Here is a 57,369-nt window from a genome sequence, read left to right on the forward strand (position 1 = left end):
GCACCTGCGCCGCCAGGCCCCTACCCCACTGCAAACCAACACTCTGGCCTACGACCTGCGCGAAACCGCCGCCGGCGTAGAGGTCCTCACCTACGACACCGCCGCCCGCCAGAGCACCCGCGTGCGGGCCCGGCGCGTGCTGCTGGCCACCCCGGCGCACGTGGCGCGCCGGCTGCTGGCGGCCGTGCCGGGCCACGCGCTGCCGCCGGCCGCCGCGTTTCACCACGCGCCCTGGCTCGTGGCCAACCTCACCGTGAGCGGCCTGCCCCAGGGCCCCGGCCGTCCCCTGAGCTGGGACAACGTGCGCTACGGCAGCGCCTCGCTGGGCTACATCAACGCCAACCAGCAGGACATCAGCCAAGACACCGGGGGCCCCAGAGTCGTCACCCTCTACTGGCCCCTTACCGATGAGGCCCCCGACCTGGCCCGCCGCCACGCCTACCAAACCTCTTACGCCCAGTGGCTGCCGCGCGTGGTGGCCGAGCTTGAAACCTACCACCCCGGCGTGACGCCCTACCTCCAGCGGGCTGACCTTTGGGTGTGGGGCCACGGCATGGTGGCCCCCACGCCCGGCCTACTCTGGGGCCCCGGGCGAGCCGCCGCCCAGCAGCCGGTGCGCGGCCGCATCTTCTTCGCCCACACCGATTTCAGCGGCATCTCCATTTTTGAAGAAGCCTTTTACCAGGGCATTCGGGCCGCGCGGGAGATGCTTGGGGCCGCTTAACTTTTATTATTCGGCGGATAATTGCTCATACTCAGCTGACAGCCTAACCCAATCATTCCTTCGCCCGTGTCTGCTCCCAACTCCCAGCCCTGGATTCGCTCGGCCCGCTACGACGGGTGGCTGATTCTTGGGCCCCCGTTTGGGGCGCTGCTGGTGGTGCTGGCGCTGCCCGCCCGCTACCGCGCCACCGCCGAGCTGCCGCTGCTGGCCTGGGTGGGCCTGGTGCTGCTCATCGACGTGGCGCACGTCTACGGCACGCTCTTCCAAACCTACTTCGACCCCGTGCGGCGGCGGGCGCGGCGCACGTTGCTGTGGGCGGCCCCGGTGGCCTGCTACGCGGCGGGCGTGGCGCTGCACAGCGCGGGCGGGCTGTGGTTTTGGCGGGCGCTGGCCTACCTGGCGGTGTTCCACTTCATGCGGCAGCAGTACGGGTTTTTGCGGCTGTACGCCCGGCGCGAGGGCCCCGCGCCGGGCGCGTGGCTGGCCACGGCTGCCATCTACGCGGCTACGCTCTACCCGCTGCTGTACTGGCACTTATCGCCGCCGCGCAACTTCAATTGGTTTGTCGATGGCGACTTTGTGCAGCGCGACTGGCCCTTGGGGCGGCACCTGGCCACGGCCCTGTACGGGGCCCTATTGGTGGCTTACGCGGGGCGCGAGGCGTGGCTTTGGCACCGCACCCGCGCCTTCAACGTGCCGCGCAACCTGCTGCTGGCGGGCACTGCTGCGTCGTGGTACGCCGGCATCGTGTGGTGCAACGGCGACCTGGCCTTCACGCTCCTCAACGTGGTGTCGCACGGGGTACCCTACCTGGCGCTGGTGTGGCAGGGGCGGCCGGCATCGGCCACGGGGGCCCCAGTGCCGCGCCGGGGCCCCTGGGCGGGTAAGTACGGCTGGCTGGCGTTCCTGGGGCTGATTGCGGCCTTTGCCTACCTCGAAGAAGGGCTGTGGGACGGGCTGGTGTGGCGCGAGCACAGCGCGGTATTTGGCTGGTTTCAGGCGTTGCCCGACGTATCGCGCGCCGCGTGGCTGGCTTGGCTGGTGCCGCTGCTGGCCCTGCCCCAAAGCACCCACTATGTGCTCGACGGCTTCATCTGGCGGCGCGGGGCCGGCGGCGGCGCAGGGGCCCAGCCAAGCCAGGCGCAAGTTGAAATCAGTTAAATGCCAATAAAAATCTTGTAAAAAGTCAATTAATATTTAAAATGTACAATTAATAAAACGTCCTTACCTTCGCAGCACCAGCCCGGGATTATCCTACGCCTTATCCTCTCTACTGCTATGCCGCGAAACTCTCTTCTCCTCACCTGGGGCCTTTGCGCGGGCGCGCTGCTGTGCGCCGCCCCGGCCCGGGCTCAAGTCGACAGCGTGCGGGCCAGCACGCTGCCCGGCCGGCAGCTGGCCGAAAAAGCCTACAACGCTGGCTTGGCTAACTACTCGGCCCAGAACTATTCGGCCGCGCTGGCCAGCTTCAACCAGGCCCTGGCGGCCAAGCCCGACTTCGCGCCCGCCTACGCCAACCGCGCCGCTACCCGCCTGGCTCTCAAAGACTACCCGGCCGCCGTGGCCGACTACGACCAGGCCTTGAAGCTGGAGCCGGGGGCCTATGCCCACTACTTCGGCCGGGCCCAGGCCCACGAGGCGGCCGGCGAGGGACCCGCAGCCGCGGCCGACTATGGCGCCGCGCTGCAAGCCAACACCGCCTACGCCCCGGCCTGGTACAACCGCGGCGTGCTGCGCTTCGAGCAGGGCGAGTACCAAGCCGCCCGCGACGATTTCGACGGGGCCGTGAAGGCCGACCCGAACTACGCCTACGCCTACCACGACCGCGCCAGCGCCAACTTGGAACTGGCCAACTGGCCCGCCGCCGTGCAGGACTACACCAAGGCCTTGGCCCTGCAACCCACCCTGCTGCCGGCGCTGCTGAACCGCGCCGCCGCCGAGCGCCGCACCGGCCAGCTGCCCGCGGCCCTGCGCGACTACGATACCTACCTCACTCAAAAAACTGATAACGCGCTGGCCTTCACCAACCGCGGCAACGCCCGGTTCGAGAACAAGGACTACGCCGGGGCCCTGGCCGACTTTGACCGCGCCATCGCCCTCGACGCCAAGTACGCCTACGCCTGGAACAACCGCGCCGCCGTCGAGCTAAAGCTGGAGCACTACGCCAAAGCAGCTGCCGACGCCACCGAGGCCCTGCGCCTCAACCCCAAGTACGCCGAGGCCTACCTCAACCGCGGCCACGCCCGCGAAATGCTGCGCCAGGCCGACGAGGCCTGCCAAGACTGGCACCAAGCCGCCGCCCTGGGCCTGGCTGTGGGCAACGACTACGCTGCGGCCGCTGGCTGCTCCGGCGACGCCGCCGAAGTACCGGCCGGCAAGTAGTCTTTGGTTTCAGCAATTCTATTTCTATTTATATGATACGTGCTTTTACCCGGGCGGCGCTGCTGCTGAGCGGCTTAGCCACTGCCGCGCATGCCCAAAGCGTGGAGTTTTCAAAGGAGAGATTTGGCGGCGACAAGGATGCGCTGAAGAACGCGCAACGCGAACTGAAGGCTGGCGAAGACGCCTACGCCGCCGACCCGGCCAACTACGGCGCGGCCCTGCCCCACTTCCTGCAAGCCCAGCAGCTCAACCCCGACAACGCGGCCCTCAATGCGCGCATCGGCGACTGCTACCTGCACTCGGGCACTAAGGCCCTGGCCCTGCCCTACTTGCAGCGCGCCCAGGCCCTGGCCCCCGCCGACGATTCGCGCACGCACTACCTGCTGGCCCGCGCCCTGCACCTGAACGCCAAGTGGGCCGAAGCCATCAAGGAATACCAGCGCGCCACCCCGATGGGCGGCGGCAAGCGCGCCGCCGACGGGGCCCTCACCGTGACGGCCGACGACTTGGCCCGCCGCCTGCGCGAGTGCCGCAACGGCCAGGAGTTGCAACAGCACCCCGTGCGCGTGTTCGTCGACAACGCTGGGCCCGAGGTGAACTCCACCTTCTCGGACTACGGCCCCGTGGTGTCGGCCGACGAGGCCACGCTGCTCTTCACCTCGCGCCGCCCCGGGGGCCCCAACGCCAAGAAAGACCCCGACGGTGACAGCTACTACGAGGACATTTACCAGACCGCCTGGCAGGGCAAGCGCTGGCGCCCGGCCGCCAGCCTAGGGGCCCCAGTGGATACCGAGGGCCACGACGCCACCGTGGCGCTGGCCCCCGACGGCCAGCGCCTGCTGGTGTACGACGACGAAAACGGCGGCGACCTCAACGAATCCAACCTCAAGGGCGCGGCCTGGGGCAAGCCCCAGCACCTGGGCAACCGCGTGAACACGCGCTACCACGAGTCGTCGGCCTCGTACTCGCCCGACGGGCGGTATTTGTACTTCGTGAGCGACAAACCCGAGGGCGGACGCGGCGGACGCGACATCTACAAGATTGAGCTGGAGGGCAAAGGGCCGGCCGAAAACCTGGGCGCGGCCATCAACACGCCCTACGGCGAGGAAGGCGTGTTTATGATGCCCGACGGCCGGACGATGTACTTCTCGTCGGAAGGCCACAACTCGATGGGCGGTTACGACATCTTCAAATCGACGCTGACCAACGGCCAGTGGAGCGCCCCCGAAAACCTGGGCTGGCCCATCAACACCCCCGACGACGACGTGTTTTTCGTGACCTCGGCTTCGGGCCGGCACGGCTACTATTCGTCGGACCGGCCGGGCGGGCAGGGCGGCAAGGACATTTACCGCGTCACGTTTTTGGGCCCCGAGAAGGCCCCCGTGCTCAGCGAGGAAAGCCAGCTGCTGGCCTCGCGCCTGGCGCCGGTGGCCCAAACCCTGCTCTCGCCGCCGGTGGCCGTGGCCACGGCCCGCGTTACCATCCTCAAGGGCACCGTAACGGACGACGCCACCCACCAGCCGCTGGAAGCCACCATTGATTTGGTGGACAACAAGTTGAACCAGGTGATTGCCACGTTCCACAGCAACGCCACCTCGGGCAAGTACCTCGTGAGCTTGCCCTCGGGCACCAACTATGGCATCGTGGTGCGGCAGGACGGCTACCTGTTCCACTCCGAAAACTTCGACCTGCCCGCCGAGGCCGCCTACGCCGAAGTCATCAAGGACGTGCCGCTGAAGAAGCTGGAAGTGGGCGTGGTTATCGTACTGAACAACATCTTCTTCGACACCGGCAAGGCCATCCTCCGCCCCGAGAGCACCGCCGAGCTGGAGCGCCTCCAAAAGCTACTCACCGAGCAGCCCACCCTGCGCCTCGAAATGGCCGGCCACACCGACAACGTGGGCAAGCCCGCCGCCAACCAAGACCTTAGCCAGCGCCGCGCCCAGGCCGTGGTGGCCTACCTCACCCAGCACGGCGTGGCCGCCGCCCGCCTGGCCGCCGCCGGCTACGGCGACACCAAACCGGTAGCCCCCAATACCACCAAGGCCGGCCGCCAGCTCAACCGCCGCACCGAGTTCAAGGTGACGGGCAAGTAGATTTTGTTGGCGGTGATACAGAACGGGGTGGCCCGGCGAAGCCCTTCAGGCAATTCGCCGGGCCACTCCTGCTACGGCCCGGGGCCCCTGTTTAATAGCCAAAGTGGCCCGACAACTAAAAAAGCCGCCGGACCACCCTGCTTTATGTTACCGCATTTGGTTTTAGCTGTTAGCCAACAGCCAGAAAGCAACTACTTTACAATCACCAATTCCACGCGGCGGTTGAGGCGGCGTGTTTCCTCGCGGTCGTTGCCGAAGCGGGGGCGCGTGCCGCCGAAGCCAACAGTGGTGATGCGGTTTTCGTCGACGCCGCGCTTCACCAGGTAGCGCTTCACTTCGGTGACCCGGTCTTCGGAGAGCTGCTGGTTTTTGTCGGCGGGGCCCACGTTGTCGGTGTGGCCTTCGAGGCGGACCTGAATGCCGGACTCGGCTTGCAGGGCAATGGCCAAGCGGTTAAGCTCGGTGTAAGACGTGCCCAGCAGTACCGCCTTGCCCTGGGCAAAGATGATGGTGGGCAGGTCGACGGTGGTGCCGGCAGCGGCGGGGCGCAGCAGCAGGTCGCGGCCCGAATTACCGGTAAAGGCCAGGGTATCAACGCTGGAGAGTAGGCCACTGGCGCCCGCCACCCGGTAGCGGCCGGCCAGCAGCGAGAGCACGTAGCTGCCCGCGGCGTCGGTGCGGGCGGTGGCCTCAAACTGCACGCCTTGGGCATTGGGCAGCAGCACGGCCCGCACGGTGGCCCCGGGCACGGGCTGGCGGCTGCGGGCATCGAGCACCCGCCCGCTCACAAAGGCGCGGTTGGCCTCCGACACCGGGGCCGGGCCGGCGGCCACGGCGGTGGTATCGGGCGCGGCGCGGCCGGCGCGGAACAAGTCGGCCGAGGCGTTGGCCGTGGCCGACGAGGCGAAGTAGGCCGTTTCGCCGTCGGCGGCCAGGCTAAAGTAGGCGTCGAAGCCGGGGCCGTTCAGGGCGGGGCCCAGGTTCTGGGGCTCGCTCCAACGCGTCCACGAATCGTCGAGGCGCTGGCTCACGAACACGTCGGCGCCGCCGTAGCCCATGTGGCCGTACGAGCTGAAGTACAGCGTTTTGCCATCGGGCGTGAGCCACGGGGCGAAGTCAAAGCCCGGCGAGTTCAGCACGGGGCCCAGGCTCTGGGGAGCGCTGAAGCCCCCGCCCGCCACGGGCCGGCTGAGGTAGAGGTCGTTGCCGCCTTCCGAGTCGCCGCGCTCGAGCGAGAGCAGCAGGATTTTCTCGTCGGCCGTCATGAAAAAGCCCGTGGCGGGCACGGCCGTGTAATAGTTGGCCACGTCCACGTCTTCGGTGCGCAGGCCCTTGGCGGAGCCCCCGGGGGGGCCGGCGGCCACGCGGCTCACCCGGCTCACGCCCTCGTCGCGGAAGCCCTCGCGGTTGTAGGTGCCGCGCACGAGCAGCGTCTGGCCCTGGGGCCCCACCACGGCCAGCACGCCGTTGTTCTGGGGCGTGTTCAGGGCGTCGAGGCGCTGCGGGGGGCCCCAGGTTTTGCCCTTATTGGGGCTCTGGGAGGCCCAGGCGTCGCCAGTGTCGGTGTTGCCCTCGGTGTTGCCGGCAAACTTGGTGCGGCCGAAGTACAGCGTCTGCCCATCTGGGGCCAGCACCGGCCCGATTTCGTTGCCCGACGAGTTCAGCGCTGCCAGCGGCTCGCGGGGTCCGAAGCCAGGGCCCGGGGCTACGTTCAGGCGCAGCTTAAATAAGTGCCACTGCTGGCTGGCGCGGCCGTTGGCCTTCTGGGCTTGCAGGGGCGTGCCGTTGAACTTGTCGGCGGCGGCCAGGCCGGCCACGCGGCCCTCCAGCCGGTTCTCAAACGTGAAGCTGCCCAGGGGCCCCGCCGGTACCAGCCGCCACTGCTGGCCCAGCCCGCCCTGAAACGGCTGCTGCACCAGCGGCACGGCCTCGCCGGGGCGGGGCACGGTCAGGCACAAATTGCTGTGCTTGGCCTCGATGCGGAAGTATTCGCTGCCCGCACTCACCGGCACGAAGCGCCACTGCTGGCTGTTGGAGTGGGTAAATTCCCACTGCACGGCCGCGTCGCCGGCGTTGGTGCCGGCGCTCACCACGTCGAGGCAGCGCCCGCTGCCGCGGTCAATCAAGCCGTAGTAGGCCCGCTCATCAGGTTGGAAGGGGCCCTGGGCCAGGGCCCCCAGCGAGCAAAAAAACAGCAGCAGCGGCAGCAAACGAAGCATGGCAGGAGCGCACGGCTTGGCCGCACGCATTGGTTAAAGTGAGCGCAAAAGACGCTATGAACGACTGAAACGCCCGCCGGGCTGCATTTCGCTTGGACGGGGCTGTTTTATTTGGAGAAAAGCCGCAGCGTGGGCGCTCAGCCCCGCCCTATAAAACCCAAAAGGACGGACATGCTTTGCTGCGTGCTGCATGACCGTCCTTTTGGGTTCTCGAAATGCTCGAGATGCCCCGCCCTACTCCAATCCGTACTTGCCCAAAAACTTGCGATTGAGGGCCGTTTGCTTGGTTTCGAGGGTGATGCGGCGGCCGTCGATGAAGGCGGAGGTGACGTTGTTGGTGCGCATGTCGAGCAAATCGCCCTTGCTGATCACGAGCGTGGCGCTCTTGCCGGTTTCGAGCGAGCCGTAGGCCTTGTCGATGCCCATGAGCTGGGCCGGGGCCAGGGTAATGGCCGTGAGGGCCTGCTCTTTGGTGAGGCCGTAGGCGGCGGCGGTGCCCGCAATAAAGGCCAGGTTGCGGCCGCCGGGGGCCTCCTGGCTGCCCTCGTAATCTAGGCAGTAGCGGATGCCGGCGGCTTGCAGCTGGGCGGGCAGCTTGTAGGGCTGGTCGTAGTCGTCGGCGTCGCGGCGGGGCAGCGCGTGCAAGCGGCTCACTACCACGGCCACGTCGTTTTGCTTGAGGAAATCGAGCACCATCCAGGCGTCGCGCCCGCCCACTACGGCCACCTTTTGCACGCCCAGGCGCTTAGCGAAGCGCACCGATTCGATGATTTCTTTGCCGTAATCGGCGTGCAGGTACAGCGTTTTACTGCCATCGAACAGGCCGGCCAGGGCCGTCAGGCGCAGGTTTTCGCGGCGGCCGGTGGGCAGCTGGCGGTAGGCGGCGGCCTCGCCGAAGAGCTGCTCCAGGTCGCGTAGGTTCGTTTCGCGGGCCTTCTGGCGGCGCTCCAGGGCGGCGGCGTCCTCGGCGGGGTTGGTGCGCACAATGAGCTGGGGCCAGCTCAGGTGCTGGCCTTCGTCGGCGCGCACCACGGCGTCCTGCCAGTTCCAGGCGTCGAGCTGCACCACGCTGCTCTGGCCCGTTAGCAGGCCGCCGCGGGGCGTTGGCTGGGCCAGCAGCACGCCGTTCATGCGCAGCGTGGGCAGTACGTCCGAGTCGGTGTTGTAGGCAATGAGGCTGCGCACGTTGGGGTTGAGGATGCCCACTTCGGCCTCGTCCACGGTGGCCCGGATGGACTCCACATCGGTGAGGCCCAGCGTGGTGTTTGGCAAAATCAGGCCCGGGTACAGGTCCTGGCCGGTGCCGTCCACGGTTTCGTAGCCCGCCTTGTCGGCGGTGAAGCCACTGGCCGGGCCGGCGTAGGTCAGCTTGCCCTGGGCAAAGGCCACGGCGGCGTTGGGCACCACCGTGCCGTTGCCCACGTGCAGCGTGGCCCCGGTGATGAGCACCGGCTTGGCCTGGGGCCCCGCCGGGGTGGGCACCTGGGCCAGGGCCGGGGCCCCCAGCAAAGCCAGTAGGAAGGTAAATTGGAAACGCATGGCGTTGATTTTTATAAAGTTGATTATTCCGCCAGGTCCTTTTCTTCGCCCAGCGTGTCGCAGTGCCAGGCGCCGTTGGCGCGGGCCACGGGCGGGCGCGTGGGGGCCCCGGCCTTCTTCTCCGTCAACATGCGCTGCACGAGGCGCTCCCGCTCGCGGGCCAGGTCGGCGCGCAGGGCCAGGTCGCTTTCGAGGCTGAACAGCTCGCGGCCGTCCACGAAGGTGTAGGCGGCTTTGGCGTAGATGCTCAGCGGGTTATCAGTCCAGAGCACCACGTCGGCGTCCTTGCCTTCCTTGATGGAGCCCATGTGCTGGTCGAGGTGCAGCATCTTGGCGGGGTTGATGGTGACCAGGCGCAGGGCCTGCTCCTCGCTCAGGCCGCCGTACTTCACCGTTTTGGCGGCTTCCTGGTTGAGGCGGCGGCTCATTTCGGCGTCGTCCGAGTTGATGGCCACGTTCAGGCCCTCCTTCGTCATGATGGCCGCGTTGAAGGGAATGGCGTCCTTCACCTCGTTTTTGTAGGCCCACCAGTCCGAAAACGTGCTGGCGTTGATGCCGCGCGCCTTCATCTTGTCGGCCACCTTGTAGCCTTCCAGAATGTGGGTGAACGTGTTGACCTTGAAGTTCATGCGGTCGGCCACGTTCATCAGCATGTTGATTTCCGACTGCACGTAGCTGTGGCAGGTGATGTGGCGCGTGTCGTGCAGGATTTCCACCAGCGCCTCCAGCTCCAGGTCGCGGCGCGGGGCCTCGGCTTTGGCCTGCGCTTTCTTCGACAACTTACTGTAAGCCAGCATTTCCTGCTCGTATTCCTTGGCGCGGGTGAAGGCGTCCACGAACACCTGCTCGGTGCCCATGCGCGTTTGGGGGAAGCGCAGCACGTTTTGTTCGCCCCAGTTGCTTTGCTTCACGTTTTCGCCCAGCGCAAACTTGATGAAGCCCGGGGCCCCCGCAATTTTCATGGCGTCGGCCGGGGCCCCCCAACGCATTTTGATGAGCGCCGACTGGCCGCCGATGGGGTTGGCCGAGCCGTGCAGCAGCTGGGCCGCCACCACGCCGCCCGCCAGGTCGCGGTAGATGCCAACGTCCTCGGGGTCAATCACGTCGCCAATGCGCACCTCGCTCGTCACCGACTGCGTGCCCTCGTTCACGCCCTCCGAAATGGCCAGGTGCGAGTGCTCGTCGATGATACCCGGCGCCAGGTGCTTACCCGTGCCGTCGATGGTGCGCCCGCCCTTGGGCAAGGCCAGGTTCTTGCCCACGCGGCTGATTTTGCCGTTTTCGAGCAGCACGTCGGTGTTTTCGAGCTTGCCGGCAGCGTCGCTGGTCCACACCGTGGCGTTTTTGATGAGCGTGGTGGTTTGGGCCGGCATCGCGGCGCGGCCGTAGGCGGCAAACGGGTACATGAGGGCCCCCAGCGCGGGCGCCGGCTTGGCCTTAGCCGTGTCGAGGCGGGCGGCGCGGGTGGCCTCCTCCTGGCGGCGCGCAAGCCACTTCACCGGCGTGCCGTCGGCCAGCAGCCCCTCGCCCTGAAAGGTGCGGCCCTCCTGCGCGTAGTAGCCGCTCAGGCGCGTGGCACCCTCGCCGGGTGCAGGGGCCCCGGGCGCGGTGCTGGGCCGCTTGCCCTTGCCGATTTTATCCTTCGGGTTGAAGACGATGGTGGTCAGGTCGCTGGTCACGGCCAGCGTGGCGCGGATGGTGTCGCCGGCGGTGGGCACAATCTTCAACTCGGGCGCCTCGGGCTTGCCCTGGATGAGGAAACTGCCCGCGGGCTGCTGGCCGATTTGCAGCGTGTACACGCCGCGGTAGTCGGCCGGCACGGTGCTGAGCTGGTACCGCTCGCCCTGCACCCAGTTGTCGAGCAGCACGTTGTCGTCGGCCAGCAGGTGGGCCGAGCACACCACGAAGTTGGCCACCAGGCCCGGGCGCAGGGCCCCCACTTGGTCCTGGGCGCGCAGCAGGCGGGCCGGTGTGTCGGTGAGGGCGCGCAGGGCGGCGGTTTCGCTCAGGCCGTACTGGCCGGCTTTGCGCAGGTTGGGCAGGAACTTCTTCTTGTCCTTGAGGTCAGCCGCGGTGAGGGCGAAGGGCACGCCGGCCTGGGCCAGGCGGGCGGCGTTGGCGGGGGCCAACTCCCAGTGCTTCAGGTCTTCGAGTGGAATGCGGCGCGCGTCGTACACGTCCTCCACGTTGTAGGCCTCGGGGAAATCGAGCGGTACCACGAAGGTGGCCCCGGTGGCCTTTATTTCGTCGAGGCGCTGGTACTCGTCGCCGCGCCCCTTGATGATGTACTGCACGCCGGCCTCGTCGCCCACGCGGTCGGCCCGGATGGCCGAGAGCTTGTCGCGCACCTGGAAAAAGGCGGGCAGGCTTTTTTGCTGCGTGAGTGCCTGCAGCGACAGGTTTTGCTCGCGGCGCGGGTTGCGCTGGTTCCAGGCGGCGTCGAGGTAGGTTTGGCGCAGCAGCGCGATGCTGCCCATCAGCGAGCCGGGGTAGTCCTGCGTCGAGGTGCCCTTGTCGAATGACAGCGCCGCGGCGGCCTTGTCGAGCAAAATCACCTCGTTCTCTTTGCGCTCGGTGTTGAGGCTCACCAGGGCCCCGGTGCCGCGCATGATGCCGTCGGCCTGCTGCGTGAGCACCGCCCCGAAGCCTAAGGCCCGGTATATGGCGGCCGCGTCGGCGTTCACCTTGAACAGGTCGGCGGCGTTCACCTCGGGGTGCACGGCCTGGTTCCAGTCGTAGGCGCCGGCCTTTTGCGAGTCGAACTGGGGCCCCGCGTCGCGGCGGCCGCGGCGCTCGGGGGCCTTGGTTTCGGGCACGCCGTAGGCCGTGTACACGTCCACGAAGCCCGGGTACACGAACTTGCCCTTGAGGTCTTGCACCACGGCGCCGGCCGGAATTTTCACCTTCGCGCCGGGCCCCACGGCCTCAATCTTGCCGTCGCGGATGACGAGCGTGGCATCTTCCAGGCGGGTTTGGTAGTCGGCGTAGAGCGTGGCGTGGGTGAAGGCGTACAGGCCGGGGCGCTGGTCGTACACGCCGTTGCGGGGGTAGGTGCTGGGCTGGGCCACGGCGGTGCCGCCGGCCAGCAGCAACCCGGCCAGCGCGGGCCAATGGGTAGCGTTTTTTTTCATCCAGAAGGGTAAAAAGGGAAAGCATCCGGCACCGAAACGCCGCGGCCGCGGGGGTGGGCCGCCCAAATGTAACCGCGCCCCCGCCGGGGTTGCAACAGTAAGGCCGGGTTCGCAGTAAGTAATTGTTCTATCAACTCTTCCTTACTTCCTACCCACCATGCGCAAAGGCACCCAAGTATCCTGGAAATACGGCACCGGCACGGCCACTGGCAAAATTGAATCGGTGCACAAAGAGCCCATCAAGCGCACCATTAAGGGCGCCGAAATTCACCGCAATGGCTCGGCCGACGACCCGGCCCTGGTCATCGTGCAAGACAACGGCGACAAGGTGCTCAAGCTCCAAAGCGAAGTGAAGGCCGCGGCCGACGCCAAGAAATAACTAGGGCCCCGGGGCCCTAACGCGCCAAAAGGCCCCGCCAGCAGCTGCTGGCGGGGCCTTTTGGCATTACCGGCAACGGCCGGAACGTTAGCGGTTGTTGGGGTCGGGCTTGATGAAGGCTTCCTTCTCCATCTCCTCGGGCACCACCACGATGCCCTGCTGGAGCTTGGAGTTGCGCTTGCCGTAGAGGAAGTACACCACGAAACCCACCAGCATCCAGCCCACGGCCACTTCCAGCGTGAAGGCGTCGAGGCCCACAATGAGCAGCGTGCACACCAAGGCGCCCATGATGGGCACCAGCGGGAAGCTGGGCGTGGAGAGCGGCGAGCGGAAAGGCCGGGGCTGCTCGGGGTTCGACTTGCGCATGATCCACACGCCCAGGCTTACGAGCACGAAGGCCAGCAGCGTGCCGAACGAGGTGAGGTCGCCGGCGAGCGAGCCGGGCACGAAGGCCGCGAACAGGCCCACGAACACCATCAGCATCAGGTTGGACTTGTAGGGCGTGTTGAACTTGGGGTGCAGCTGCGAGAAGGCGTTGGGCATCAGCCCGTCCTTGGCCATGGAGAAGAACACGCGGCTCTGGCCCATGAGCATCACGAGGATAACCGATGTGAAGCCGAGCAGAATGCCCACCGTAACGGCCGTAGCCAACCACTCGAAGCCGGGCATGTGGGCCCGGATGGCGTAGGCCACCGAGGCTTCGCCGCCCAGGGCCGGGTCGGCAAATTCGCGCCAGTTGGCCACGCCCGTCAGCACGTGGCCGAACAGGATGTAGAGCACCGTGCAGATGGCCAGCGAGCCGAGGATGCCGATGGGCATGTCGCGCTTGGGGTTTTTGGCTTCCTGGGCGGCCGTGCTCACGGCGTCGAAACCGATGAAGGCGAAGAACACGATGCCCGCACCACCGATGATGCCGCCGATGCCGTGTTTAAAGAACCCTTCGTAGGTGCGCACCACTTCGCCGGCGCCGTTTTTCACCACGGCGTCGGCCGGAATGAGGTAGGGCGAGTGGTTGGCGGGGTTGACGAACTGCCAGCCGATGATGATGAACACAATGACGATCAGCACCTTCAGCACCACCACCACGGCGTTGAACAGCGCCGACTCCTGGGTGCCTTTCACCAGCAGCAGGCTCAGGGCCACGATGATGAGCAGCGCGGGCAGGTTGATGAGGCCGGTTTGCGTCACGCCGTTCACCACGGCGTGTTCGAAGGGCGAGTGGCTTAAATTGTACGGTATACTGGTGCCGAAGACCTCCAAGAGCTTGTTCAGGTACTCGCTCCAGGCAATGCTAACGGTGGCCGCGCCCAGGGCGTACTCCATGATGAGGGCCCAGCCGATGACCCAGGCCACGAACTCGCCCATCGTGGTGTAGGCGTAGGTGTAGGCCGAGCCGGCAATCGGAATCATGGCCGCAAATTCGGCGTAGCACAAGCCAGCAAACACGCAGCCAAACGCCGCCAGGATGAACGCCAGCGTGACGCCCGGGCCCGAAGCCTGCGCGGCGGCGGCCGCGGTGCGCACAAACAGGCCGGCCCCAATGATGGCGCCCACGCCCAGGGCCACCAGGTTGCCGGCGCCCAGCGTGCGCTTTAGGGCCCCGTGGCCGGTGGAGTTGGCCTCGCCCAGCAGCACCGCCAGGGGTTTTTTGGCGAAAATATTGGCCATATCTTAGAAAAAGGGAATGTTTAAGAAGGGAAGGGAACCGAAAATACCCGCGCCGCACCACGGCCCAGGGCCCGAAATATAGGCAGCATTTTCGGGCCCTGGCCCAATTTCTGGCACCCTGCTTGCAAAGCGTTGGACGCGGCCGCTTAAACCAAGCAGGCCGCTTGCCCTCCAACCCGCTCACATTCATTTTATTTCTTCGCTATGAACAAGTCCCTCGCCCTGCTGGCCGCTCTGGCCCTGGCCACCACCACTGCCTTCGCCCAAACCGCCCCGCCCGCCGCCCCCACGGCCCCGCCCATGGCCCGCCGGGGCCCCCACAAAATGAAGTCGCCGGAGCAGATGGCCGCCCGCCGCTCCCAGAAAATGGCCCAGCAGCTCGGCCTCAGCCCTGACCAGCAAAGCCGCCTCCAGGCCGCCCTGCTGGCCGAGCGCCAGGGCATGACGGCCGCCACCGGCCCGGCTCCCGCCGACCGCAAGGCCCTGCACCAGGCCATGCAGGCCAACCACGCCCAGTACGAGGCCCAGGTGCAGGCCATCCTCACCCCCGCCCAGCGCACCCAGTACACGGCCCTGCAAGAGCAAAAGCGCGCCGAGCACAAAGCCAAGCGTCAGCAGCGCACCGGCCTGGCCCCCAACAACTAACGCCGACGTTATTCCACCGCGCATTAGGTAAAAGCTCCGGCCGTCTGGCCGGAGCTTTTTTGCGTTTGGGGCGGGGCCGGGGCCCCGGCGGCGGGGCGGCGTTGGTCCGGGCCGTTTATATTTGGCTAAACCGATGGGGCCCCGGCGGGGTTGCTTCGGCTTGGCCGGGGCCCCGCCGCGGCGCTTCCACGCAAAACCTTTCCCATGCCCCCCCTCCCCAGTAGCGCGGCCCCGGCCGTGCAAATTCAGCAGTTTTACGACAAGGGCCTGGCCCACGCCAGCTACGCCGTGCGCAGCGGCCGCCAGGTGGCCCTCATCGACCCGGGCCGCGACCCGCAGCTCTACTACGATTTTGCCGATGAGCACGAGGCCAAAATCGTGGCCGTTATCGAGACGCACTCGCACGCCGATTTTGTGTCGTCGCACCTGGAAATTGCCGAAGAAACCGGGGCCCGCATCTATTGCAGCAAGCTACTGGGGGCCCAGTACCCGCACCAAAACTTCGACGACGGCGACCGCCTCCCCCTCGGCACCGTGGAACTGCACGCCGTGAACACGCCCGGCCACTCGCCCGACAGCATCAGCGTGGTGCTGATGGACGACCTGGCCCAGACCCGCGCCGTGTTCACCGGCGACACCCTGTTTGTGGGCGACGTGGGCCGGCCCGACCTGCGCGAGGACGCCGCTGTGGGCGGCCACACCCGCGAGGCCCTCGCCGCCCAGCTCTACCAGAGCACCCGCCGCAAGCTGATGACGCTGCCCGGCACCACCCGCGTGTACCCCGCACACGGCCCGGGCAGCCTCTGCGGCAAAACCACCAGCCCCGACCTCGACAGCACCATCGCCAAGGAGCTGGCCACCAACTATGCCCTCCAGCCCATGTCGGAGCCCGAGTTTGTGGAGGTGCTGCTCGAAGACCAGCCATTTGTGCCCAAGTATTTCGGCCATGGCGTGCGCCTCAACAAGCTGGGGGCCAAGCCCTACGAGGCCAGCGTGCGCGCCGTGCCCCACCTGCCGCCTGGTACAGCCCCCGCCCCCGGCGTGCTGCTCATCGACACGCGACCCGCCGCCAAGTTCCGCGCCGGCCACCTGCCGGGCTCCCTCAATTTGATGGACGGCGGCAAGTTTGAAACCTGGCTGGGTTCCGTGGTGGGGCCCCAGGAGCCGTTCTACCTAATGGCCGATTCCAACATCGCGCTGGATACGGTGATTCGCAAAGCCGCCAAAATCGGCTACGAAACCAACATCAAAGGGGCCCTGCTGGCCCCCGCCACCCTGCCCGCCACCGCCCCCGAGGTAGACGTAGCAGCAGTGCGCGCGCACCCCGAGCGCTTCACCATCGTCGACATCCGCAACTCCGCCGAGGCCCAGCCGCCCCTCTTCCCCGGGGCCCTCAACATCCCGCTGCCCGAGCTGCGCGAGCGCGCTCACGAAGTGCCCACCGATAAGCCCATCCTGGTGCACTGCGCTGGCGGCTACCGCTCGGCCGCCGGCACCAGCATCCTAGCCGCCGCATTGCCCGGCGCGGAGGTGCTGGATTTAGGGGAGGCCGTGGCGGAGTTTTAAAGGATGCGTTTTACCCAAACACGAACCTAACCAGTAGATAGATTAATTAAATGCGCGTACTGCACACCGCCGACTGGCACCTGGGCCAGCATTTCCTCACCGGGCAGGAGCGCCTGACTGAGCAGCGGGCGTTTCTGACGTGGCTGCTGGGGGCCGTACAAGTGCACGGCGTGGACGCGCTGGTGGTGGCCGGCGACGTGTTCGACACCACTACGCCTTCGCACGCGTCCCAGGAACTGTACTACAACTTCCTGGTGCAGATGCAGGGCACCGCCTGCCGCGATATTGTGGTGGTGGGCGGCAACCACGACTCCCCCACCCTGCTTAACGCCTCGCGGCAGCTGCTGCGGCGGCTGCGCATCCACGTGGTGGGCGGCGTGCCCGCCGACCCCGCCGAGCAGGTGGTGGCCCTGGCCGAAACCAGCGGCCGCCCCGCGCTGGTGGTGTGCGCCGTGCCGTTTCTGCGCGACCGCGACATTCGCCTGGCCATTGCCGGCGAAACGCCCGACGAGCGCCAGGCCCGCGTGCGCCAGAGCATTGCCGCCCACTACGGGGCCCTGGCCGACGGCGACGCCGTGCGGCGCCTGCGCGAGCAGGACGTGCCCGTGCTGGCCACCGGCCACCTCTACGCCGCCGGCGGCGAGCCCAGCGAGGGCGCCGAGCGCGACGTGCACATCGGCGGGCTGGGCTCGGTGGGGGCCCCCGATTTCCCGGCGGCGTTCGACTACGTGGCCCTGGGGCACCTACACCGGCCGCAGGTGGTGGGCGGGCAGGCGCACATCCGCTACTCGGGCTCGCCGGTGCCGCTCTCCTTCACCGAGGCCGACGACCACCAGCAGGTGCTGCTGCTCGATTTTAAGGGCGCCGGGGCCCCGGAAATTACCGCCCTGCCGGTGCCGGTGCTGCGCCGCTTGCAGCGCTTCCACGGCACCCTCGACGCGGTGGAAGCCAGCATTTTGGCCTACGATAACGCTGCCTTCGAGTTGGTGGCCTGGGCCGACGTGCAAGTACGCTCCGACGAAGCCCCCGCCGAGGTGCAGCGCCGCGTGCAGGCCGTGCTAAAGGAGCGCGCTGCCCACGTGCAAGCCCCCCGCGGCGCCCGCCACCAGCGCGCCACCGATGCGCCCGACGTGACGGCCGCCGCCGCGGGGCCCCTGGCCTTCCTGCACGATTTGACGGTGAGCGAGGTATTCGGCCGCCGCGTGGCAGGCCTGCCGCCCGAGCGCGCCGCCGCCCTCACCGCCACCTTTGGCGAGCTGCGCCAGCTGCTGGCCGAGGCCGACCCGCAAGCCTGGGGCAGCGACGAACGCTAAGCCGGAGCCCTGCGTTCGGCTTTTTCCACCACCTGGGGGCCCGGCGCCGGCCGTACCTTCGGGGTGTTTTGTGGGAAATTTGTTAGCATGAAAATCATCAGCGTCCGCTTCGCCAACCTTAACTCGCTGCCGGGCCCCTACCTCATCCGTTTCGACGCCGCGCCGCTGGCCGACACGGGCTTGTTTGCCATCACGGGACCCACCGGGGCAGGCAAAAGCACCCTGCTCGACGCCATTGCCGTGGGCCTCTACGGCCGCGTGCCGCGCCACGACCGCCAGGTGGGCGAGATGGTGAGCCGCCACGCGCCGTTCGCGTTTTCGGAGGTCGAGTTTGAGGTGCACGAAACCGACGCCGACACCGGGGTCGTGGCCCGCGTGCGCTACCGCTCGCGCTGGGAGGTGAAGCGCAAGGTGCGCGGCGACGACAAGGGCGGCCTCGGCCAGGACGCCATGTCGCTGGTGCTGAGCACATCCAACGCAGCCGTTGTCAGCGGTAAGGAGGCCGTACCGGCGAAGGTGGGCGAGCTGTCGGGACTCGATTTCGGGCAGTTCGAGCAGTCGGTGCTGCTGAGCCAGGGCAAGTTTGCGCGTTTCCTACACGCGCCCGAAAAAGAACGCAGCGCCCTGCTCGAAAAGATGACCAACGTGGGCATTTACTCGCGGCTGTCGGTGGCGGCGTTTGAGAAGGCCAAGGAGGAAGAGCTGAAAACCAAGCTGCTGCGCGCCCAGCTCGACGCCACCCGCCTGCTGCCCGACGACGAGCGCGGGGCCCTGGAAGCCCGCCTCGACCGCCTGCACGAAGAAGCCGAGGGCCACTACGAAGAGCAGCAGGAACTGCGCGTGTTTCAAACCTGGCGCACGATTCTTGACCAGCTCGGCCGCCAAGCCGCCGACGCCGACCGCCAAGCCGGGGCCCTGCACCAAGCCGACGAAGCCCTGCAACCCGAGTTCACCCGCCTCGCCGGCCACCTGCGCGCCAAGGACGTGGCCACCCCGCTGGCCCTGGCCGCCGAGGCAGAAAAGACCCTGCGCGGCGACGCTGCGCAGCACCAGAAGCTGGAGGAAGCGCTGCCGCGTCTCACCCAAAATGCCGCCGCCGCCGCCGAGCGCCTGGCCACCGCCACCAGCGCCCACGCCGCCGCCCTGGCCGAAGAAAACCGCCAGCGCCCCCTGCTCGAAGCCGCCGGCCAGCAGGACGCCGCCATTGCCGTGGCGCAGCAGGAGCTGGCCAAAAAAACCGCCGCCCACAAATTAGCGCAGGCCGCCCACGAGCAGGCCCGCACCGCCCTGGCCCGGCAGGCGCAGGAAATGGAGGACCTGGCCGCCAAAGCCGCCACCCTCGACCACTGGCTCATCGACCACAGCCCCGAGGCCGATTTGAAGAACCAGCTCATCGCCCTCGACCGCGAAATCATCGACTTGCAGGGCGCACAAAAAGAGACGGCCGTGCGCGAGGCCCGGCGCACTGAGCTGCGCCTTGCCCAGCGCACCACCAGCACCGACCTATTTCGCCAGCGGGGCCTCGAAAAAGAGGCCCTTGACCGCCAGCAAGCCATCAAAGAGGAAGGCCAGCCGTGCCGCACCGAGCGCGACGCGCTGCTGGCGGGCACCACCGCCCCCGCCCTGGCCCAGCGCGCCGACGACCTCACCGCGCACTGGCAGGGCTTGCAGCGGCTGCTGCCCAAGGCCGAGGCCGCCCACGAGCAGCAGGCCCGCGCCGGGGCCCTGGCCGCCCAGGCCGCCGCCGAAGCTCCGCTGCTGGCCGCGGCCGAAACGGCACTCGGCCACCTCGAAACCCGCCGCGCCGACGCCCTGCTGCTGCTTGAAAGCTACCGGCGCGAGCTGCGCGCCCAGCAGGCCCTGGCCGACCTCAACGCCCACCGGCGGCACTTGCAGCCCGGCCAGCCCTGCGCGTTGTGCGGGGCCCTGGAACACGTTTTTGCGCCCAGTTTTGCGGCCGAAGCCGATGCGCAGGAGCTGCGCGTGGCCCAACAGCAGCTGGCCCTGGCCGCGCTGGACGACGAAGTGCGCCGCGCCGCCCACGACCAAGCCCGCCGCCAGGCTGCCCAGCAGCAGCTCCAGCAGCTGCACGACGAGGCCGCCGCCGCCGCCGATGTGGCCCGCCAGCAAGCCGCTGCCTTGGCCGGGGCCCTCACCCCCGCCCCTGCCCAGCCCGCCGACCCCACTGCCGTGCGCACCCTATTGGAGGCCGCCGCCGCCGCGCACGCCGCCGCCGCCGCCGACCGCCGCCACCTGGCCGTGCTCGACGATAAGCTGGGCGCACTGCGCGAGAAATACTTAAAAGCCGGCGAAGCTGCCACCGCCGCCCAACGCGAGATTCCGCGGCTGACGGAGCGGCAGGAAGCCGCCGAGCTTGAGCTACTGAAGCTTGAAGATGAGCTAGTTGAGTGGCAGGAACAGGCCGGGGTTTTCCAGAACGCCATCCGCGACCTGCTGCGGCCGCACCAACTGCCCCTGCCCGCTCGCCCGCCCTACGACGGCCTACTGGCCACGCTGGCCGAGCGGGCGGGCTTCTATGAAATGCAGGCGAGCAGCCTGAGAGACGTGAGCGAGGGCCTAAAGGAGCGCCGCATCCAGTACCAGGTTTACGCCGAAAAGCTGGGCAGCCGGGCCGGCGAGCTGGCCGCGGAGGCTGCGGCGCTGGCCGAAGAACAGCTACTCCTTAGCCAGCAGCAGGACGCCCGCCGGACCCTGTACCCGGGCCCCGACCCCACGGCCGCCGCTGGGCAACTGCGCCGCGCCACCCAGCAACTGGCCGATGCACTGCAACTTGCGCACCACCAGCTATCTGGCCAGCAACAGGCCCTGGCCATCGAGCAGAGTGCGCACGCCGCGCTGCAAGTCCGGCTGGCCGAGCACCGCACGGCCCTGGCCGCCCGGCAGGCCGAGCTAGCCGCCGCCTTGGCCGCCGCTGGCCTGGCCGATGCGGCCGAAGCCCGGGCCCTGCTGCTGCCCACCGCCGAGGCCGACCGCCTGACCCAGCGCCGGCAAGACCACCTCACGGCCCGCGCCGCCGCCCATGCCCTCCAGGCCCGGCTCGGGCAGGAGCTGGCCCTGCACCAGGCCGATGCACTGACCGCGCTTTCAGCCGGGGCCCTGGCGGCCCAGCTGGCCGAGCTGGACAAGGCCGACGATATTTTGCAGCAGCAGCTGGGGGCCGTGAGCAACCAGCTGGCCCAGGACGACGCGGCACGCCGGCTGCTGGCCGATGGCCTGCGCGCCTTGCAGCAGCGCCAGCTGGAGGAGCAGCGCTGGCAGGATTTGAGCGAGCAGATTGGCTCGGCCAAGGGCGACAAGTTCAGCCAGTTTGCCCAGGGCCTCACGCTGAGCCACTTGGCCCGGCTGGCCAACCTGCGCCTGCGCCAGCTCACGGGCCGCTACACCATCCTCAAAACGCCGAACCGCAACCTGGAGCTGCAAATCATCGACCACGACCAGGCCGATACGGTGCGACCGATGGCCTCGCTCTCGGGCGGCGAAAGCTTCCTGGTGAGCCTGGCCCTGGCCCTGGGCCTGAGCGAGTTGGCCGGCCACAAGGCCCGCATCGAGTCGCTGTTCATCGACGAGGGCTTCGGTACCCTCGACCCCGACGCGCTGACCACGGCCCTCGACGCGCTGGAGCGCCTCCAGCATTCGGGCAAAATGATCGGCATCATCTCGCACGTGGCCGACCTCAAGGACCGCATCGGCACCCAAATCCGCGTCCAGCCCGGAGCCGGCGGCACCAGCACCGTGCGCGTGGTGGACGTGATGGGCGCCGAAACCTCGTGCGACGTGTGAGGCCGTGCTCGGGGCCCTAATCTGCTAACCAATAATACTAAAACGGAGTAATCCGGCGACTGAAAAAGTCGCCGCCCCCCCCTTTGGACCGTCGGCTTTCACTCAACAGCGCGGCCCCGTAGCGCCTACGCCCCGGTGGCCTTCACCTCGGCCCAGGTCCAGTATTTTTTGGGCTGGATGTTGGCGTAGCCGGCGCGCAGAAACGCTAATACTTCCTGCTCCATTGCGGCCGGGGCGATGGAGGAGGCGTAGATGGGGCGGCCGTCGGGGTCGGCGTAGCGCTGGGCTTTGCTGAGCTTGCGGGGGCCGGCCAGGCGCAGCAGCGGGCCGGTGTCGGTGGGGCCGTCGGCCACCCAGATTTGGCCGCTGGTTTCCAAGGCGTTGAGGCGGGCAGCCAGGGGCCCCAGGGCCAGGCGCGGCAGCGTGGAGCGGCTTTCGAGGTCAATCCAGGTGGTGTACTTGCACTCCAGCTCGTAGCGCTGGCCGTCGTAGAGGCTCAGCACCCAATCGAGCCCCGCCGTGGGCCCAAACAGCGCGTAGTACGGCAGCGGCCCGGGCGTACGAACGACCACCAAGCCTACGTCGGCGTAGCCAGTGCGCTGCGTACCAGGGCCCTGGGCCACGGCCACGGCTGCTTTCACGCGCGCATACTCGGGGCCCCAGGCGGCGCGGCCGGCGGCGGGGTTTTCCAGAACTTCGGCGAAACGGGGGAGAAACCAGGCGAACTTTTCGGCCGAAGCTTCGTCTTCGCGCCGCCGCCGGGCGGGGGCCCCAAAGGGCTCGTAGAAACGCGCTTTTTCCTCCGCGTTCAGCCAGCACACCAGCTGCAAGGCCGTATCGGCCAGCGGGTCGGCCCAGTCCAGCTCCCGGAAATCGCCCAGTGTGGCCACCCGGCGCAGGAGCATTTCGTGGCGCAGGGCCAGCGCGGGATTTAGCAAAGCCCACACGCCCACGAAGCCATCGACGTCGAAGTGGTTGGCCGTCACGGCCTGGGCTTCGAGGCCGGACGTGGCGGGGTGGTGCAGGGCGCGCAGGCACGAGCCGGCGCTTGTGTCGTCGCGCAGGGGCCCCGGGGTGGCCGCGCCGCGCCAGTGCGCCAGGGTGAGGGCGGCCCCCAGGCCCACGCTATCCACCACGATGGTGGGCTGCTGGCGCACGGCGGCAAAGGGTACGAAGTAGCGGACTGGGTTCATAAGGGGCGTAAAGGTGGGGCCCTACGCCCGCCCGCGGCGGTTGGTGATGCGCTCGACGCGCTGCTTCTTGATCCAGCGCAGGTAGGTTTGGAGCTCTTCGGCGGCGCGCAGGGCCTCCACCGTGGCGTAGGTGCGGGCCAAGGCCCGGTTGCTGAGGAAGCGGTGCACGCTGCTGTGGCAGGGCTGGCACAAGTCGACGGTGGGGCCGTAGCGGCCGCCCTCCTCGCGGGGCACCAGGTGGTGGCGCGAGGTGGCCTGCACCTCCCGCTCGCACAAGCCGCAGTGCGGGGCGGCGGGGCCCGGGGGCCAGTAAGCAGGCAACGAAGCGCGGCGGCGAGGCATGGGCATGGGCCGGCGCAAGGGCCGCCGGCGAAAAACAAACCCCGCCAGCCGCCGCCGAGTTGCTCCACTTTTAAGAATTTTCGGTAAAATTCTTACCTTGGGTCACAACTGCCAAAGTCCAATTTTTAGCGAAATATGCATTCATCCCTTCTTACAATTTTTTCTTATTTAACCTCTATGAAATATATACAATACTCGCAGTCAAGCTCTTCTACCGCGCATTGGGGCCGGGCATTGGGGGCCCTGGCGCTGCTGTGGCTGATGGCCCCGGCACCGGCCCGCGCCCAAACCTGGATGGTGAGCACCACGGCCCACGTCACGCTCGGCGTGCTCGACAAGTACGGCCAACTGGGGCCCTACACGGCCACGTTTGTGGTGCACAGCGAGCGCACCGGCAAAGACTACCAGCTGGTGCGGACCATTGAGAAAGGCCAAAACGGCGTGGATGTGCTGTTCCCGAGCGATGCCTCGTCGTCCGATTATTTCAAGGCCAGTACCGGCGAGGCGGCCCCCGCCACCCCCGGCCGCTACACCTGGGAGTGCCTGGTGAACGGCAAAAAAGCTGTGGGCGGCCGCTTTGCCTTGCCCGAGGTGGGCAACGACGTGACCGTGGTGCAGAAGTAGCAGCCAGCGGCTACAAGCGCAGGGTCCCCGGCTATTTTGTTGCGAATCCCGAAAGCCCGGCCGCCTGCCGGGCTTTTTTCGTTGAAGGCGCGGGGCCCCGCCGGGGCCCTATTCACCGCTAATTTCTCCGCTCCCATGCCCCGCAAGTCCTTCGCCGAACTCATTGACAGCCCCGGGATGCCCGTGTTGGTCGACTTTTTTGCCGATTGGTGCGGCCCGTGCAAAACGATGGCCCCCATCCTCCAGCAGTTTGCCGCCCAGCACCAGGGCAAGCTGCGCATCATCAAAATCGACGTGGACAAGAACCCCGCCGTGGCCCAGCAATACCGCGTGCAGAGCATCCCAACGCTGATTTTGTTTCGCCAGGGCCAGCCAGTGTGGCGCCAGGCCGGGGCCGTGCCCGCCGCCGAGCTGGCCCGCGCCGTGGGGCCTTTTGTGAACAGTTAGCAATTAGTAGGGAGCGGTTAGCAGTTCGATGTTCTGATCTCCCGCGATTTTCAGCTTGCGTGCTACCTGCTCACCGATAAATACTAAATGTTCGCTGATAACTGCTGCTAGCTGCGCACTACTTTGGGGGTGGCCGGCGTTGGGGAGGCGTACCTTTGGTGCGCTTTATCTGCCGCCTATGCAATTGATTACCCTAGATGTGCGCCGCTGGCCGGCATTGGTTTTATTTATTGGTTTATTGCTATTTAGCACGATTCCAGGGGCCCTGGCGCAGGCCAGCTTCACGCTAAGCGGCACAGTGCGGGCCGCTGGCGGCGAGGCCCTGCCCGGGGCCAGCGTGGCCGTGCCCGCCCTGAACACGGGCACGGCGGCCGACTCAGTGGGCCACTTCCGGCTGACGCTGCCGGCCGGGCGCTACCAGGTGGTGGTGGCGTTTGTGGGCTATGAGCCGTTGACCAGCGAGGTGAACCTGACCCGCAACCAGCGCTTCGTGTACCCGCTCACGCCGAGCGAAAACGCCCTGGACGAGGTGGTGGTGCAGGGGGCCCAAACGCTGGAGCAGAAGCTCAAAACCACCCAGATGGGCGTCGAGCACATCGGCATCCGCGAGGCCAAGCTGCTGCCGGCGCTGTTCGGGGAGGTCGACATTCTGAAAACATTGCAGCTCAAGCCCGGTGTGCAGCCCGGCGGCGAGGGCACCAGCGGCCTGTTTGTGCGCGGCGGCTCGGCCGACCAGAACCTGTTTTTGGTGGACAATGCGGTGGTGTACAACCCCAGCCACTTGTTCGGGCTGTTTTCGGTGTTCAATTCCGACGCCGTGCAGAGCGTGGACCTGTACAAAGCCGGCTTCCCAGCGCAGTTCGGCGGGCGCTTGTCGTCGGTGGTGGACGTGAAGCTGCGCGAGGGCGACCGCCAGAACTACCACGTAACGGGCGGCTTGGGCCTGATTTCGTCGCGCCTCACCTTCGAGGGCCCCATCAACAAAGGCAAGGGCTCGTTCATTTTGTCGGGCCGGCGCACGTATTTCGACGTGTTTACCCGCGCCTACAACCGGGCCAATGTGAACAAGGAGGACTTCACGCCCATCCCCGACTACTACTTCTACGACCTCAACTTCAAGGCCAACTACACCCTGGGGGCCCAGGATAACCTGTACCTGAGCGCCTACCTCGGGCGCGACAAGTTTGGCTATTCGGGGGCGTCCAGCGGCTTCAATTTCAACTTCAACTGGGGCAACACGCTGGCCACGCTGCGCTGGAGCCACGTGTTCAACCCGCGCCTGCTGGTGAACACCACGGCCACCGTGACCGACTACCAGTACAACCTGACCAACAAGCTCGACCAGTTTTCCTTCAACCTGGGCTCGTCCATCCGCGACTACGCCCTGCGCACCGATTTTGAATACGTGCCCAACGACCGGCACGCCATCAAGTTTGGGGCGGCGGCCACGGCGCACCGCTTCGGGGTGGGCCGCTTGCAGGCCGGCTCGGGCGACGGCTCGGTGAACTTCGGCGCCGACGTGGGCTACACCGCCGCCGAGGGAGCCCTGTACGTGGGCGACAACTTCCGGGCCACCGACAAGCTGCAAATCGACGCCGGCCTGCGCCTCTCGGCCTGGCACAGCGGCACCAATAATTACGCTGGCCTCGAGCCCCGCCTCTCGGGGCGCTACGCCCTGAACGACAACGTGTCGCTGAAGGCCAGCTACGCCCTGATGTACCAGTACGTGCACCTCGTGACTAATTCGGGGGCCACCCTACCGACGGATATTTGGTACCCCTCGCGGCTCTCGGTTAAGCCGCAGCGTTCGCAGCAGGCCAGCACGGGCATCAGCTTTTTGCTGGGCGGCGGCAAGTTTTTGCTCACCGACGAGGTGTATTACAAGTGGGGCAAAAACCAGATTGACTTCAAGGACGGGGCCCAGCTTTTTGTGAACCCCGAGCTGGACAGTGAGTTCTTATTCGGCAAGAGCTGGAGCTACGGCAACGAGCTGTACTTGGAGAAGAAGACCGGCAAAACCACCGGCTGGGTGGGCTACACCCTGGCCTGGGCCTGGCTGAACATAGGGCCCCAGCGCGGCACCACCGGCGTGAACAACGGCCAGGACTACCACCCCAACTACGACCGCCGCCACAACCTGACGGTGGTGGTGCTGCACCAAATTAACACGCGCCTCACCTTCACAGCCAGTTACATTTTCACCAGCGGCAACCTCACCACGCTGCCCCTGGGCCGCTTTGGCTTCCAGGATATTACGGGCGCCAACATCAACACCAACGTGGGCAACAACACCGGCGGCACCGACCCGCGCCCCATCCCCATCTACCCCGACCGCAACTCGTTCCGCCTCATCCCCTACTCGCGCCTCGACCTGGGCCTGGTGTACAAGCTGCGCCCCACCCAGCGCGGCGGCGAGCGCGACTTCACCTTCAGCGTGTACAACGCCACCAACCGCCGCAACGCCTACTTCGACTATTTCGAGACGTTGCGCGACAAAACCACCGACCGCATCACTGGCTTCCGGGCCCAGCAGGTTTCGCTGTTCCCGTTCATCCCGTCGGTGACCTACAACTTCAAGTTTTAAGTCTACGTTTCGCGTCGGTGTCTTAGCGCATCGAGCTTGTGGACAACCTATTAGCTATTCGTTATGAAGCCGATTCCCTTTCGTTATCTCATCGCCACCGTGGGGGCCCTGGCGCTGGCTGGCTGCGGCAAGTTCTCCAACGACCTGGCCGTGGTGCTGCCCGAGTACAGCTCGCAGCTGGTGGCCGAGTGCTACCTCGAGCCGGGCGTAGTGCCGCGCCTTACCGTCACCGAGTCGCAGGCGTACCTCTCGGCCGTGCTGCCCATGGTGCCCACCGACGTGACCGTGAACCTGACGCTGCCCGGTGGGGCCCGGTTGCCGCTGTACTATCGGCCGGGCCAGGACCCGGTTACTAAGAAACTTTATACCCACATCGGCACCGCGCCGCTGGTGGCCAAGCCCGGCGACACCTTCGGTCTCGACGTGCAGGACACCAAGGGCCGCCACCTCACCGGCTCGGCTACCATGCCCGCCACAGTGCCCCTCGACTCGGTCAACTACAAGTTCAACGACGGCACCGGCGACAACCGCAAGGCGTACTTCCTCAGCTACTTCCAGGACCCGGCCACGCCGGATGACTACTACCGCCTGCAGCTGCACAAGGGCTTGCGCATTTACAGCAGCCCGGAGAACGATCTGACGGTGCAGGACCGCCTGCTCAACGGCCAGCTCGTCACGCTGGGCACCAGCTACCGCTTCAACCCCAGCGACACCGTTACGGCCACCCTCTACCACCTCGACCCCGCGTTCTACCGCTTCCGCCAGTCGGTGAACGACGCCCGCAGCGCCAACGGCAACCCCTTCGGCCAGCCCTCGGCCATCTACAGCACCGTGCAGGGCGGCGTGGGCGTGTTCACAGTGCTCAGCTATACTCGCAGAACCATATTTCTGTCAAAGTAAACGCATTCATAAAACACTAAAAAAGGCGACCCTGCTGAGCAGGGCCGCCTTTTTTAGTGTTTTCGGGTAAGTTGGGGGCCCTATTACAGCCCCGCCACCACGGTCCGCAGAAGGGCCGTGAGGCGCGGTTCGGCGGCCCCGGCGGCAGCGAAAATATCGGCCAGCACCACCGGCTTGAGGTGGCCGGGCGCGCATAAATCGGTGATGACCGAAACGGCCAACACGGGCAGGCCCATGTGGCGGGCGGCAATCACCTCGGGCACGGTGCTCATGCCCACCGCATCGGCCCCGATGGTGCGCAGGTAGCGGTACTCGGCGGGGGTTTCGAGCATGGGGCCGGGCAGGGCCGCGTACACGCCGCGGCGCGTGGTGGGGCCCTGGCCGATGGCCTGGGCCGCTGCCTCGGCGCGGGCCAGCAGGCCGGCATCGTAGGGCGCAAACATATCGGGGAAGCGGGGGCCCAGCTCGTCGAGGTTGGCGCCCACCAAGGGGTTGGTGGGCAGCAGGTTGAGGTGGTCGTCGATGAGCATAAGGTCGGCCAGCTGGAAGTCGGGGTTCAGGCCCCCGGCGGCGTTGCTCACCAGCAGCTGCTCGATGCCCAGCAGCTTCAGCACCCGCACCGGAAACACCACCTGGGCCATGCTGTAGCCCTCGTAGTAGTGAAAGCGGCCCTGCAGCACGGCCACGCGCCGGCCGCCCAGCGTGCCCAGCACCAGCCGCCCGGCGTGGCTCTCGACGGTGGAGAGCGGGAAGTGCGGAATGTCTTCGTAGTCAAGCGCGTAGGCCACGTCCACCTCCCGCACCAGGGCCCCCAGCCCGGTGCCGAGGATGATGCCCGTGGCAGGCTGGAAATTACCGGATTGCTTCCGGATGTAGTCGGCGGCTTCGTGGAGGGCGCGTAGGGCCCCGGCGGCGTCAGGAAAGCTCATGCTGTCAGTTGGTTACTTCACCGCCAGGCGGTCGTTGCTGGTGTCGGCATCCATGTAAATGCCGTTTACTAATTCCACCGTTTTGATGGCCTTCGTACCGGGCAAGGCGATGGTGGCCTGCCGCTCGTTGGCACGCCACACGGCCGGCGACTGGTGCACGGCGGACGTGGTGCCGTCGGCGTAGGTCACCTTCAGGTTCACGGGCACCGCGAAGCCGCCCACGTTGCGCACCGCCACGGCGGGACCCTGGGCGGTGGCCGCCGCCGGCTCCAGGGCTAGGTCAATGTAGTTGTTGGTGAAGAACCAGTTGTTGAAAAACCAGTTCAGATCCTGGCCCGAGGCGCTGTTCATCGAGTTGAAATAATCCCACGGAATGGGGTGCTTTCCGTGCCAGCGGGCCATGTACTCTTTCAGGCTTTTCTTGAACAATTCCTCGCCCAGCATATCCTGCAACGCCAAGTAGCTCAGCGAGGCCTTGCCGTAGGAGTTGTTGCCGTAGCCGGCGCGCAGCTCGCTGCTGGGCGTGATGACGGGCAGGTCCTCGGCCGTGGCCGGGTCGTGAATCCAGCGGTTCACCCGGAACTTCTTGTAGAACTCGTCGGCCTGCTCCACGCCGTTTTCGGCCCGCCCGATGAACAGCTCCAGCGTGGTGGCCCAACCCTCGTCCATGAAAGCGTAGCGGCTCTCGTTGATGCCCATGTAGAATGGAAAGTACGTGTGGGCGATTTCGTGGTCGGCCACGAGCTGCGCGAACTTCAGGTCCTTCTCCGGGCTGTCGTTCACCATCATTGGGTATTCCATATCGGCAAAGCCCTGGAACACGGTCATTTTCGGGAACGGGTACGGCACGCCGGGTAGGTTGCGCGAGAACCAGCCCAGTGCGTTCTGCCCGTTTTTCACGGCGTAGTGGAAGTCCTCGGTCGAGTCGGCGAAGGCGGCCTGCACGCTGGCGCGGCGCTTGGTGGCGGGGTCCACCACCACGCTGGCGGCGTCCCACACGTAGTGGTCGCTCAGGCCCAGCGTCACGTCCGAAATGTCCTTGGCCGTCCACACCCACGTGTTCTGGGGGCCCTGGGCGGTGATGTTTTTCTTGGCCAAATCGGCGGCCGTGGCGATGTGCATCACCGCGTCGCTGGTCATGGATTTGTCCAGCTTTTTGGCGAAAGCCGGCTGCAATACCTGCTTGGGATTTTGCAGCGTGCCGGTGGCCCACACGAGGTAGTTGGCCGGCACCTGCACCCGCAACGTGTAGTCGTTGAAGTCGTTATAAAATTCCTTGCTGTCCACGAAGTTCAGCCGGTCCCAGCCGTTGTAGTCGTCGTACACCGAAATGCGCGGGTAGAAATAAGCCAGGAAGAACGTGGTTTTGTCAATCATCCCTTCCCGGCCGCTCTGCACCGAAAGCGGGAAGTGCCAGGCGAAGGCCATGCGCACCGAGTCGTGCGGGGCCAGCGGCTTGGCCAGCCGGATGACCTTCCAGGTGGCGGGGCCCTGGCCGGCAAACGGCCGCGCCTGGCCCGCCACGGCGAAAGAATCAATCGTGACGCCTTCCGTCAGGTAGTCGGGCCCCGCGTCGCTTTCCCGCGCCGCGCCGGGCTGGTGAATGTTCTGGATCAGCCGGATGGTCAGGCTCTTGAGCGTATCGGGGCTGTTGTTGAAGTAGGTGATTTTCTCGCGCCCCCGGATATCACGCGCCGGCGGCGCGGCCTGCACCGTAATGTCGTAGCGGGCCGTGTTCTGCCAGTATTTGGGCCCCGGGCGGCCGTCGGCGGCCCGCGTCTGCTTGGCAAAAGCCTGCTTGATGTCGCGTGGCTGGTAGAGCGCCTGGGCGTGGGCAGCTTGCTGGGATAGGGCCCCCAGGGCAAGGCTAATTAGAAGGAGACGACGCATTGTCAAGGGTGCTAATTTGAATTTAATCATCCGTCACGCTGAACCTGTCGAAGCAGCTCTCCCGCAGCAGTAATCATTTACTCAGCGGGAGAGCTGCTTCGACGAGCTCAGCAGGACCATTTTTTATTCTCTACTTCGGCCAACTACTTAATTTCCAGATCATACGGCAGCCGCGCCTGCACACCGCTCATCGTCAGCAGCTTCTGGTACTGGGCGTAGGCCGGGTACAGGGGCCCCAGCTTGGTTTTGAGGGCGGCTTGCACGCGGGCATCGGCGGCAGCCTCGGCCTCATCGCCGACGCCGAAGCGGGCCAGCAGCGCCTCCAGGCCCGATTTGCGGCGCGGCAGGCGCTGCACGTCATAGTCGTCGGCGACGAGGTGGGCGCGGGCGGCGGCAATTTTCAGGGCGTCTTCGTAGTCGCCGAGCACGTCCACGAGGCCGTTGGCTTTGGCTTCGGCGCCGCTCCACACGCGGCCCGAGGCCAGGCGGCGCAGGCGCTCCACGGGCATGTGGCGGCCCAGGGCAGCCTTGCTCGTGAAGTCGGCGTAAATCAGGTCCACGCTGTGCTGCATGGTCTTTTTCTCGTAGTCCGACAGGGCCCGTGTAATGGTGGGCAGGTCCGAAAACTTGCCCGTCGTCACGCGGTCCACCGTGATGCCGAGCTTGTCGGCCAGCAGCGGCTGGATGTTGGGCAGCACGCCAAACACGCCAATCGAGCCCGTAATGGAGTTCGGATGGGCCACGATAGTGTCGCACGCCATGGCAATGTAGTAGCCGCCCGAGGCCGCCACGTCGCTCATGCTGGCGATGATGGGCTTCACTTTTTTGGTCAGCAGCACCTCGCGGTAAATCACGTCGGAGGCCAGCGACGAGCCGCCCGGCGAGTTGATGCGCAGCACCACGGCCTTCACCTTGTCGTCGAGCCGGGCCTTGCGGATGGCTTCGGCAAACTTGGTGCTGCCAATGTTGTCGTCCGAGCCCTTGCCGCCCACGATGTCGCCCTCGGCGTAGATGACGGCGATGCGGCTGCCGCTGGTCTTGCCCTCGCTTTCGTCGGCCTGCTCGTCGTCGGTGTAGTCGCTCAGGCTCACCAGGTGGGGCTTTTTGTCCTTGGCCAGGCCCAGCTTGCCGCGCATGTAGTCCTGCACTTCGTCGAAGTAGCCGAGCTTGGTCACCAGCTTCAGGCGCAGGGCGTCGTTGGCGTCGTGCACCAGCATCGAGTCGGAGATGACGTGCAGGCGGGCGGGCGCAATGCCCCGCGCCGTGGCCACCTGGCCAATCATGTGGTCGTTGAGCGAGTGCAGGTACGACACGGTTTGCAAGCGGGCCGAGTCGGAGAAGTTCTCGCGGAAAAACGGCTCCACGGCGCTCTTGAACGAGCCCACCCGGAAGATATAGGGCTCGATGCCAGCCTTCTCAAACAGCCGCTTGTAGAACATTACTTCCGAGCTCAAGCCGTTGAACTCCAGCAAGCCCTGCGGGTGCAGGTAGATTTCGTTGGCTACCGATGCCAGGTAGTAGCTCTTTTCGGACGCCGTTTCGTGGTAGGCCACCACAAACTTGCCCGACTTCTTGAAATCGAGCAGTGCGTCGCGCACTTCTTCCAGCGAGGCCATGCCGCCCTGCACAATGTCCAGGTTCAGCAGGATGCCCTTGATGTCGTCGTCGGTTTTGGCCCGGCCGATGGCCTCCTTCAGCGCCACCAGGCCCGTGGACGACTGCCGGCCGCCCAGCGGATTGAAGTCGGTGGACTGGCCGCGCTCGGTGAGCGGCTCATTCAGCTTCAGCTCCAGCACCGAGTTAGCGGCCACGGTTTTGGTTTTGCTGGCACTGCTGGCCACGCCCACGATGACGGCGAACACCGCCACGCCAAGGCCAAAAAACAGCACCAGCCCCAGCAGCGTGGCCAGGGTAAATTTAAAGAATTGACGCATGGAACGGAATGGTTTTTAAACTGGGTAAAAGTAGCCCGGCCCAGCCGAAGCCCGCGCTTCGCTGTTGAGCCGCAAGCTGCGGCGGATTCATCGCCGCTGGGCGGCTATTGTTACAAACCGCGCGGCGCCCTGGTCCGTTCTGGGGCCCTACCACTGAGTTAATAACCATATTTCTCGCCCCACCAGCCGCGCAGCTTCTCGCGGATGCGCTGCTCGGCGGCGTTCTGGCCCGGCTCGTAATAGGCGGTGCCGCTGAGGGCGTCGGGCAGGAACTCCTGGGCCGCGAAGTTGCCGGCGCCGTTGTGCGAGTACTCGTACTCCTTGCCGTAGCCGAGCTGCTTGAGCAGGCGGGTGGGTGCGTTGCGCAGCGGCACCGGCACGGGGTGCACGCCCCGGGCCCGCACCTCGGCCTGCGCCGCCCGGATGGCCGTGTAGGCGGCGTTGCTTTTCTCCGACGTAGCCAGGTAGATAACCGTTTGGCTGAGAATCAAATCCGATTCGGGCAGGCCGATGACGGTGCATGCCTGGAAGCAGCTCGTGGCCAGCAGCAGGGCGTTGGGATTGGCGTTGCCGATGTCTTCGGAAGCCAGAATGAGCATGCGCCGGGCGATGAACTTCACGTCCTCGCCGCCCTCCAGCATCACGGCCAGGTAGTAGAGCGCGGCGTTGGGGTCGGAGCCGCGGATGCTTTTAATGAAGGCCGAAATCACGTCGTAGTGCATTTCGCCGCCCTTGTCGTAGCGGGCCAGCGGGCGCTGGGCCACCTGCTGCACCACGGCATCGGTGACGGTGACGACGCCCTTTTTGTCGGGCGGCGTGCTCTGCACCACAATTTCGAGCAGGTTGAGCAGCTTGCGGGCATCGCCGCCGCTCAGGGCCAGCAGGGCGTGGTCTTCCTTGATTTTGACCTTCTTCTGGCTTAAAGCAGCGTCTTCGGCTAGAGCCTTGGCCACGAGGTCGCGCAGCGTATCGGGCCCCAGCGGCTCCAGCACGTACACCTGGCAGCGCGAGAGCAACGCCGGAATCACTTCGAACGACGGATTTTCGGTGGTGGCGCCGATTAGGGTAATTGTCCCATTTTCCACGGCCCCCAGCAGCGCGTCCTGCTGCGCCTTGCTGAAGCGGTGAATCTCGTCGATGAACAGCACCGTGCCGCGCTGCCGCTTGGCTTTGTCGATGACCTCGCGCACGTCCTTCACCCCGGCGTTGATGGCGCTGAGGGCGGCGAAGGGCTGCTTCAACTCGCTGGCCAGCAGCAAGGCCAGGGTAGTTTTGCCCACGCCGGGGGGGCCCCACAGCAGCAGGCTGGGCAGGCGGCCGGCGGCCAGGTAGCGCGTGAGCACGCCCTGGGGCCCCAGCAGGTGGGGCTGGCCGGCGTAGTCGGCTAGGCGGTGGGGGCGGCGGCGCTCGGCCAGGGGCGCGTCGGGGCCCGGGCCGGGCGGCGGGGCGAAGGCGGCGGGCGGGTCGTCGGGAAAAAGAGAGGACATGGCGGAAGGAGCGCGAACTTTGTTGGCGTGCGCCGGGGCGCTGGCTGCCGGGGCCCCGGCGCACGCCGCAAAGTTCGCCCCGCGTCGCCCCAATCCTGCATGAAAAACCAATACCGCGTCCACGCGGCCCTGTTCGTCGTCGCGCTCATCTACGCCGCCAACTATTCGCTGTCCAAAGACGTGATGCCCCGCTACATGGGGCCCTTCGGCATCGTCACGCTCCGCATCCTGGGGGCCCTGCTGTTCTTCACGCTGGCCAAGCGCGTGGCGGCCCCGGGCGACCAAATCCGCGGGCGGGCCGACACGGTGCGCTCCATTTTGTGCGGCATCTGCGGCATCGGCGTCAACCAGCTGCTATTTTTTGCGGGCCTGAACTGGACCTCGCCCATCTCGGCCTCGCTGCTGCAAACCATCGCCCCCATCGTGGTGGTGCTGGCCTCGGCCGTGCTGCTGCACGAAAAAATCACCGGCTCACGGCTGCTGGGCATTTTGGTGGGGGCCGGCGGGGCGGCGGCGCTCATCCTCAGCCGGCCGGCGCAGGCCGCCATCTACCCGCACGCCACGCTGGGCAACCTCTGCATTCTGGCCAACGCCACGGTATTTGGGCTGTACCTGGTGCTGGTGCAGCCGCTCATGCGCAAGTACCACGCCTTCACCGTATTGGCCCGAATTTTTTTGGTGGGGGCCCTCATTGCCGTGCCCGTGGGCTGGCGCGACGCCCTAGCGGCCGACTACGCCCACTTCCCGGTAAAGATTTGGGCCGAAATCATCTACATGATTGTCTTTCTCACCATCATGGCCTATCTGCTGAACAACTGGGCTTTGAAATTTGCCTCCCCCGCCCTGCTTGGCGTCTACATCTACCTCCAGCCGGTGCTGGCCGTGCTCATCGCCGTGGCCCTGGGCAAAGACGCCCTCACCTGGGACAAGGCCGGGCAGGCCGTGCTCATCTTCGTGGGCGTGTGGCTGGTGAGCCGCAAGCCCAAGGGGGCCCCGGCGCCCGTCGCGCCGCTGGAAGTGGTGCAGGATTAATTATCCTGATTAATCAGGTTCACCACCAGCGTCACCATCGTGGCTTTATCCTCGGGCTTGCTCTCGGCAATGAGCAGCGTGAGGGCCACCAGGGCGTTATCGGCCAGGCGGCGCGAGCCGTCGGAATGGTATAGGCAACGGTTCCGGTCGAGAAACCACACAAATAAGAACGCGGCAATGCGCTTGTTACCGTCGGAAAACGAGTGGTTTTTCACTACGAAATACAGCAAATTGGCCGCCTTTTCCTCCACGCTTGGGTACAGGTCTTCGCCGCCAAAACTCTGGTAAATGGTGCGGACCGAGCTTTGGAACGACGCATCCTTTTCACGCCCAAACAAGGCGCTGCCTCCGAACTGCTTGCGCAGCCCTTCCACGGCCTCTAAGCCGGCTTCGTAGGTTAATTCAAACGGCTCGTCGGTGGCCGTGCCGCGCACCTGCAGGCGCTGGTGATCGTACTGGTCAAGCACGTCGAGGGCCCTGGCGTAGTCGCCCAGCACCCGCAGCAGTGCGTCCGATTGGTCGGAAGTCAGTTCCTGGCTGGCTGCCACTTCGCCCTGTAGCTGCACTAGCCGCTTAAGGTCAGCTAGTTGGCGGGCGCTTTCGCGCAGGCGCTTGTCATTCAGCGCGTAGCCCTGCACCAAGTACTGCCGCAACACGCCCGTGGCCCACTGGCGGAAGTGTGTGCCGCGTAACGACTTCACCCGGTAGCCGACGGAGATGATGACATCGAGGTTATAGTACTTGACGTAGTAGTTTCTGCCGTTTGAAACAACTGTCAAGGAATCCTTGACAGTTGAAGTTTCCTCTAATTCTCCTTCGCGGAAAAGGTTGCGCACGTGCAAGCTTACGTTTTGCTTTGTCGTAGCAAAAAGCTCCGCCATTTGCGCTTGGGTCAGCCAGACGGTTTCGTGGTCGAGCTGCACTTCGAGTTGGGTTTGCCCGTCGGGGGCTTGGTAGAGAAGGACGTTTTCGGTGGGATTCATTGGAACAGAGAAGAATGATTCGGCGAAACACGCCATAATTTTCGGTGCAAACAAAAGGGCCCCGACTGCGCGATGCAGCCGGGGCCCCAGCATTTCTTACAACCGAAAAGCTTACAGGTGAATTACTTCACCGTAGGCAGCGGCGGCGGCTTCCATGATGGCCTCGCTCATGGTGGGGTGCGGGTGCACCGATTTGATGATTTCGTGGCCGGTGGTTTCGAGCTTGCGGGCTACCACTACTTCGGCAATCAGCTCGGTCACGTTGGCCCCGATCATGTGGGCCCCCAGCCACTCGCCGTACTTCTTGTCGAAGATGACCTTCACGAAGCCGTCTTTGGCACCGGCGGCGCTGGCCTTGCCTGAAGCCGAGAACGGAAACTTGCCCACCAGGATGTCGTAGCCCTTGTCCTTGGCTTCCTTTTCGGTGAGGCCCACGCTGGCAATTTCGGGCGAGGCGTAGGTGCAGCCAGGGATGTTCTGGTAGTTGAGGGGCTCGGGGTGGTGGCCGGCGATTTTCTCGACGCAGATGATGCCCTCGGCCGAGGCCACGTGGGCCAGCGCGGGGCCCGGCACGATGTCGCCGATGGCGTACACACCGGGCACGTTAGTCTGGTAAAAGTCGTCCACCAGCACGCGGCCGCGGTCGGTTTTAATGCCCAGCTCTTCGAGGCCAATGTTCTCGATGTTGGTCTGGATGCCCACGGCGCTGAGCACCACGTCGCAGTTGATTTGCTCCTCGCCCTTGGCCGTTTTGATGGTCACCACGCAGCCGGTGCCGCTGGTGTCCACCTTCGTTACTTCGGCGTTGGTGAGGATGTTGATGCCGATTTTGCGGTAGGATTTCTCCATCTGGCGCGAAATCTCCTCGTCCTCCACCGGCACGATGCGGGGCATGAACTCCACGATGGTGACCTCCGCGCCCATGGTGCGGTAGAAGTACGCAAACTCGACGCCGATGGCGCCCGAGCCCACTACCACCATCTTCTTGGGCATCTGCTCCAGGGTCATGGCCTTGCGGTAGCCGATGATTTTCTTGTCGTCGATGGGCAGGTTGGGCAGTTGGCGGGCGCGGGTGCCGGTGGCCAGGATGATGCTCTTGGCCTCCACGGTTTCCTTGGTGCCGTCGGCCTTCGTGACCTCCACTTTGCCGGGGGCCACCAATTTGCCCACGCCCATCACGGTCTCAATCTTATTCTTTTTGAACAGGAAGTTGATGCCCTTGCTCATGCCGTCGGCCACGCCGCGGCTGCGCTGCACCACTTTGGCAAAGTCGAAGCTTACGCCCTCGGCGCTCAGGCCGTAGTCGGCGGCGTGGTGGAAATACTCGAATACCTGCGCCGATTTCAGCAGCGCTTTGGTGGGAATGCAGCCCCAGTTGAGGCAAATGCCGCCGAGGCTTTCGCGCTCGATGACGCCCACTTTCAGGCCCAGCTGCGAGGCCCGAATGGCCGCCACGTAGCCGCCCGGGCCGCTGCCCACCACCACCAAATCAAATTGCAATGCCATAAAGTCTTACGAAAGAAGAGAAAGGAAAATCGCCGGCCGCCCGCCGCCCCGGCCGGTGCGCAAAGATAGCCGCGCACCCCGGCCCGCTCCTAAACCCCGCCGGGCCCCCGAACGTGCCCGCCCTTTTGCGAAGCGGGGCAGCCACCGGGCCAGCTTGTCCGTATAAGGCGCGGTTTTGGCCGCCTCGGCCAAAATTGCTTGCTACCCCCTGCCTTATGCCCACTTCGACCCTTTCCCGCCTCGCAGCCCTCGGCTTGCTCGGGGCCCTCACCAGCTGCGCCATCACCACCGAAAAGGAGCGCTCCAAGGCCGTGGCCACCAGCATCTCCGCGCCTCCCGCCGCCCTGCTCCCCGCCGACTCGGCCGCCAGCGTGGCTGCGGCCGCCCCCGCCGCGCCGCCCGTCGACTCGACCGGGGCGGCCCGCTCGGCACCCGATGCCCGCGCCGGCCAGCTCGCCACCGAGGGCCCCGGCGCTGGGGCCCCGGCCGTGGCGCCCCCCGCCGTGGGGGCCCGCGAGGCATCGGCCGAGCGCAGCCGCGAGAAGAAGATGACCAATGCCGAGTACCGCCAGATGCTGGCCACGGCCGACGCCGCCCTCAAGGCCCACCCCAAAGACGCCGCCGCCCTGCTCCAGCGCGCCAAAGCCAAGAGCTACCTGCACGAGTACCCCGCCGCCCAGCTCGACTACTCGGCCGCGCTGCGCTACCAGCGCAACAACCCCGACGCCTACTACAACCGCGGCGTGAACCACCTGATGATGAAGCGCTACAAGGCCGCCGCTGCCGACTTCGCCGGGGCCCTCCGCTACCGGCCCGACGACAAGGAATCGTTCTTCGGCCGCGGCGTGGCCAAGATGCAGATGAACCAGTACAAGCCCGCCGTGGCCGATTTCACGCACGCCATCCAGCTCGATTCGGCCTACGCCGACGCCTGGGAATACCGAGGCATCAGCTACGCCTCGTTTGATAAGCTGCCCGAGGCCCGCCGCGACCTGGAGCACGCCACTACCCTCAACCCCGTCGCCGCCAAAAGCCTGCGCCGCTACGTGGGCCACGACGGCAAGGAGCCCATCAAGGCCGCGCCCATGCGCACCGCGCGTCCCACGGCCGTCCGGCCCTAGGGCAGGTTTAAGCCTGTTGTTAGGGCCCCGTATAAAGGGAGGTAGGGGCGGGGCTTGCCTCCGCCCTGCCGCTCGCGTCAATTCACCGATTTCGTTCAACGACGGGCGGGGGCAAGCCCCGCCCCTACTCCATCCACTCTATTTTCCGCCGAACAGCAGCTTGAAGTAGAAGCTGGGCTTGCGCAGCCGCTCGCGCAGGTCCAGGTCGAGGAACATGGCGGAGAGGGTTTCGGCCAGCGTGGGGTTGTTGGCGGCGCGGTTGGCCACGATGTTGAACAGGCTGGGGAAGTTGAGCAGGCGCTGCATGGCGCGGCTCAGGCGCAGCTCCTGCCAGAGGCGGTTGTACACGGCCTTGTCGTAGTTCTGGAGGAATTTTGGGCTGAAATCGCCGCTGGCCACGGCCTGGGCGGCCCACACGGCGGCGTGGCGCCCGCTCACCATGGCGTGCGAAATGCCCTCGCCCGAAAACGGGTCGATGAGCGAGCCGGCGTCGCCGAGCAGCAGGTACTGGGGCCCCGACAGCGGCCGGCGCTTCGAACCCAGCGGCAGCCCGAAGCCGCGCACGGGCCCCAGCCGCTCGGCCTGCGCGAAGCGCGGGGCCAGGGCCGGGTGGGTGGCCAGAATCTCGTCGAGGCGCTGGCGCAGGTTAATTTTTTTGGCCGCCACCGTCTTCGAGAGCATCCCCACACCCACGTTGGCCTGGCCGTTGGGCAGCGGGAACACCCACAGGTAGCCGGGCAAAAATTCCTTGATGAAGTGCAGCTCGATGAAATTATCGGGGCTGAGGCCGGCCACGCCCTGGTAGTAGGTGCGCAGGCCGGCGCAGTGGTGGTCGGGCTCCAGAGCGTGGCCGGCCACCTGGCGCGCAAACGCCGACTGGGCCCCGTTGGCCACCAGCAGCAACTTGCACTCGGCCAGCAGGTTGCCGGCTTTGTCAAACAGCTGCCAGCCGCCGGCGGGGGTGCGCTCGGTGCGGGCCACGTCCACGTTTTCGCGGAAGTCGATTTCGGGCCGCTGGCGCACTTCGTTCACCAGGAAATTGTCGAAATCGAGGCGCTTGGCCACGTGGCCGGCGGCGCGGTCGGTGGCCTTGTCGAACTTGGGCTTGAAGGGAATGGCCAGGCGGCGGCCGTTGGGCGCGAAGAAGTCGATGCCCCAGCTCGGCACCTGCGTGGGCAGGGCCCCCAGCCGGGCGGGCAGCGCCTCGTCGATGCGCTTGAGCTCCATCAACACCTTGCCGCTCAGGGCGTCGCCGCACACTTTGTCGCGCGGGAAAGTGGCGCGGTCGAGCAGCAGGCAGGGCTGGCCGGCGTTGGCCAGGTGCAGGGCGGCGGTGGCCCCGCCGGGCCCTGCGCCCAGGATGCAGATGTCGTGGTTCGCTGTCATTCCGAGCGCAGCGAGGAATCTGAGGTGCAGAGCATGGGGCAAAGGTCGCTACCAGGGCCCCAGATTCCGCGCTGCGCTCGGAATGACAAGCGCCCCTACCTTCGCCCCATGAATCAGACTCTCGCCGGAAAAGTAGCCCTCGTGACCGGGGCCTCGAAAGGAATTGGCCGCGCCATTGCCGCGCATTTTGCCCAGCTGGGGGCCCAGGTGGCCTTCACGTATTTGTCGTCGGTAGAAAAAGGCCAGGCCCTGGAGGCCGAGTTGGCCGCCCACGGCGCCAAGGCCAAGGGCTACCGCTCCGACGCCTCGGACTACGCCCAGGCCGAAAAGCTGGTCGAGGACGTGCTGGCCGACTTCGGCAAGCTGGACATCCTCGTCAACAACGCCGGCATCACGCAGGACGGCCTGCTGATGCGCATGAGCGAGCAGCAGTGGGACAACGTGCTGACCGTGAACCTCAAGTCGGTCTTCAACCTCACCAAGGCCGCCACCAAGCCCATGATGCGCGCCAAAACCGGCTCCATCATCAACATGACCAGCGTGGTGGGCATCAAGGGCAACGCCGGGCAGGCCAACTACGCCGCCAGCAAGGCCGGCATCATTGGCTTCACCAAATCGGTGGCCCTGGAGCTGGGCTCGCGCAACATCCGCTGCAACGCCGTGGCCCCGGGCTTCATCGAAACCGAAATGACCGAGGCCCTCGACGCCAAGCAAGTGGACGAGTGGCGCAAGGCCATCCCACTCAAGCGCGGCGGCTCGCCCGACGACGTGGCCAAAGCCACCGCCTTTTTGGCTTCGGACGATTCGAGCTACATCACCGGTCAGGTGCTGCAAGTGGATGGCGGCATGCTGACGTAGTAGAAATTGCCATGAAATTGGCTAACGAACAGGATCCACTTGAAACATCGGCTATTCGAAATCGTCAGGATTTTGCACGCTTCTTAAGTCGTTTGCTTATTGATTATCAAATCAATGGCAAAGATTGGGAGAACCAAAATCTTGGCGATTTTTTAGAAGCTTTAGCAGCTTATGCAACTGATATTGACGGTTACTACCTCAATATCTCATCGACTGATGAATTAGCAGTAAATGCAAATGTCGCCAGTTGGCGCGTTTTTGCTGATATGCTGCGCGGTGCTACGATCTACGAGTAGTTGAGCAATTACTATAGCACAATGCCCACATCCCAAGAACACGCCGCGCACGATGACGCAGCCGCGGAGGAGCAGATAATCAGCGACGTAGCGAAGTACGGGTTTCACGTAGTGGTAGTGCCCAGCGATGGGTACTCACCCGGTTTTGCCTACACCGTTGGGCTGTTCAAAACCTACGGCTACCCGGAGCTCATCTGCTTTTCGCTGAACCAGGACTTGATGCACTCGATGTTTTGGACGGCGAAGGAGCTGTTCGACCAGCAACCGCAGCCGGACCTTGCCCTCGGCTACCCTGATTTTATCGGCGACTTCGACGTGCGCTTCCTACGGGTTGCCAAAGCCAACTACGGTGATTATTTCGGCTACGGCCGCTGGTTTTACAAGGGCTGGGATTTCCCCGCTTTGCAAATCGTGTGGCCGGATAAGCAGGCCCTTTTCCCGTGGGAAGAGGGATTCACCGCGAGCTGGAAATTCGGCCAACCCTTGCTCGACCGAAACCATGATTTCAAGTTTCGGGAGGAGCACGGCCTGAACGTCTACACCACGCGCCAGGTTTTGGAAGGCCAACCCGTTCTACACGTAGTGCACGACGACGAAGGCAACTGGCAGTTTCTCAGCAATGCACAATACGATGACAACGACCTAAGAATGGTCGCGCTGATAGAAATCGTGGCCCAAGACCCAACCGTTAACGAGCTGTTCCAACTGAATTATGGTTGGCAAGCTCAGCGGGAAGCGATTGGTGGGAAGTGGCAAAAGGAGGCGTTTGAGGACGAGGAAGACGGCGCGGAATAAACCGCTGGCTTTTCCCCCTCGCTCTGCTCCCAGCGACCGCCCTCCTACCCGCGCCCGCCGGGTGGCTACGGCGCTGGGGGCCCTACTTGCGCAGGCGTTGGGAGCGCAGAAACACGCCGGCGGATTATTACACCACTGGGCAGTGTCGTTTCGCAACTTAATCAGGACTTACGCCAATGGGCTGCTGACCAGCCCCGGAGGGCCGGCTAGGGGCCCCGGCCAGCGCTAGGACAGCCAGTTGGCCTTTACTTCCTCGTAGGTGGCGAGCACGGCATCTTTCTCGTAGTCGGTGGCCAGGGTTTCTTCGGCGTGGCGGAGCAGCAGCTGGGCCTGCGCTTCCACCGCGGCTTTGCGCTCGGCCGAGCTGGCGTCTTCGCCCACCTGGCCCAGCGCCCGCAGCAGGCGCCGAAACAGCGCGTGGTTGCCCTTGGAATTGATGCGCACCAGGTCGAAGGCCAGCTTCACGTAGCCGGAGAAGTCGCGGGCCGGCATCAGCACCAGCACTTTGGCTTCGGTTTCGGTGGTGCGGAGCGTGGCTGGGAAGGGCCGCCCGGCCAGGCGCTGCACCAGCAGCCCCAGGTGGTCGACGGCCATGATGGCCGTGGTGGTGTCGTTGATGCCGGGCGAGAGGGCCTTCAGGGCAATGTCGACCAGCTGCTGCACCCCAAAGGCCACGTCCTGCCCGATGCTGCGGTGCGACTCCAGCCGCACGCAGCGCACCAGGGCCGCGTGCTCGTCATCGGAGAGGGTGGCCGCCGCGGCCTGCGGCTGGTAGCTGATCAGGCGGTTGCCCTCGCCCACGAAGGCCCCCACCGGCTGCTCGACGCGCAGCCAGGCTTGGTGCTCGGTGGCCCAGGCCAGCAGGGCGGCCGCGTCGATGTGCTGCACGTAGCCCGTTTCGGTGGCGCGCACCGACCGCCAGTGGGGCCGGGCCGCGGCCTCGCGCCAGGCCAGGTACAGGGCGGGGGTGTCGGCGGGGGCCCCCAGCGCCTCGGGGAAAAGCTCCTCCACGGCCTCCCGGCTCTGGCGGCTGATGCGCTGGAGGATGGTGTCGGTTTGCAGCGACTCGGCGATGTGGTGGATGAAGTAGATGAGCGCCGCCACGCCGCCCAGGGCCAGGGCCAGGCCCACCATGACGGCGGTGCTGGGCACGAATTTCTGCTCGTCGGTGCCCCGGATGGTGCCCAGCACGAGCAGGCAATAGGCAAACACGCCCACGAAGTAGCCCATTACCACTTGGTTGCCCCGGTCGCGCATGAAGTTGCGCAGCACCCGGGGCGAGTACTGGCTGCTCACCTGCGAGATGGTGGAGAGCGTGAGCGAAAACACCAGCGCCGCCACCGTCAGCATCGAGCCCGCCACCGCCGTGAGCATGCTGCGTGAGCCCTGGGCCCCCACCCCAAACAGCAGCGGAAAATTCTTGGCCCCGTCAAACGAGGTGCGGCTGTCGAACTCAATCAGCCCGTACGCCAGCCCGCAGGCCCCCAGCACCATCAGGGTGGGCACAAACCATAAAGAATCGTGCAGGCGCTGCCAGGAACGGCGAAAGAGGGAAAGCATGGGCGGCTACGGACTGGTTAAACTGGGCTCGTGTACGGCCAGGGCCCCGGTTCCGCCGGGTGGGCGGGGGCCCCAAGCTGGCATTTTTATCGGTATTTGCGTAAGGCCATGCCAAGCTGGGCCGTTGCGCGGGCCTTCTGCCAGTGCTACGGCCGGCCGCTGCCCCTTTTCCCCGCTTCTTATCTCCCCGCTTCTTACGCTATGACTTTTGCTGCTCTCCGCTGGTTGCGCTCGCACTTCGACCTGTCGTCCGACATGGCCGAGCCGGCCGAAATAATGACCGACGTTGAGGACGGGCTGGTGTTCAAGGGCACCAACCTGTGGGTGCTCATCTTCGCCATTCTGGTGGCCTCGGTGGGGCTGAACGTCAACTCTACGGCCGTTATCATCGGGGCCATGCTCATCTCGCCGCTCATGGGGCCCATCGTGGGCATCGGCTTCGGGGCCGCCACCGTGGAGGTCGACCTCATGCAGCGGGGCCTGAAAAACCTGCTGATTGCCGCCGGCCTCAGCCTGCTGGTATCGGCCGTGTACTTCCGGCTCACGCCCCTCACCGATGCGGGCTCCGAGCTGCTCTCGCGCACCTCGCCCACCACCTGGGACGTGGCCATTGCCCTGTTTGGCGGGGCGGCCGGGGCCATCGGCTTCACCCGCCGCGAGCGGGGCAACGTGGTGCCCGGCGTGGCCATTGCCACCGCCCTCATGCCGCCGCTTTGCACGGCCGGCTACGGACTGGCCACGGCGCACTGGGGCTACCTGTTTGGGGCCCTGTACTTGTTTTTTATCAACTGCGTGTTCATCAGCCTGGCTACGTTTCTGGTGGCCCGCATCCTGCCGCTGCCGCAGCACCAGTTCGACAGCGGCCGGCGCGGCCAGTGGGTGCAGCGCGGCATCTGGATTGTGGCGCTGCTCACGGCGGGCCCCAGCGTGTACCTGGCCGTGGGCATCGTGCGCAGCACCGTGTTCACGCACAACGCCCAGCAATTCATCGACGAGCAGCTGAGCCTGCCCGGTACTTACGTGGTCACGCGCCGCGTGGAGGCCGATACGCACACCGTCAACGTGCTGCTGGCCGGCCAGCGCCTCAAGCCGGCCCAGCTGCGCACGGCCCGCGCGCGCTTGGCAAAATACCGCCTCACAGACGCCAAGCTCACTGTGCGCCAGGGCCTGGCCGGCCTCGACTCGACCGATACCCGCGCCCTGCGCACCAGCCTGCTTGAAGACGTGCGCAGCCGCAACGAGCAAACCCTGGCCGGCTACGACACCCGCTTGGCCCAGCTCCAAGAGCTGCTGGTGCGCCCCAGCGCCCCCTCCGCCCCCGCCCTGCCCGCGCCGGCCGCCCTGCTGCGCGAGGTGCAGGTAGAGCACCCCACCGTGCGCCAGCTCGGCCTGAGCCGCCTGGTGCGCCCCGCCGCCGATTCGCTGCGCGCCGATACCACCGTGGTGGTGGCCCTGCGCGTGAGCCGGGCGCTGCCCGCCGCCGAGCAGCAGCGCCTGCGCCAGTGGCTGAGCCTGCGCGCCGGCACCCAGCAGCCCGTGCAGCTGCTGGTCGAAACGCAGCCGGCACCCCCCGCTCCGGCCGGGCGCAAGCGCTGAGCAGCTAGGAGCGCGGGGCTGGGGCCCTGGCTTACGCCCGCCTTGACTTTTAGCCGATGGGGTTGTTTCCAGAAATCAGCCTCCGGGCCCCGCCGCGCCCACGCTCGGGCTGGTGCTGCACACCACCGTCACCAGCGGCTACGACGTGCCCTGGGCGCAGGTGCACCAGCTGCTCATCGCGGCGGCCCTGGGGGCCGGGGGCATCCTGCCCGAGCCCCAGCCCTTCGTGCTTCAAACCAGCCTCGACGACGACTACGTGAGCTACCAGCTCAACGCCTACACCCGCGAGGCCAGCCGCCAGGCCGTGCTCTACTCGCGCATTCACCAAAACATTCAGGACGAGTTCAACAAGGCCGGCGTCGAAATCATGTCGCCCCACTACCGCGCCCAGCGCGACGGCAACCAAACCACCATCCCCGCCGATTACCTGCCCAAAGACTACGCAGCCCCGAAGTTTCGGGTAGATGGCGGGGAGTAGCGTGATTTAGACTGAAGCTGTTTGGGCAGTCTGGAAATTCAAAAATCGAACCGCATGCTGAGCGCCGCCAAGATTCCCAGAGCGGTATTCAGGTTAGTAAACGTGGCAACCGCTCTAAAATAAGCGCCACCGTTGGCGCAGGACAAAAGATTGTTTTTGGTACCTTCGTAGGTGTGCGGCTGGCCAATTGTTTGCGCCGCACGTTTACTAAACATGCCTCACCCTACCCTGGCTGGCCCTCTGGCCGCCGACGCGGCTCCGGAGGAGCTACTGCACACCCTGCTCGAGGTGGCGCTCACCGGGTTTATCCTCTTCCGGCCGGTGTACGCGGCGGCAGGCGCGGAAATCGTGGACCTGGCCTACGAGTACCTCAACCCCGCCGCCCAGCAGCTGCTACGGCTGCCCCAGTGCCCCCCCGAGTCATTTCTGACGCGCTTCCCGAAGGCCGGGCCGGCGGGCATCTTCGCGTTCTACCGCGACGCTTTTCTCTCGGGCGAAACGCAGCGCGAGGCGTTCAACTTCCAGCACGACGGCCTCGACGGCTACTTCCACTTGGTGGCCCGGCGGCAGGGGCCCCGGCTGGTGGTGAGCTTTCTGGACACCGACGCCCCGCTGCCCGGGGCCCAGGCGCAGGCCCTGCGCCAGAGCCAGGCCCGCGAGCAGGCCGCCCTGGCCGAGGCCGAGCGCCAGCGCGGCGAGCTTCAGCGCGTGTTTGAGCAGGCCCCGGTGGCCGTGGCCGTGTACCGGGGGCCCCAGTACATCATCGAGCTGGCCAACCCCACGGTGTGCCGGCTGTGGGGCCGCACCCCCGCGCAGCTGCTTGGCAAGGGCTTGTTTGAGGCGCTGCCCGAGGTGGCCGGCATGGGCTACGAGGCGCTGCTGGACGGCGTGATGGCCACCGGCGTGCCCCACGTGGCCCAGGCAATGGAAGCCCAGCACGACCGCAACGGCCAGCGCGAAACCGTGTTCTGGGATTTTGTGTACGTGCCTTTGTACGAGGCCGATGGCCGCATCTACGGGGCAATGGTGGTGGCCACCGAAGTTACGGAGCAGGTGCTGGCCCGCCGCCAGTTGCAGCAGCTCAACGAGGAGCTGGAGCTGCGCGTAACGGCCCGCTCGGCCGAGGCCCACACCGCCCTGTTTGAGGTGGAGCGGCAGCGCGAGCAGCTGCGGATGCAGCAGCGCCTACTGAGCCAGATCCTGGGCCAGGTGCCGGCCGCCATTGCCACGCTCAGCGGCCCCGAGCACCGCTTTTCGTTTTTCAACGACCAGTACCAAGCCATTGTCGCCGGCCGCGCTGCGCTGGGCCGCACCGCCGCCGAGGCGATGCCCGAGGTGCAGGAGCAGGGCTTTATTGCCTTGCTCGACCAGGTATATGCCACGGGCCAGCCCTTCGTGGGCACCGAAACCTCGATTATGCTGCACGACCCGGCCACGGGCCGGGCCGAGCTGCGGTACGTAGACTTCATCTACCAGCCCCTCTTCGACGGCCAGCAGCACCCGCAGGGCATTCTGGCCTTTATCATCGACGTGACCGACCGGGTGCGGGCGCGCAAGCAAACCGATACGCTGCAAGCCGCCATGCTGGCCGTGGTGCAGCGCCAGGCCCAGCAGCGGCAGGAGCTGTTTCAGATCTTTGAGCAAACGCCGGTGGCCATTGTGCTCCTGCGCGAGCCCGACCACCGCATCGACTATTTCAACCCCGCCTTTGAGGAGCTATTTCCGCCCGAAGTGTGGGCGGGGCCCCTGCAAGGCCACACCCTGGCCGAGGTGTACCCGCGCATCAAGCTGGCGGGCCTGGTTGAGCTGATGGACCGGGTGTACGCCACCGGCGAAAGCCAGGTCGTGCTCGACATGCCGCTCGAAAAGCTCCAGCCCGGCAGCCCGCGCTACGTCACGTTTGCCTACCAGGCCTACCGCGAGCAGGGCCGCATCACGGGCGTGGCCGCTTTCGTGTACGACGTGACCGACCAGGTGCTGGCCCGCCACCAGGTGCTGGCCCTGAACGAGGAGCTTGCCGCCAGCAACGAGAAAATGCGGGCCACCAACGCGGCCCTGCACACCACCAACGCCCAGCTCACGCGCACCAACGCCGACCTCGACACGTTCGTGTATTCGGCCTCGCACGACCTCAAGTCGCCCATCACCAACATCGAGGGGCTGCTGGGGGCCCTGCGTGAGCACCTGCCGCCCAACGCGTTGCAGGAGCCGCTGGTGCCGCGCCTGCTCGATATGATGGGCGGCGCAGTGGCGCGCTTCCAGCAAACGCTGGGCCACCTCACCGACATCTCCCGCCTGCAAGAGGCCACGCTGCACCAGCCCGCCGAGGCCATCGACCTGCCCGCCCTGGTGGAGGCCGTGCGCCTCGACATATTGCCCGAGCTGGCCGCCGCCGGGGCCACCCTCGCCGTGGACCTGGCCGCGTGCCCCACGGTGCACTTCTCGGCCAAAAACCTGCGCAGCATCATCTACAACCTGCTCAGCAACGCCGTGAAGTACGGGGCCCCCGGCCGGCCCACCGCGGTGCTGCTGCGCGGCTACCGCCTCGCCGGCCAGGTGGTACTGGCCGTGCACGACAACGGCCTAGGCCTCAGCCAGGTGCAGCAGGGCGAGCTGTTTCGCATGTTTCGGCGGCTGCACAGCCACGTGCCCGGCTCGGGCGTGGGCCTGTACATGGTGAAGAAAATGGTGGAAAACGCCGGCGGCACCATCGCCGTGCACAGCGAGCTGGGCGTGGGCTCCACCTTCACCGTTTCGCTGCCCCAGGCGGGCTAGCCCTTATTCTTAAAACAACATCCCCCCCTTATTTTGGAAAAGCTATCCAGTGTGCTGCTGGTCGACGACGATTCGACCAATAATTTCTTAAACGAGCTGCTGTTCAAGAGCCTGGAGGTGACGGACCGGCTGCTGGTGGCCGAGGGCGGGGCCGAGGCCCTGGAGCTTATCGGGCGCCTGCCCGGCCCCGCCGAGGAGCCCGCCCTCATCCTGCTCGACGTGAACATGCCCGGCATGAACGGCATCCAGTTTCTGGAAGCCTACAAGCAGCGGCCCCAGGCCGAGCGGCGAGCCACGGTCATCATCATGCTCACGACCACCATGGACGCCCGCGACCTGAGCCGCCTCGACGAGCTGCACATCGACGGGCTGGTGAGCAAGCCGCTGACTAAGGAGAAAATCGAGGACATTCTGCGGCTCCACTTCCAGCGCTAGCGGGCGCGGGGCCCCCAGCCCCGCCGCCAACGGCCACCCAAAACTACCGCTGGCCGCCATGATGGGGGGCTACCTGCTGGCCCAGCGCCTGCACGTATCGGGGCCCCTGGCCATGGTGGTGGCCGGCCTACTGGTGGGCGACTTTGCCCGCCAGGACGCCATGAGCCGCAAAACGGAGGACTACGTGGACAAATTCCGGGAGCTGATTGACCTGATTCTCAACGCCTTGCTTTTTGTGCTCATCGGCGTGGAGCTGCTGGTCATCAAGTTCGAGTGTTCGTATTGGTTCATCAGCGGGCTGGCGGTGGTGCTGGCCCTGGCCCTGTCCATCAGCAATGCCGTACCCCACAAGGGGGTCATCATGGCCATCACCTAAGCCGTGGTGCTGTTCTCGGTCATCGGCCAGGGCCTCACGCTGGGCAAGCTCATCCGCCGGCTCTACCCGGAGGGCCAGTAGGCCCAGGCATTGAATCTATTAGGTGATAATGGATAACGTTCTTGAGATGCCGGGCCCGCCGGGGGCCCCGGCAAAAACGGGGGCGCAAAAAACCAACCCCACTACTTAACTGCCTGGGGCCCCACGCGGGCGCAACGCCCCGGCCACCCGCCCCGTTTACCTCGACTATGAAGCAACTGTTAACCGGGCTCCGCTACGTGCTGGCCGCTGCGGCCGTGCTGGCGGTGGCGCTCACGCTGGTATCGGTGGTGCCCCGGCCCATTTGGTGGGTGCAGGCCGCGGGCTTTCCGCGGCTGCAGGCGCTGGCCGTGCTGGCCGTGGCGCTGGTGGGCCTGTTGCTATTGCGGTGGCCGGCGCACCCGCGGGTGCGGGGGGCCCTGGTGCTGGCCAGTGCGCTGGCGCTGGCGGTGCAGGCTTCTTTCTTGTGGCCCTTCCTGCCCCTGGCGCCCAAGGCCGTGCCCGACGCCACCCCCGCCCAGGCCCGCGACTCAACCAACCGCCTGCGCATCCTGGTCATCAACGTACTGATTAAGAACCGCGAGGATGCCCGCCTGCGCCGGCTGGTGCAGGCCCTGCGGCCCGACGTGGTGCTGGCCCTGGAGCCCGACGACTGGTGGGCGCAGGCCCTGAAGCCCCTGCACGCCAGCTACCCCTACCGCGTAGAGCTGCCCCGCGCCGATGCCTACGGGCTGATTTTGTACTCGCGCCTGCCGCTGGCCGCCACCCAAGTGCAGGACTTGCTGCAGCGCGGGGTGCCCTCGGTGCGCACGCGGCTGCGGCTGCCCAGCGGCCGGGAGGTCGATTTTTTTGGCATCCACCCCACCCCGCCCATTCCCGACAACTACCCCGACGGCGTGGGCCTGCGCGGCCTGGCGCTGCACAAAGTGGCCACCATGGTGCGGGGCAATGCCCGGCCCACCATCGTGGCTGGCGATTTCAACGACGTGAGTTGGTCGGGCACTATTGCCCAGCTGACCCAAGACGGGCAGCTGCGCGACGTGAACCGCGGGCGCGGCTTCTACAACACCTTCGATGCCCGCTCGCACCTGGCCCGCTGGCCGCTCGACCATTTTTTTGTGAGCGCCCCGTGGCGGGTAGTCGAGTTGAAACGGCTGCCCGACGTGGGCTCCGACCATTTTCCGCTGTATGTTGAACTGGCACTTTCGGCGGAGTAAATTGCACTGCGCCAGCTGTATTTCTTTTTTTCACTCTTTATTTTTCCCATGTCAGTCCGTACCCCCCTCCTCTCCCTCACCTTGCTGCTGGCCAGCGGCTTGGCCCTCAGCAGCTGCCAATCGGCCCCCGATGCACCCGTGGCGGCCGACCTCAACTCGGCCAGCCCGGCCGTGGCCGAGCAAGCCCAAAAAGTACAAGTGTTAATCAGCCAGGTAGAGCGCCAGAAGGCCGTGATCGAAACCGAAAAAACCAAGCTTAACGGCATCGAGCAGCAGCTCGACGGGGCCCGGCAAAACCTGGAAGGCATCAAGAAAGAGGTAAAGGCCACGCCGTAAGCGGGGCCCCCGGGCACTAAGGAAATTCCCCTGGGGGCCCTGTGGCGCAAGCTTCGCAGGGGCCCCGGGGGCTTTTTTTAGGGCCCCGGGGGGCGCTACTTGGGCCGGTTGGCCGGCCGGTTGCGGTCGAGCACGATGCCCAGGGCCAGGTTTTGGCTGTACTGGAAGCCCTGGTCCTGGTTGTAGTCGTAGAGCACGATGCCGCCCAGGCTCACGTTGAGCAGGGTGTTGATTTTGGCCGTGAGGGTGAGGTCGAGGCGGTGCGAGGTATCGACGAGGCGGGGGCGGGCGTAGTCCACAAACAGCACGTAGCGCACCTTGAGGTCGGCGTTGGGGCCCAGGGGCTGCTCGAGCTGGGCCAGGGCCTGGAAGCCCACCTGCCAGAAAGCAGAGCGGCCGGGCTTTACGCCGTAGATGGTGGTGTCGGCGGGGATGCGGAAGCGGTCGGGCTGGCGCACGATGGTGACGCGCGGGGCCAGCGGGGCCAGGCGCAGGTTGAAGCGCTCGTTGGGGTGAAACTCGGCCCCGAAGGAGCTGGTGAGGTAGCCCGGGGCCAGGAAGCTGGAGATGAGCGTGGCCTGGCCGTCGTCGGCGTAGTTGAAGCCGGCAGCAAACTGCGAGAGCAGGTTCATGGCCGTGAACAGGCCCCACTTTTTGGTGAGGTCGTAGCCGTACTTGGTATCGAGGTAAAGCCGGTCGTTGGTTTTGCGGTAGCCGCCCTCCTCGCCCTGCGTGTACTGGCCGGCGTAGAGGAAATCGGCCTCGCCGTTCCAGTTGTGGTGGCCGTGCTCGTAGCGGGCCGTGCCGTTGAACAACAGGCTGAGGCCCAGCGAGCTGGTACCACCGCTCTTCCAGTTTTTGGAGATGAGCGCCTCGTTGGCGTTGAGGCCCGCCCGCAGGTGGGTGGCCCAGTAGCGCACGCTGTCGGCGGGAATGGCGCGGGGGGTGGGGGTGGTTTGGGCAGCGGCGGGCAAGGCCAGCGCCCACAGCCAGGCAGTGTGGGTAAACAGTATCTTCATGCGTGAAAAATGGTGGGAAATAGGGCCCCTGGCGCCGGCCAGGGGCCCCAGCGCCGGCCGGGGCCAGGGCCCCCGGGGGCCGCCAGCGGGCCCGAAGCGGCCAGGCCGGGCGGTTTACCCCCGAAAATTACCGCCTTTTCCGGGGCGCTTTCCGTAAACCGTGCATCACCGTAAGCTCATCCAAGGAGCTGCTTGGTTTCCAGCCGGTTTCTGGTGGGCCCCAAGTGGCCGATGCCCCGGTAACTATCGTCCCACTTTTGCTAACGCGGCCCCCCGCCGCGCCCCGACACCGTATGGATTTTTCAATTGCCTGGCGACAAATCAACCAGATGGGCCGCGACTTTATGGCCCTGCTGCCCAACCTGGTTTTTGGCATTGTCGTCTTCGTGGCCTTCCTGTACGGGGCCCGCGGGGTGCGCTCGCTCGTGCAGCGCTTCACCCAGCACCGCCAGAGCCAGGGCCTCAACATCCTGCTCAGCCGCCTGGCCTACGTGGCCACCCTCATCCTGGGCGTACTCGTCACGGTCACCATCGTGGTGCCCAGCTTCACGCCGGCCAGTCTAATCAGCGCCCTGGGCGTGGGCGGCGTGGCCATCGGCTTTGCCTTCAAAGACATCTTCCAGAACTTCCTGGCCGGGGTGCTGCTGCTGCTCACCGAGCCCTTCAAACTCAACGACCAGATTAAGTACAAAGACTTTGAGGGCACCGTGGAGTCCATCCAGACCCGCGCCACCACCATCCGCACCTACGACGGGCGGCGGGTGGTGATTCCCAACGCCGAGCTGTTCATCAACGCCGTGACCGTGAACACGGCCTACGAAACGCGCCGCTTGCAGTACGACATCGGCATCGGGTACAGCGACGACATTGCCACTGCCCGGAAGCTGATGATCGAGGCCATGCGCGGCGTGGACGGCGTGCTGGCCGACCCCGCCCCCGAGGCCATCGTGGTGGACCTGGCCGGCAGCAGCGTCAACATCCGCGCCCGCTGGTGGATTAACCCGCCCCGCCGCGCCGACATCATGGACGCGCAGGACCGGGTGCTCGAGGCCATCAAAAACCAGCTCACCGCCCACGGCATCGACCTGCCCTTCCCGACCCAGCAAATCCTGCTGCACGACCAGACCGAAGTGACCGACGGCGACCGCAATACCCAGCGCGAAGGTTGGCCCGCCGGCAAAGGCGACGTGCCCCAATCGCGGGCCGAGCACCAACGCGCCGAGCGCCAGGCACGCCAAGACGCCCCCGAAAAGCCGACCGAAAAGGAGCCCGCCGCACCGGCTGCATAAGGGCGCAGGGCCCCTAAATCGCAAGGGTCATTAGCCAGCAAGGCGGTCATGTTGACCGCCTTGCTGGCTAATGACCCTTGCTGTTCAATTAGTTATGCAAAATCTAGCAGCTAATATCTAATGGCTCAGCACTTGGGGGCCCTGGCTACTCGTGCAGCGTGGTTGGGGGCCCAGCGGTGCGGCGTTTGGGCACGGTGCCGTCGGGGTGGGCCCAGGGCTGGGGCGGGGCCAGGGGCAGCAGGAGCAATTGCGCCACGGTCTGGCGGGCCGGATCGGGGTAGGCGGGCACGCCGATGGTGATGGCCGCCTGGGGCACGTTGAGGCGCAGGGTGCGGTGCAGGCGGTCCCAGAGGGTGAGTACGACGCCGAAGTTGCTGTCCGTTTCGCGCTGCACCTGCGAGTGGTGGATGCCGTGGGCGCGGGGCGTCACGAGCAGCGGCGCCAGCCAGCGCTCAGTGGCCAGCGGCAGCCGCCAGTTGCTGTGGTGGAAGGCCGTGCACGCTTCAAACCCCGCCTCGTAGGCCAGCACCGTGGCCGGCCTGATGCCCAGCAGCGCCGGCAGCCCCGCCCGGTACGGGATGCTGGCCAGCATCTCGCCGAAGTGGAAACGCCAGGCCGTGGTGAGGTCCATGTCGAGGTCGTTGTGGTGCACGCGGTGCAGCCGCCACAGCAGCGGCGCGTGCAGCAAGCGGTGCCAGCTGTAGGCCAGGTAATCGAGGGCCAGCACCTCAAGGGCCAGGCGCAGGGCGGGCGGCAGCTGGGCCAGGCGGCGGGCGGCGTAGTGCGGGGCGGCCCGCTGCGCCAGCCCCACCATGGCGGGCAGCAGCGTGAGGCGGGCGGCGGGCATCGCGGGGGCGGCCAGCAGCACGTTGCGCCGCCAGCGCTCGAGGCGGGGGCGGGTGCGGCGGCGCAGCGGGCGGCGGGTTTCGAGCAGCAGCAGGCCCAGGCCCACCAGGGCCAGGGCGGGGGCCGCCCATCGGTCGAAGCGTTTGAGGAAAGGGTGCGAAACGGGGAAAAGCGACATGGGCAAGTGGGCAGGAAGTACGGCGCACCGCTGTACGTTGGGAAGCCGCCCGCTGGCCAGGGCGGCGAGCGGCGGCGGTTTCGGCGCGGCGCGGGCAACGCGGCGGGCGCCCCGGCGTAGGTAGCCCAGGGGCCCCGGCTGGCGCGGCGCTCCGTGGTGCAGGGCCCCCGGGCATTGCGTGGCAAACCGCCCTAACTTGTGCAGTGTTTTTATTTTCCGTAGCGAGTGGCTGATACGAACGAGGCGGCCGGGGCCCCCACCGGCGCGGGGCCGGCCATCAGCATCATCATCCCCGCCTTCAACGAAGCGGAATCCATTGCCCACCTGCTGGGCTACCTGCGACAAGAAGCGGCCGGCGGCCCGGCCCCGGAAATCGTGGTGGTGGACGGCGGCAGCACCGACGCCACCGCGGCGCTGGCCCGGCAGGCGGGGGCCACCGTGCTGCCGGGGCCCCGCAAGGGCCGCGCCGCCCAGCTCAACCACGGGGCCCAGCACGCGCGCGGGGCGCTGCTGTATTTCCTGCACGCCGACTCCTACCCGCCGGCGGGCTTCTTGGCCGATTTGCGGCGGGCCGCGGCGCAGGGCTACGCGGCGGGCTGCTACCGCCTAGCCTTCGACCACCCGCATTGGCTGCTGCGCTTCAGCGCCTGGTGCACCCGGCTGCCCCTCACGGCCGTGCGCTTCGGCGACCAAAGCCTGTTTGTGCGCCGCGACGTGTTTGAGCGCCTCGGCGGCTACCGCGAAGACCTGCTGGTGATGGAGGACCAGGAAATAGTGGGCCGCCTGCGGGCGCAGGGCCCCTTCCGGCTGCTGCCGCGCCCCGTCACGACCTCGGCGCGCAAGTACCTGGCCAACGGGGTATTCCGGCTGCAAGGCATCTTCGCCCTCATCGTGCTGGGCTACAAGCTCGGCGTGCCGCAGCACCGCCTGGTGCAGTTCTACCGCCGGCTCATCCGGCAGGGCAAGCTCTAGGCTGGGGGCCCTCCGCGGGGGCCCTGGGCCCGGGCGTCGGCGGGGCGGGCCGTAGCTTGCCGCTTTGGTTTTTCAACTTGCCCCGCCCCTGCATGCCCGACGCTGCCCTGCCTCCGCACTTATTGGTTTTTGCCCGCGAGCCGGTGCTGGGGCGGGGCAAAACCCGGCTGGCGGCGGGCATTGGGGCGGCGGCGGCGCTGGCCGTGTACCGCGAACTGCTGGCCCTAACGGCCGCCGCCGTGGCGGGAGCCCAGGTGCCCGCCACGGTGTGGCTGGCCGAGGCCCCCGCCGGCGCCGGCGCCGGCACCGACCCGCACCAGCCGCGGCCCGAGTGGCCCGGCCACCCCTGGCGCGTGCAGCCCGCCGCCGCCCCGCTGGGGGCCCGCATGGCCCAGGCCTTTGCCGAAGCCTTCGCGGCGGGCGCGGGCCGGGTGGCCGTCATCGGCACCGATTGCCCCGGCCTGAGCGCCGCCCTGCTGCGCCAGGCCTTCGACCAGCTGCAAACCCACGACGTAGTGGTGGGCCCGGCCGATGACGGTGGCTACTACCTGCTGGGTATGAACCGGTTGCATCCCAAGCTATTCGCCAACAAAGCCTGGAGCACCGCCACCGTACTGCCCGATACCCTAGCCGACGCCGCCCGCCTGGGCCTGCGCGTAGCCCAGCTACCCGTGCTGCACGACATAGATTCGGCCGAAGACCTGGCCAGGTGGCGAGCTGGCGAATGAGCGAATTGGTAAATGGCGAATGGGCGGGTTAGTGAATGAGTGGGTTGTTAGGGCCCGCTCATTTACCAACCCGCTCATTTACAATTCGCTCATTCGCCAGCTCACTGGTTCGCCATTCCCACGCTGCCCAGGCCAGCACGCCGCCGTATTCCAGCACAAGGAGCCAGGGGCTTTCCGTGTAAGCACTTGTGCGGTAGGCTGAATAGGACAGTACCGCCAGCCCGGCCCACACCCGGGCGTAGCGCAACGGCGAGAAGCAGCTCAGCGCCACCAGCGGCACCAGGTACCAGGGGTGCACAATGGTGGCCAGCGCAAAGTAGCCGCTGAGCGTGAGCAGCAGCCGTTGCGGCACCGCCGCCAGCCCGCGCCGCCCCGCATCTACCCCCCGCGCCAGCCAAAACGCCAAGCCGAGGGCCCCCGCGCCCAGCAGGGGCCCCAGGCCGCCCACCAGATCAAAGCCCACCAGCCACTGCCCCAGCGCCCGCAGCACGTAGAACACGCTGGCGTTGAACTCGAAGCTTTGGAAATACAAATCCAGACTCAGCCCAATGTGCAGCAGCAGGCCCCACGACAAGAAGGGCAGAAACGCCAGCCCCAGCCCGCCCGCCAGCACCCCCAGAAACCACCCGAAGCGCCGCCCCAGCTGCCGGGCCAGCAGCGGCAGCGCCAGCAGCGGCAGCAGCTTGGTGGCCACCGCCAGGGCCAGGGCCCCCGCGGCCAGCCGCGAGCGGCGGCGCACCAGCAGCGCCCCCGTCAGCAGCAGAAAAAAGACTACCACCCCTTCCATGTGCACGTTGCCGGCCACTTCCACGATGGCCAGCGGGTGCAGCAGGTAGGCCAGGGCGCGGCGGGCGGGCCAGCCCGCCAGTGGTAACAGCCACAGCAGCAGGGCCGCCGCGCCGGCATCGGCCAGCAGCAGGGCCCCGCGCACCACCAGCAGAAAGCCAGTTTCGGAGGACGGGAAAGCGGCGGCCGCGGCCCCGTACAGGGCCTGGCACACCGGCGGATACACCGAGAAGTAGCGGGGCGAATTGAGGTGGGGCCCCAGGCGGCGCAGCTCACGCATGGGCAGCGCGGCCGAGTCGGGGGGTGGGCGGCGCAGCAGCTGCGCCGGCGTTTCGGCAAAGGGGCTGTGGCCGTGGCTCACGAGCAGCCCATCCCAGTGGAAGCGGTAGAAATCGTCGCTCAAGGCCGGGGTGGCTGGCAGCCACAGCAGCCGGAACGCCAGCGCCGCGCCCAGGCCCCAGCGCAGGGGCAGGCGCGTGTGCAGCAGCCACACGTAGGCCGCCCCCGCCACCCCAAACAGCCCAAGCAGCTGGCCAAACTGTGCCCGCGGCGTGGCGTAGGCCAGGGCCCAGTAGGCCGCCCCCGCCAGCAGCAGGGCCAGCAGCTGGCCGGCGCGCAGCAGGGGGGTAGGGCGGGGCGGGGTCAAAAGGAGAAATGATTGGATGGTAGGGGCCCTGGCACCTCGCGGGGCGCCAGGGCCCCCAGGGCAAGCTCAGCATCACCGCCTTTGCGGCTCTAAAGGCCCCGTTTGGGTGGGCAAAGTGAGCGCCAGGGCCCCTACCAATACTTAAAAATCGTCCACAAAATCTTGTACCCGGCCCCGATGGTGCCGCGCACCGTGCCCGATATTTTGGAGGTGCCGATGCGGCGGCGGTAGCGCACGGGCACCTCGACCACGCGCAAGCCCAGGCGGGCGGCTTTCACCTGCATCTCCACCGTCCAGCCGTAGTTGGTGTCGACCATGCCGAT

The 57,369-nt window shown here is 66.5% G+C and carries 46 protein-coding genes (2 of these 46 cut by a window edge); 28 read left to right on the forward strand and 18 right to left on the reverse strand.

Translation table 11 applies throughout. The features are described from left to right. The 4 genes from EAH73_RS01955 to EAH73_RS01970 all read left to right on the forward strand — a co-directional run. Nucleotides 1-724: the 3' portion of an NAD(P)-binding protein gene (locus tag EAH73_RS01955; protein WP_240047101.1), read on the forward strand. It extends 959 nt beyond the left edge of the window; only the last 724 of its 1,683 coding nucleotides appear in the window; its start codon lies beyond the left edge, outside the window; its stop codon occupies nt 722-724. A 66-nt stretch (nt 725-790) separates the two neighbouring features. Beyond that, complete coding sequence (locus EAH73_RS01960) at nt 791-1,885, forward strand: hypothetical protein (RefSeq protein ID WP_140464685.1); 1,095 nt, start codon at nt 791-793, stop codon at nt 1,883-1,885. Nucleotides 1,886-2,002: 117 nt separating this feature from the next. Next, entirely contained in the window at nt 2,003-3,106 is a 1,104-nt protein-coding gene (locus EAH73_RS01965) for a tetratricopeptide repeat protein (protein ID WP_140464687.1), read from the forward strand. A gap of 32 nt (nt 3,107-3,138) precedes the next feature. Beyond that, complete coding sequence (locus tag EAH73_RS01970; RefSeq protein ID WP_140464689.1) at nt 3,139-5,202, forward strand: OmpA family protein; 2,064 nt, start codon at nt 3,139-3,141, stop codon at nt 5,200-5,202. 191 nt (nt 5,203-5,393) lie between these two features. Here the strand turns inward: EAH73_RS01970 and EAH73_RS01975 are convergent, their stop codons facing one another. The 3 genes from EAH73_RS01975 to EAH73_RS01985 all read right to left on the reverse strand — a co-directional run bounded on the left by EAH73_RS01975 (nt 5,394) and on the right by EAH73_RS01985 (nt 12,091). Beyond that, entirely contained in the window at nt 5,394-7,421 is a 2,028-nt protein-coding gene (locus EAH73_RS01975; RefSeq protein WP_161599420.1) for an RICIN domain-containing protein, read from the reverse strand. 234 nt (nt 7,422-7,655) lie between these two features. Continuing rightward, nucleotides 7,656-8,960: an amidohydrolase family protein gene (locus EAH73_RS01980; protein WP_240047102.1), complete on the reverse strand. Its 1,305-nt coding sequence runs from the start codon at nt 8,958-8,960 to the stop codon at nt 7,656-7,658. Between the two features lie 23 nt (nt 8,961-8,983). Beyond that, nucleotides 8,984-12,091, reverse strand: a complete 3,108-nt coding sequence (locus EAH73_RS01985) for an amidohydrolase family protein (RefSeq protein WP_140464694.1) — start codon at nt 12,089-12,091, stop codon at nt 8,984-8,986. 157 nt (nt 12,092-12,248) lie between these two features. Here EAH73_RS01985 and EAH73_RS01990 point away from each other — a divergent pair, with 157 nt between their 5' ends. After that, entirely contained in the window at nt 12,249-12,470 is a 222-nt protein-coding gene (locus EAH73_RS01990) for a DUF2945 domain-containing protein (protein WP_140464696.1), read from the forward strand. 87 nt (nt 12,471-12,557) lie between these two features. Here EAH73_RS01990 and EAH73_RS01995 read toward each other — a convergent pair whose 3' ends face one another. Next, the gene (locus EAH73_RS01995; RefSeq protein WP_140464698.1) at nt 12,558-14,138 is read right to left on the reverse strand and encodes an amino acid permease; all 1,581 of its coding nucleotides are present in this window, start codon (nt 14,136-14,138) and stop codon (nt 12,558-12,560) included. Nucleotides 14,139-14,342: 204 nt separating this feature from the next. Here EAH73_RS01995 and EAH73_RS02000 point away from each other — a divergent pair, with 204 nt between their 5' ends. From EAH73_RS02000 to EAH73_RS23830, 4 genes are all read left to right on the forward strand, one after another. Continuing rightward, the gene (locus tag EAH73_RS02000) at nt 14,343-14,783 is read left to right on the forward strand and encodes a hypothetical protein (protein WP_140464700.1); all 441 of its coding nucleotides are present in this window, start codon (nt 14,343-14,345) and stop codon (nt 14,781-14,783) included. Between the two features lie 204 nt (nt 14,784-14,987). Continuing rightward, nucleotides 14,988-16,349, forward strand: coding sequence for an MBL fold metallo-hydrolase (locus tag EAH73_RS02005; protein WP_140464701.1), 1,362 nt, complete (start codon nt 14,988-14,990; stop codon nt 16,347-16,349). A 50-nt stretch (nt 16,350-16,399) separates the two neighbouring features. Continuing rightward, nucleotides 16,400-17,662, forward strand: a complete 1,263-nt coding sequence (sbcD, locus tag EAH73_RS02010) for an exonuclease subunit SbcD (protein ID WP_140464703.1) — start codon at nt 16,400-16,402, stop codon at nt 17,660-17,662. Nucleotides 17,663-17,749: 87 nt separating this feature from the next. Then, nucleotides 17,750-21,463: an AAA family ATPase gene (locus EAH73_RS23830; RefSeq protein ID WP_140464705.1), complete on the forward strand. Its 3,714-nt coding sequence runs from the start codon at nt 17,750-17,752 to the stop codon at nt 21,461-21,463. Nucleotides 21,464-21,588: 125 nt separating this feature from the next. On the opposite strand, the gene EAH73_RS02020 is transcribed toward EAH73_RS23830, so the two are convergent. Both EAH73_RS02020 and EAH73_RS02025 read right to left on the reverse strand, forming a co-directional pair. Then, complete coding sequence (locus EAH73_RS02020) at nt 21,589-22,656, reverse strand: DUF6687 family protein (protein ID WP_140464707.1); 1,068 nt, start codon at nt 22,654-22,656, stop codon at nt 21,589-21,591. 21 nt (nt 22,657-22,677) lie between these two features. Next, complete coding sequence (locus tag EAH73_RS02025) at nt 22,678-23,004, reverse strand: HNH endonuclease (protein WP_240047103.1); 327 nt, start codon at nt 23,002-23,004, stop codon at nt 22,678-22,680. Nucleotides 23,005-23,175: 171 nt separating this feature from the next. Between EAH73_RS02025 and EAH73_RS02030 the strand changes: the two genes are divergently transcribed. The 4 genes from EAH73_RS02030 to EAH73_RS02045 all read left to right on the forward strand — a co-directional run bounded on the left by EAH73_RS02030 (nt 23,176) and on the right by EAH73_RS02045 (nt 27,553). Continuing rightward, nucleotides 23,176-23,622, forward strand: a complete 447-nt coding sequence (locus EAH73_RS02030) for a hypothetical protein (protein WP_140464709.1) — start codon at nt 23,176-23,178, stop codon at nt 23,620-23,622. 135 nt (nt 23,623-23,757) lie between these two features. Beyond that, nucleotides 23,758-24,069 (forward strand): thioredoxin, encoded by a 312-nt coding sequence (trxA, locus tag EAH73_RS02035; RefSeq protein ID WP_140464711.1) that lies wholly within the window; start codon nt 23,758-23,760, stop codon nt 24,067-24,069. A 178-nt stretch (nt 24,070-24,247) separates the two neighbouring features. Further along, nucleotides 24,248-26,653 (forward strand): TonB-dependent receptor, encoded by a 2,406-nt coding sequence (locus EAH73_RS02040; RefSeq protein WP_140464713.1) that lies wholly within the window; start codon nt 24,248-24,250, stop codon nt 26,651-26,653. 63 nt (nt 26,654-26,716) lie between these two features. Continuing rightward, nucleotides 26,717-27,553 carry a DUF4249 domain-containing protein gene (locus EAH73_RS02045; RefSeq protein WP_140464715.1) on the forward strand — a complete coding sequence of 279 codons (837 nt, stop codon included), beginning with the start codon at nt 26,717-26,719 and terminating at the stop codon, nt 27,551-27,553. An 83-nt stretch (nt 27,554-27,636) separates the two neighbouring features. Here EAH73_RS02045 and EAH73_RS02050 read toward each other — a convergent pair whose 3' ends face one another. The 4 genes from EAH73_RS02050 to EAH73_RS02065 all read right to left on the reverse strand — a co-directional run bounded on the left by EAH73_RS02050 (nt 27,637) and on the right by EAH73_RS02065 (nt 33,793). Continuing rightward, a complete protein-coding gene (locus EAH73_RS02050; RefSeq protein ID WP_140464717.1) occupies nt 27,637-28,482 on the reverse strand; it encodes a purine-nucleoside phosphorylase in 846 nt (281 codons plus the stop codon). 12 nt (nt 28,483-28,494) lie between these two features. Then, entirely contained in the window at nt 28,495-30,372 is a 1,878-nt protein-coding gene (locus EAH73_RS02055) for a M1 family metallopeptidase (protein ID WP_140464719.1), read from the reverse strand. Nucleotides 30,373-30,515: 143 nt separating this feature from the next. Continuing rightward, the gene (gene sppA / locus EAH73_RS02060) at nt 30,516-32,306 is read right to left on the reverse strand and encodes a signal peptide peptidase SppA (RefSeq protein ID WP_140464721.1); all 1,791 of its coding nucleotides are present in this window, start codon (nt 32,304-32,306) and stop codon (nt 30,516-30,518) included. A 158-nt stretch (nt 32,307-32,464) separates the two neighbouring features. Further along, on the reverse strand, nt 32,465-33,793 hold the full coding sequence (locus tag EAH73_RS02065; RefSeq protein WP_140464723.1) for a replication-associated recombination protein A: 1,329 nt from the start codon (nt 33,791-33,793) through the stop codon (nt 32,465-32,467). A gap of 99 nt (nt 33,794-33,892) precedes the next feature. Here EAH73_RS02065 and EAH73_RS02070 point away from each other — a divergent pair, with 99 nt between their 5' ends. After that, nucleotides 33,893-34,825: a DMT family transporter gene (locus EAH73_RS02070; RefSeq protein WP_140464725.1), complete on the forward strand. Its 933-nt coding sequence runs from the start codon at nt 33,893-33,895 to the stop codon at nt 34,823-34,825. Here the strand turns inward: EAH73_RS02070 and rhuM are convergent. After that, a complete protein-coding gene (gene rhuM, locus EAH73_RS02075; protein ID WP_140464727.1) occupies nt 34,822-35,808 on the reverse strand; it encodes a virulence protein RhuM/Fic/DOC family protein in 987 nt (328 codons plus the stop codon). The genes EAH73_RS02070 and rhuM overlap by 4 nt on opposite strands. Before the next feature lie 111 nt (nt 35,809-35,919). Further along, complete coding sequence (gene lpdA / locus EAH73_RS02080) at nt 35,920-37,314, reverse strand: dihydrolipoyl dehydrogenase (RefSeq protein WP_140464729.1); 1,395 nt, start codon at nt 37,312-37,314, stop codon at nt 35,920-35,922. 215 nt (nt 37,315-37,529) lie between these two features. Between lpdA and EAH73_RS02085 the strand changes: the two genes are divergently transcribed. Then, nucleotides 37,530-38,435, forward strand: a complete 906-nt coding sequence (locus EAH73_RS02085) for a tetratricopeptide repeat protein (protein ID WP_140464731.1) — start codon at nt 37,530-37,532, stop codon at nt 38,433-38,435. A gap of 138 nt (nt 38,436-38,573) precedes the next feature. Here EAH73_RS02085 and EAH73_RS02090 read toward each other — a convergent pair whose 3' ends face one another. Continuing rightward, entirely contained in the window at nt 38,574-39,821 is a 1,248-nt protein-coding gene (locus tag EAH73_RS02090; RefSeq protein ID WP_140464733.1) for a geranylgeranyl reductase family protein, read from the reverse strand. A gap of 108 nt (nt 39,822-39,929) precedes the next feature. Here EAH73_RS02090 and fabG point away from each other — a divergent pair, with 108 nt between their 5' ends. From fabG to EAH73_RS02105, 3 genes are read left to right on the forward strand one after another with little or no spacing between them, the layout of a single operon-like run. Continuing rightward, nucleotides 39,930-40,679, forward strand: coding sequence for a 3-oxoacyl-[acyl-carrier-protein] reductase (gene fabG, locus EAH73_RS02095; RefSeq protein WP_140464735.1), 750 nt, complete (start codon nt 39,930-39,932; stop codon nt 40,677-40,679). Between the two features lie 11 nt (nt 40,680-40,690). Then, nucleotides 40,691-40,975 carry a hypothetical protein gene (locus tag EAH73_RS02100; RefSeq protein ID WP_140464737.1) on the forward strand — a complete coding sequence of 95 codons (285 nt, stop codon included), beginning with the start codon at nt 40,691-40,693 and terminating at the stop codon, nt 40,973-40,975. A gap of 21 nt (nt 40,976-40,996) precedes the next feature. Then, nucleotides 40,997-41,770 carry a DUF4262 domain-containing protein gene (locus EAH73_RS02105; RefSeq protein ID WP_140464739.1) on the forward strand — a complete coding sequence of 258 codons (774 nt, stop codon included), beginning with the start codon at nt 40,997-40,999 and terminating at the stop codon, nt 41,768-41,770. A gap of 225 nt (nt 41,771-41,995) precedes the next feature. On the opposite strand, the gene EAH73_RS02110 is transcribed toward EAH73_RS02105, so the two are convergent. Then, nucleotides 41,996-43,330, reverse strand: a complete 1,335-nt coding sequence (locus EAH73_RS02110) for a DUF2254 domain-containing protein (RefSeq protein ID WP_140464741.1) — start codon at nt 43,328-43,330, stop codon at nt 41,996-41,998. A gap of 201 nt (nt 43,331-43,531) precedes the next feature. On the opposite strand from EAH73_RS02110, the gene EAH73_RS02115 reads away from it, so the two are divergent. The 7 genes from EAH73_RS02115 (at nt 43,532) to EAH73_RS02145 (ending at nt 50,582) form a co-directional block, all read left to right on the forward strand. Beyond that, on the forward strand, nt 43,532-44,926 hold the full coding sequence (locus tag EAH73_RS02115; protein ID WP_161599421.1) for a DUF389 domain-containing protein: 1,395 nt from the start codon (nt 43,532-43,534) through the stop codon (nt 44,924-44,926). A 112-nt stretch (nt 44,927-45,038) separates the two neighbouring features. Next, nucleotides 45,039-45,404, forward strand: coding sequence for a mechanosensitive ion channel domain-containing protein (locus EAH73_RS02120; protein WP_240047104.1), 366 nt, complete (start codon nt 45,039-45,041; stop codon nt 45,402-45,404). Between the two features lie 213 nt (nt 45,405-45,617). Beyond that, nucleotides 45,618-48,179, forward strand: coding sequence for a PAS domain-containing protein (locus EAH73_RS02125; RefSeq protein ID WP_140464746.1), 2,562 nt, complete (start codon nt 45,618-45,620; stop codon nt 48,177-48,179). Between the two features lie 33 nt (nt 48,180-48,212). Then, the gene (locus tag EAH73_RS02130) at nt 48,213-48,614 is read left to right on the forward strand and encodes a response regulator (RefSeq protein ID WP_240047105.1); all 402 of its coding nucleotides are present in this window, start codon (nt 48,213-48,215) and stop codon (nt 48,612-48,614) included. A 58-nt stretch (nt 48,615-48,672) separates the two neighbouring features. Beyond that, complete coding sequence (locus EAH73_RS02135; RefSeq protein ID WP_240047106.1) at nt 48,673-48,990, forward strand: cation:proton antiporter; 318 nt, start codon at nt 48,673-48,675, stop codon at nt 48,988-48,990. A gap of 248 nt (nt 48,991-49,238) precedes the next feature. Further along, nucleotides 49,239-50,246: an endonuclease/exonuclease/phosphatase family protein gene (locus tag EAH73_RS02140; protein ID WP_140464748.1), complete on the forward strand. Its 1,008-nt coding sequence runs from the start codon at nt 49,239-49,241 to the stop codon at nt 50,244-50,246. 48 nt (nt 50,247-50,294) lie between these two features. Further along, the gene (locus EAH73_RS02145) at nt 50,295-50,582 is read left to right on the forward strand and encodes a hypothetical protein (RefSeq protein WP_140464750.1); all 288 of its coding nucleotides are present in this window, start codon (nt 50,295-50,297) and stop codon (nt 50,580-50,582) included. Between the two features lie 95 nt (nt 50,583-50,677). Here the strand turns inward: EAH73_RS02145 and EAH73_RS02150 are convergent, their stop codons facing one another. Further along, a complete protein-coding gene (locus tag EAH73_RS02150; RefSeq protein WP_140464752.1) occupies nt 50,678-51,601 on the reverse strand; it encodes a DUF3078 domain-containing protein in 924 nt (307 codons plus the stop codon). Nucleotides 51,602-51,894: 293 nt separating this feature from the next. Between EAH73_RS02150 and EAH73_RS02155 the strand changes: the two genes are divergently transcribed. Next, entirely contained in the window at nt 51,895-52,890 is a 996-nt protein-coding gene (locus tag EAH73_RS02155; RefSeq protein WP_140464754.1) for a mechanosensitive ion channel family protein, read from the forward strand. 145 nt (nt 52,891-53,035) lie between these two features. Here EAH73_RS02155 and EAH73_RS02160 read toward each other — a convergent pair whose 3' ends face one another. After that, nucleotides 53,036-53,914 (reverse strand): sterol desaturase family protein, encoded by an 879-nt coding sequence (locus EAH73_RS02160; protein WP_140464756.1) that lies wholly within the window; start codon nt 53,912-53,914, stop codon nt 53,036-53,038. Between the two features lie 225 nt (nt 53,915-54,139). On the opposite strand from EAH73_RS02160, the gene EAH73_RS02165 reads away from it, so the two are divergent. Further along, complete coding sequence (locus EAH73_RS02165; RefSeq protein ID WP_140464758.1) at nt 54,140-54,886, forward strand: TIGR04283 family arsenosugar biosynthesis glycosyltransferase; 747 nt, start codon at nt 54,140-54,142, stop codon at nt 54,884-54,886. A gap of 92 nt (nt 54,887-54,978) precedes the next feature. Further along, nucleotides 54,979-55,614 carry a TIGR04282 family arsenosugar biosynthesis glycosyltransferase gene (locus tag EAH73_RS02170; protein ID WP_140464759.1) on the forward strand — a complete coding sequence of 212 codons (636 nt, stop codon included), beginning with the start codon at nt 54,979-54,981 and terminating at the stop codon, nt 55,612-55,614. Nucleotides 55,615-55,672: 58 nt separating this feature from the next. Here the strand turns inward: EAH73_RS02170 and EAH73_RS02175 are convergent, their stop codons facing one another. Both EAH73_RS02175 and EAH73_RS02180 read right to left on the reverse strand, forming a co-directional pair. Then, on the reverse strand, nt 55,673-57,046 hold the full coding sequence (locus EAH73_RS02175; RefSeq protein ID WP_140464761.1) for a hypothetical protein: 1,374 nt from the start codon (nt 57,044-57,046) through the stop codon (nt 55,673-55,675). Nucleotides 57,047-57,177: 131 nt separating this feature from the next. Then, nucleotides 57,178-57,369 carry the end of a glycosyltransferase gene (locus EAH73_RS02180; protein ID WP_140464763.1) on the reverse strand. The gene runs 513 nt beyond the window's last position, so 192 of the gene's 705 nt are visible here — the last part of the coding sequence; its start codon lies off the right edge, out of view — the gene reads right to left on this strand; it ends in the stop codon at nt 57,178-57,180.

Source organism: Hymenobacter nivis, assembly GCF_006439025.1.
Classification (GTDB): Bacteria; Bacteroidota; Bacteroidia; order Cytophagales; family Hymenobacteraceae; genus Hymenobacter; species Hymenobacter nivis_A.

Excerpts from the sequence above, each read along its gene's own strand:
- EAH73_RS01965 (WP_140464687.1), top strand. The coding sequence starts at position 2,003 with ATGCCGCGAAACTCTCTTCTCCTCACCTGGGGCCTTTGCGCGGGCGCG.
- EAH73_RS01970 (WP_140464689.1), top strand. The coding sequence starts at position 3,139 with ATGATACGTGCTTTTACCCGGGCGGCGCTGCTGCTGAGCGGCTTAGCC.
- EAH73_RS01975 (WP_161599420.1), bottom strand. The coding sequence starts at position 7,421 with ATGCTTCGTTTGCTGCCGCTGCTGCTGTTTTTTTGCTCGCTGGGGGCC.
- EAH73_RS01980 (WP_240047102.1), bottom strand. The coding sequence starts at position 8,960 with ATGCGTTTCCAATTTACCTTCCTACTGGCTTTGCTGGGGGCCCCGGCC.
- EAH73_RS01985 (WP_140464694.1), bottom strand. The coding sequence starts at position 12,091 with ATGAAAAAAAACGCTACCCATTGGCCCGCGCTGGCCGGGTTGCTGCTG.
- EAH73_RS01990 (WP_140464696.1), top strand. The coding sequence starts at position 12,249 with ATGCGCAAAGGCACCCAAGTATCCTGGAAATACGGCACCGGCACGGCC.
- EAH73_RS01995 (WP_140464698.1), bottom strand. The coding sequence starts at position 14,138 with ATGGCCAATATTTTCGCCAAAAAACCCCTGGCGGTGCTGCTGGGCGAG.
- EAH73_RS02000 (WP_140464700.1), top strand. The coding sequence starts at position 14,343 with ATGAACAAGTCCCTCGCCCTGCTGGCCGCTCTGGCCCTGGCCACCACC.
- EAH73_RS02005 (WP_140464701.1), top strand. The coding sequence starts at position 14,988 with ATGCCCCCCCTCCCCAGTAGCGCGGCCCCGGCCGTGCAAATTCAGCAG.
- sbcD (WP_140464703.1), top strand. The coding sequence starts at position 16,400 with ATGCGCGTACTGCACACCGCCGACTGGCACCTGGGCCAGCATTTCCTC.
- EAH73_RS23830 (WP_140464705.1), top strand. The coding sequence starts at position 17,750 with ATGAAAATCATCAGCGTCCGCTTCGCCAACCTTAACTCGCTGCCGGGC.
- EAH73_RS02020 (WP_140464707.1), bottom strand. The coding sequence starts at position 22,656 with ATGAACCCAGTCCGCTACTTCGTACCCTTTGCCGCCGTGCGCCAGCAG.
- EAH73_RS02025 (WP_240047103.1), bottom strand. The coding sequence starts at position 23,004 with ATGCCCATGCCTCGCCGCCGCGCTTCGTTGCCTGCTTACTGGCCCCCG.
- EAH73_RS02030 (WP_140464709.1), top strand. The coding sequence starts at position 23,176 with ATGAAATATATACAATACTCGCAGTCAAGCTCTTCTACCGCGCATTGG.
- trxA (WP_140464711.1), top strand. The coding sequence starts at position 23,758 with ATGCCCCGCAAGTCCTTCGCCGAACTCATTGACAGCCCCGGGATGCCC.
- EAH73_RS02040 (WP_140464713.1), top strand. The coding sequence starts at position 24,248 with ATGCAATTGATTACCCTAGATGTGCGCCGCTGGCCGGCATTGGTTTTA.
- EAH73_RS02045 (WP_140464715.1), top strand. The coding sequence starts at position 26,717 with ATGAAGCCGATTCCCTTTCGTTATCTCATCGCCACCGTGGGGGCCCTG.
- EAH73_RS02050 (WP_140464717.1), bottom strand. The coding sequence starts at position 28,482 with ATGAGCTTTCCTGACGCCGCCGGGGCCCTACGCGCCCTCCACGAAGCC.
- EAH73_RS02055 (WP_140464719.1), bottom strand. The coding sequence starts at position 30,372 with ATGCGTCGTCTCCTTCTAATTAGCCTTGCCCTGGGGGCCCTATCCCAG.
- sppA (WP_140464721.1), bottom strand. The coding sequence starts at position 32,306 with ATGCGTCAATTCTTTAAATTTACCCTGGCCACGCTGCTGGGGCTGGTG.
- EAH73_RS02065 (WP_140464723.1), bottom strand. The coding sequence starts at position 33,793 with ATGTCCTCTCTTTTTCCCGACGACCCGCCCGCCGCCTTCGCCCCGCCG.
- EAH73_RS02070 (WP_140464725.1), top strand. The coding sequence starts at position 33,893 with ATGAAAAACCAATACCGCGTCCACGCGGCCCTGTTCGTCGTCGCGCTC.
- rhuM (WP_140464727.1), bottom strand. The coding sequence starts at position 35,808 with ATGAATCCCACCGAAAACGTCCTTCTCTACCAAGCCCCCGACGGGCAA.
- lpdA (WP_140464729.1), bottom strand. The coding sequence starts at position 37,314 with ATGGCATTGCAATTTGATTTGGTGGTGGTGGGCAGCGGCCCGGGCGGC.
- EAH73_RS02085 (WP_140464731.1), top strand. The coding sequence starts at position 37,530 with ATGCCCACTTCGACCCTTTCCCGCCTCGCAGCCCTCGGCTTGCTCGGG.
- EAH73_RS02090 (WP_140464733.1), bottom strand. The coding sequence starts at position 39,821 with ATGACAGCGAACCACGACATCTGCATCCTGGGCGCAGGGCCCGGCGGG.
- fabG (WP_140464735.1), top strand. The coding sequence starts at position 39,930 with ATGAATCAGACTCTCGCCGGAAAAGTAGCCCTCGTGACCGGGGCCTCG.
- EAH73_RS02100 (WP_140464737.1), top strand. The coding sequence starts at position 40,691 with ATGAAATTGGCTAACGAACAGGATCCACTTGAAACATCGGCTATTCGA.
- EAH73_RS02105 (WP_140464739.1), top strand. The coding sequence starts at position 40,997 with ATGCCCACATCCCAAGAACACGCCGCGCACGATGACGCAGCCGCGGAG.
- EAH73_RS02110 (WP_140464741.1), bottom strand. The coding sequence starts at position 43,330 with ATGCTTTCCCTCTTTCGCCGTTCCTGGCAGCGCCTGCACGATTCTTTA.
- EAH73_RS02115 (WP_161599421.1), top strand. The coding sequence starts at position 43,532 with ATGACTTTTGCTGCTCTCCGCTGGTTGCGCTCGCACTTCGACCTGTCG.
- EAH73_RS02125 (WP_140464746.1), top strand. The coding sequence starts at position 45,618 with ATGCCTCACCCTACCCTGGCTGGCCCTCTGGCCGCCGACGCGGCTCCG.
- EAH73_RS02135 (WP_240047106.1), top strand. The coding sequence starts at position 48,673 with ATGATGGGGGGCTACCTGCTGGCCCAGCGCCTGCACGTATCGGGGCCC.
- EAH73_RS02140 (WP_140464748.1), top strand. The coding sequence starts at position 49,239 with ATGAAGCAACTGTTAACCGGGCTCCGCTACGTGCTGGCCGCTGCGGCC.
- EAH73_RS02145 (WP_140464750.1), top strand. The coding sequence starts at position 50,295 with ATGTCAGTCCGTACCCCCCTCCTCTCCCTCACCTTGCTGCTGGCCAGC.
- EAH73_RS02150 (WP_140464752.1), bottom strand. The coding sequence starts at position 51,601 with ATGAAGATACTGTTTACCCACACTGCCTGGCTGTGGGCGCTGGCCTTG.
- EAH73_RS02155 (WP_140464754.1), top strand. The coding sequence starts at position 51,895 with ATGGATTTTTCAATTGCCTGGCGACAAATCAACCAGATGGGCCGCGAC.
- EAH73_RS02160 (WP_140464756.1), bottom strand. The coding sequence starts at position 53,914 with ATGTCGCTTTTCCCCGTTTCGCACCCTTTCCTCAAACGCTTCGACCGA.
- EAH73_RS02170 (WP_140464759.1), top strand. The coding sequence starts at position 54,979 with ATGCCCGACGCTGCCCTGCCTCCGCACTTATTGGTTTTTGCCCGCGAG.